This is a genomic window from Chitinophaga sp., assembly GCF_039596155.1.
GTDB lineage: Bacteria > Bacteroidota > Bacteroidia > Chitinophagales > Chitinophagaceae > Chitinophaga.
Map to the genome: position 1 here is coordinate 115,344 of NZ_JBCNKF010000009.1, position 57,671 is coordinate 173,014.

A 57,671-nucleotide genomic window follows, 5' to 3' on the forward strand; every position below is an offset into this window, starting at 1 on the left:
CCATGCGCAAACATTACCCGTCTATGAAGCGCTGGCTGACTTACATGCGCGATAAGTATTTTACAGATGGCATCATGACGAAGGATAAGTATGGCGACTGGTGTGCACCACGGCCAACAGATGGCAAACTGATAGCGACAGCTACCTATTATCACCTGCTGAATGTGATGGATACCTTTGCCGGTATTCTGCATATGAAGGCTGATCAGGCGTTGTTTGCCCAACAGGCTGCAGCGGTAAAAATATCTTTCAATCAGCATTTTCAGCACAAACCTACACTTACCGCGAACCTGCTTCCCCTGTATTTCGACCTGGTACCGGAAAACGAACGACAACAGGTGTTTAAAAACATTGTCGATACCATCCACCAGAACGGTGATCACCTCTCCACAGGTGTGATCGGCACCCAATTCCTGATGCGTACCCTTACGGAAAACGGGCGTCCTGATCTGGCGTATTTGATTGCTGCGGACAGGGATTATCCCGGCTGGGGTTACATGGTGAACCAGGGTGCTACCACTATCTGGGAATTATGGAATGGAGATAAAGCGGCTCCAAACATGAACTCTCAGAATCACGTTATGCTCCTCGGTGATTTAATTGTATGGTGCTATCAAAGTCTTGCCGGCATAAAGGGAGACCATGGATTCAAACATATCACGATGAACCCACAACCGGTACCGGGACTGGAAGAAGTGAACGCCAGCTATCAATCCATGCATGGCCGCATATGTTCCCACTGGAAGAAATCTACACAGGCCTTTGACTGGCAGATCACCCTGCCTGCAAATACGACTGCTACGATATATCTGCCCGCTAATGATCCTTCGCAGGTCTCAGGTTTAAGCAACAACGCAAAGTTGATCAGCCCGGAAAACGCAGCCAATAACAGGCTCGCATACGAAATCGGTTCAGGTGATTACAACATTCATATTACACAACCTGACCGCTGGAAGAAAGGAATAGTGGCAGACGAAGATATTTTCACAACTGCACCTTTCGCCGAATGTCATGCCGCAACCCTTGCTGAAACCAGCCATGGTGTAGTCGCAGCCTGGTTTGGTGGCACAAAAGAAAGAAACCCGGATGTAGGCATATGGATAAGCCGCCAGGTAGGGGGGAAGTGGACTACACCTGCTGAGGTGGCGAATGGAATTCAAAACGATACCCTGCGGCATGCCTGCTGGAATCCTGTACTATTCCAGGTGCCGGGTGGTGATCTCCTGCTCTTTTATAAGGTGGGTCCCAATGTCGGCAGCTGGAAAGGTTACCTGAAAACTTCTGCAGACGGGGGTGTCAGCTGGTCATCTGCAAGACAGTTACCAGCTGGTTTTCTGGGCCCTGTAAAAAATAAACCCATCCTCCTGCCGGGAGGAAAACTCCTTTGCCCCAGCAGCACTGAAGGTCATGGCTGGAACATTCACTTTGAAATAACGACAGATACCGGTAAGACCTGGACTAAGACAGGCCCCTTGCAGAAAGACAGTACGATCAATGCGATTCAACCCGGTATCCTGCAATACGGCAATGGCAAAATGCAGATCCTTTGCCGTAATAAAGCAGGCAACCTGGTAGAGTCATGGTCACAGGATAGTGGCAAAACATGGTCACCGCTGGCATTAAATACGCTACCCAATAACAATTCAGGTACAGATGCTGTTACGCTGAAAGACGGGCGTCAATTGATTGTGTATAATCACGTCAGCACGCCCAAAGGTGCCAGCAAGGGAAAGCGTACACCGCTGAATGTTTCCCTGAGTGAGGACGGAATACACTGGTCTGCGGCCCTCGTGTTGGAAGATTCACCCGTGAGCCAATATTCTTACCCTTCAGTTATTCAGTCGTCAGACGGATATATTCACATTGTATACACATGGCGCCGGCAAAGGATCAGGTATGTGAAAATCGATCCCCGGCAACTGGAACTCACCCCCTTAACTAACGACATATGGAAAACAGCAGGCGCAGGTTTATAGCACAATCGGCCTTACTGGCAGCGGGCGTTTTCGTACCCCGTTCTATCGCAGGCATGTGGAAAGCGCCCCGCTATCGCATTGCTGTATGTGACTGGATGATCCTGAAACGTCAGAAATTAGCCGCTTTTCAGCTCGCCAGGGAAATTGGTGCCGATGGACTGGAACTGGATATGGGCGGTCTGGGAGATCGTTCTGCATTCGACAATAAACTCAGGGATGTTGCTACCCGGCAGCAGTTCCTGGACAAAGCGAAAGCGCTGAATATAGCGATCAGCTCTATTGCTATGTCGGGTTTCTATGCACAGTCATTTGCTGAAAGAGTGGAAACGCCAGATCTGGTGCAGGATTGCATCGATACTATGGTGGCAATGAAAGTAAAAGTTGCCTTTCTGCCACTCGGTGTAAAAGGTGACCTGGTACAACATCCTGAGTTACGTCCGCAGGTTGTACAACGGCTCAGGGTCGCTGGTGAAAAGGCAAAGAAAGCAGGCGTCATCATCGGTATAGAAACCTCGTTGTCAGCGGCAGAAGAGGTAAAGTTGCTGGCCGAGATCAATTCAAAACATATCCGCAGTTACTTCAATTTCTCCAATGCCATTCAGGCAGGAAGAAACCTGGAACAGGAATTACGAACACTGGGCCGTCATCGGATCTGCCAGATCCATTGTACGAATACAGATGGTGTATGGTTAGAAAATGATCCTGGTATCAATATGCCGGCAGTCAGGAAAACACTGGATGATATGGGCTGGCGTGGCTGGCTGGTAATAGAGCGTTCCCGCGATGCCAGCGATCCGAAGAATGTGAAAAAGAACTTCAGCGCAAATGCTGCTTACCTGAAATCAATATTCCATGCGTAACTTCCTACTTTGTTTTCTTTTACTATTAGGCACAACTTCATATGCACAACAGGATGCCAAACCATGGGTGTTCTGGTACTGGATGTACGCGGCCGTATCTCAACCCGGCATCCATGCCGATCTGGTAGCCATGAAAGAAGCGGGATTAGGTGGTGCTTACCTCATGCCTGTAAATGGCAAAACGACGTATACACCCGCAGCAGCACAACTCACTCCTGCATGGTGGAACCTGGTGCAGTATGCTTCCCAACAGGCAGATAGTCTGGGGCTGCAGTTAGGTATGCATTTCTGTGATGGCTTTGCGGTAGCAGGTGGACCGTGGATTACTCCTTCGCTCAGTATGCAGAAAGTAGTGTGGACAATGACGGAGGTAAATGGGAACTTCAATGGTAACTTACCTCAACCTGCAACCAACGAAGGATATTATAAGGACATTGCCATACTGGCTTTTCCACTTATCAAAGAAGATACATCCACACCGGTAGTGACGACAAACCTCCCTGATGTAAATGCGCAGATCCTCTTCAGTAAAGAAAATAAGGAAAATATAAAAAGCACGGCCCCCTGCTGGATACAGTATACTTATCCCCGGTCGTTTACCTGTCGTTCTATTACAATCCGCGGCAATAACTATCAGGCACAGCGCCTGAAACTTTCCGTGAGCGATGACGGTATCAGTTTCCATAAAGTGTTCCAGATGAACGCCCCACGTCATGGATGGCTGGATGCGGATGCAGACCATACTTATTCCATCCCGGCTACCACCAGTCGTTACTTCCGTTTTGATTACAACAAAGCGGGCTCAGAACCCGGTGCTGAAGACCTGGATAATGCCAAGTGGAAACAAAGTCTGAAGATCACAGGCATCCATTTATCCAATCAGCCACGTATTAATCAATACGAAGGGAAAAGTGGCGCCGTCTGGCGGATCAGCAATACGATCACCAACACCGATATGGCTGTGCCACAGCACCAGATCATTGACCTGACCGGCAGGATGGATGCAAAGGGACATTTGCAATGGAAAGCACCGAAAGGAGACTGGACGATCCTGCGGGTAGGCCATACTTCTACCGGGCATAGGAATGTAACCGGTGGTGCTGGTGCTGGCCTGGAATGTGATAAATTCAATCCTGCTGCAGTACGCTTCCAGTTCGATCATTGGTATGGAGAAGCACTGAAGCGGGCCAGGTTAAGCGTCTTGCACGTGGATAGCTGGGAATGTGGTAGTCAGAACTGGTCGCCTGTATTCAGGGATGCCTTCAGGAAGCAACATGGCTACGACCTGTTAAAATGGCTGCCTGCAATGGCTGGTATTCCTGTGGATAACGGGGCGGCTTCAGAGCAATTCCTGCTAGATATACGCCGTACAATCAATCAATTAATACAGGTTAATTTTTACGATACTTTAAGTGCGTTGGCGCATGCCCGCGGAGTAGCTTTCAGCGCAGAAAGTACGGCCCCTGTGATCACTGCCGACGGCATGGAGCATTATCATGCAGTGGATTATCCAATGGGTGAATTTTGGTTGCGCAGTCCGACACACGATAAGCCGAATGACATGCTGGACGCCATTTCGGGTGCACATGTCTATGATAAACAGATTATTCAGGCAGAGGCATTTACAGAGTTGCGGAATAACTGGGATGAATATCCTGGTATGTTGAAAACGACAATAGACCGGAACTTCGCATTGGGTATTAATAAACTGGTTTTCCATGTCTTTGCGCACAATCCCTGGATGGACAGGAAACCGGGAATGACCCTGAATGGAATTGGGCTTTACTTTCAAAGGGATCAGACCTGGTGGCCTTATGTATCAGCAATGGTAAATTATGTCACCCGTTGCCAGTACTTATTACAACAGGGTAAGCCAGTTGTGGATATCGGCGTGTATACTGGTGATAACCTGCCCAAAAGAGCCGTATTGCCCGGGCGCCTGGTGCCATTATTGCCCACGTTATTTGGAGATAGTATCATCCAGCGTGAGAAAAGAAGGTTGGCCAATGTAGGCGAACCTACCCGGGAAATGCCTGCCGGTGTAACGGCAAGTGCTAATATCTCCAGGGCAGAAGACTGGATAGACCCCTTACATGGTTATGCCTATGATTCTTACAATAACCGAAGAGATAGCAGCAGGTACCGTGTCTCTCTTACACTCACTGATACTTTACAACATATTAACATTCCACCTGATTTTATTTCAGGTGAACCGGGTATTGCCTGGACCCATCGCTCAGCTGCAGATAAAGAAATTTACTTTGTTTCTAATCAACAGGATAAAGAACGTCACTTGCAATTATCCTTCCGGGTTCAAAACAAGATACCTGTATTGTATGATGCCGTCAATGATATCTATCTGCAACCGGAGAAGTATCAATACACACAGAACAGGACTGAGCTCCCTCTGGCGCTTCCGCCAAATGGTTCCATGTTTGTTCTGTTCACAGATAAGCCCATGGAAAATGTGCATCAGCAAAAAGTCTATACACCATTCCTAACGTTGGATAATCCGTGGAAAGTAAGTTTCGCACCGCAGGACACCGTTTTGTTTGAAAAACTCACAGACTGGCGTGAGCATGCAGCTGAAAAAATCAGGTACTTTTCCGGAACAGCACATTATGTCCAGCAGGTGTATATAACTGATCCGCCGGCTGATATTTTGATAGACGTTGGTAATATTGCCGATATCGCAGCTGTAAAGGTCAATGATATCGACTGTGGCATTACCTGGACGCCGCCTTACCGGGTGGATATCTCCGGCGCAATACGGCCCGGTGTTAATAAGATAGATATTGCTGTTGCCAACACCTGGGCCAATCGTATCATCGGCGATAGAACCGGGCCTAAAACAACTTTTAGTATTGTGCCGGACAAGCAGGCTGGTGATCATTTACTGCCGGGAGGTTTGCTGGGCCCTGTAAAACTGCTCACCGGGCATGCCGCGGCAGATGCCATCAAGCAAAGGGTATACAATGAAATTAAAATACCGGTGCCGGCTCACGATACCATTTTTGCTGTGCGGTAGATAAAGTGGTACATAGAGGAACAGCCACCGCTTCGGCTGGCAAAAGAAAAGTAAACTGAATTTTTAATCTGTTAATATTGTACGTTTAAATAGGTGCTTATTTTGAATACCACGTACTAATTGAATTTGTTATATGATCCGCATTATACTCCTCAGCATCGTTTTGGGTTTTTGTTTGCCTGCACGCGCGCAACAGCTATTTGACAACGATTGGTTATTTTACAGGGGCAATGCACAAGGTGCTGAAAATCCGCTGTTTGATGATAAAGACTGGAGAAAGGTAGATCTGCCACATGACTGGAGTATAGAAGACCTGCCGGGAACGAATTCCCCTTTCAGTAAAAGTGCGATTAGCCAGGTAAACGGCGGTTTTACAACAGGTGGTACCGGCTGGTATCGCAAGCACTTTACACTACAAAAAGATAGCAAACCCATCATCCTGCAATTTGATGGTGTATACATGAATGCCACTGTCTGGCTCAATGGAAAAAAACTGGGCAGGCACCCTTATGGCTATACCACTTTCAGTTTTGACATCACCGATAAAATAGTGTCTGGCAAAGAAAATGTGCTCGCCGTGCTGGTAAGGAATGAAGGAGAGAATAGCCGCTGGTACGCTGGTTCGGGCATTTACAGGCATGTATGGTTAAAAAGCAATCAACACAGGATTGCCATTACTACACCCCGTGTGACCAGGCAATCAGCGACTGTTGCGGTTGACACAGACCTGCCCGGCAGCACCAGCATATTCAATCAAAAAGGAATACTGGTAGCAAAGCAACCAACCCCGTCCACCAGCCAGCAGATACAGCTCTCAAAGCCCGCCCTCTGGTCTGTGGATACCCCCAATCTTTACAAAGCCGTTACTATCATAGGCACTGATACCGTTATCACTACCTTCGGTATCCGCACCTTTACTGTCGATGCTGTAAATGGTGCCCGCCTGAATAACCTGCCTGTTAAACTAAAAGGTGGTTGCGTGCATCACGATAATGGCCCGCTTGGTGCCAAAGCCTACGACCGTGCCGAAGAGCGAAAAGTTGCTTTGCTGAAAGCCAGTGGATACAATGCGATCCGTTGTGCCCACAATCCACCTTCTCCTGCGTTTTTAGACGCCTGCGACCGTTTAGGTATGCTGGTGGTCGACGAAGCTTTTGACACGTGGAAAGACGGTAAAAACCCCGAAGACTATCATGTGTTTTTCAACGACTGGTGGCAACGGGATCTGGAGAGCATGGTAAACAGGGACAGAAACCATCCTGCAGTGATCATGTGGAGCATCGGAAATGAGATCCCACACCGGGAAAAGCCAGAAGTAGCTGCTTTAGCGCATACCATGCGGCAGTATGTCCTACAGCTGGACAGCACCCGCCTCATTACCTGTGGTGTCAATGGCATTGCACCGGACAAAGATACTTTCCTCTCTGCCCTCGATGTAGCTGGCTATAATTATGCCCTTGATCAATACGAACCGGATCATGCGCGTATACCAGACCGGGTGATCATGGCTACTGAATCTTTCCCGCTGGACGCCGGTGCCTATTGGGAAGGTGTCATCAAACACCCCTGGGTAATCGGTGACTTTGTCTGGACTGCCTTCGACTATATGGGCGAAGCCAGTATAGGCTGGCTGGGTTACCTGCAGCACCAGGGTTTTTATCCGTGGAACCTTGCCTATTGCGGAGATATCGACATCTGTGGCTGGAAACGCCCTCAATCCTATTACCGCGATGCCCTCTGGATGCCGGAGCAGTTATCTCTCTTTGTACACCCACCTCAACCTACTTATCCACTCAACCCCGACAAGTTAGACTGGAGCCGCTGGGAATGGCAGGATGTAACCGATAGCTGGAACTGGCCGGGCAATGAAGGAAAACCACTGGAAGTAGTGGCCTACAGTTCTTATGAACAGGTAGAACTTTTTCTCAATGATAAATCGCTGGGTAAAAAAGCCGTAAAAGATCATGCCGCCAGCTGGCAGGTGCCGTATACAAAAGGTACCCTCACCGCTGTAGCCGGCAGGAAAAAAGCGACCCTGGCGACCACCGGGCAATCCGTACGACTTGAGTTACAGGCAGACACCCGCCAGCTTGCTGCTGATAACCAGGACCTCGCTTACATCACAGTGAACCTGCTGGACAGCGCAGGCCACCGTAACCCGGAAGATAGCTCCCTGATTACTTTCAAACTGGAAGGACCCGCTACCATCGCCGGGGTCGGTAATGCAGACCCCCGTAGCCTGGAAAGTAACCAGGCCCCGCAGAGAAAAGCATTCCACGGCCGCGCAATGGTCATCATCAAAGCTGGCAGAACACCCGGCACTATCCGCCTTGTGGCTAACAGTTCCAACCGGCCTCCCGCAGAAATCATCCTGCATCAAACCAGCCAACGGCAATAGACCAGACATGCAGAAATGTCTGCTACCATACGGCGCGAATGAGCAGTAAAAGAATCAACATTTTAGGTTACATGTAAGCATTCTGCCTAACATAAAGGCGCATATCAAACCGGCTGCGGCAACGCTCCCGGATCTGGCTGGAAATGATAAAAAAACAACCCCACATACAGTAAAACGGCAGAGTTGACATCATTATAACCGCAGGCAAATACACACATGTGCTATTGTCGCAATTACCCCTGTTGTTAAAAAAAATGTAAAAAGATGGTGCGCGTTAATAAAAAATTTTTAGATTTGTTACTCAAACTTGTGTAGCATAAGGTCACGTTATGGCATTTATTGATTAATCCAGTGTGTTATTTATTGATTAATCCATTTGTTCATTTTTTCACTTAAAACTTATTGTAGTAAAACCAGAAAAAAACGTAGCAACCATCTTTATTAAACTTAAACTAAAACGATTTACTTAATGACCCGTCACTGACCAGTGTTCAGTGCAGCATTACATGTCCACAAAAGAGTATTCAGATCACATATAAATAGTTCCATGATGAAAAGTAACCATTTTATGCGTTGTACAGGATTGCTATTCCTGTTAACCATGCTGCACTTCCATACCCTGATGGCCCAGCAAAGGAAGGTCACAGGGCAGGTCTCAGGCAAGGAAGGCCCTCTCACAAACGTATCTGTGCAGGTGAAAGGCACCACCACGGGTGCATACACAGATGAAAAAGGACAGTTCACGATCGCAGTGCCCAATTCCAGTGCTGTACTGGTAGTTCGCTATGTAGGTATGGAAACAAAAGAAGTACCTGTAGGCGATCAGACCACCCTTAATATCTTATTGACCCCATCTGCCAGTGATCTGAACGAAGTGGTAGTAGTCGGTTATGGTACTACCAAACGTACGGACCTCACCGGTAGTGTGGGTAGTGTCAATGCAGACGAGTTGATGGAAAGACCCTCTCTCACCCTGCAGCAAGCCATGGCGGGTAAAGTAGCCGGTGTAAATGTAAACACCAACTCTGGTCGCCCCGGTGGCCGTACCAGCGTACGTATCCGCGGTTTTGGTTCTATCAAGGCCACCAACGATCCGCTGTATGTTGTAGATGGTATCGTATATCCTGCTGATATCTCTACGATCAACCCAAATGATATCGAAAGCATGGACATCCTCAAAGATGCATCTGCTACCGCTATTTATGGTACACGTGGTGCAAATGGTGTAATCATGATCACGACTAAGAAAGGGAGTAAGAAAGGCGGTGTGGTGAGCTACAGCGGTTATGTAAGCGCTGGAAGAATGGCCCGCAAACAGGATGTATTGAATGCCAAAGAATTCCTGGCTACCGAAGATCTCGCTTATGCCAACGCTGCTAAATACGATCCAACCGGATTCGCTAATGGTGCATACAAAGATCCTAAAGTAAAACGTGCCCAGTATATCGGTAAACTCTTTGACCAGAACCTGAACCCACTCTACGATGTAGACTGGCAGGATGCCGTAACACGTACTGCTATCAGCCAGGGCCACAACCTGTCTTTCACAGGTGGGGATGAAAAATCTACGTATGGTTTATACCTGGGCTACAACGACGAACAGGGGGTGATTAAAAATTCTTATGCTAAAAGATATACTGCCCGCGCTACTATGGACCGCCAGATGACTGACTGGTTGAAAGTAGGAGGTACCATTGGTTATGTTGTCAACAACGAAAAACGGCAGGATGCAACCACTGGTGGTAACAACGTGACCCGCCAGATGATAGAAATGATTCCCATCGTTCCTTTTAAATATCCTGATGGTACCTATGGCAGACGAGGTGACTACGAAGGCATGGAGTCTGGCGATAACCCGCTGTCACAGCTGTATGAAGATAACCGGCAGTACCACAATAACGTGTTTAACGGAAATGCATATGCCAATATCAGGCTCTACAAAGACCTGACTTTTACCAGCACCTTTGGTGCCAATGTGCGTGATGAATATGATCCATATTTCAACAGTACCTTATCTAACCTGGCCAACGAATATGGGAAGAACTATGCGGAAATTACCTCTTACCGCTCTACTTTCTACCAGTGGGAAAACCACTTCTCCTACGATAAAACCATTGGCAAAGATCATCGCATCAGCGCCACTGTAGGTCAGGAAATACAGAAGCTTAATTATCTCAAGTATGTCGTAGCCGTGCAGAGTCTTAGTGATGACTATTATGGCTGGAATAACCTGGGTGCTGCTTCCACCGTAAATACACCTTCTTCTGAAGCATATTCATGGGCAATGGCTTCCTTCTTCGCCAGGGCCAACTACGCCTACAAAGACCGTTACCTGGTAACATTCACTGGTCGTTATGATGGTAGTTCCCGTTTCGGTGCAGACAATAAGTTTGCCTTCTTCCCATCTGCCGCTTTAGGCTGGCGTGTGTCTGAGGAACCTTTCCTGAAAGACAATCCAACTGTCAACAACCTGAAACTGCGTGCAAGCTACGGTCTGACCGGTAACTCTGAAATAGGTCAGTACAAGTCACTGGCCAATATGACTTCCAATACCCTGATCTTCAATGGTACCCGTGCCGCAGGTACAGTGATCAGTACGATGGCCAACCCCGACCTGAAATGGGAAAAAACCAGGCAGGTAGATGTGGGCTTTGACCTCTCCCTGTTCGACAGCCGGCTGAATATCGCTGCCGATTATTATAAAAAGAATACCAAAGACCTCCTGCTCGATGCACCAGTGCCTGCTACCAGCGGTTATACCACCCTGACCCGTAATATCGGTAGCCTGCAAAACTCAGGTTTTGAATTCAGTGTAAATTCCGTGAACATCGATCAGAAGAATTTCTCCTGGAATACCACATTCAATTTCTCTACACTGAAGAACAGGATCACTGCGCTGGGTAGCAACAACGAAGACATTTACATGAACCCTAACTTCCTGGACTATACCAATATCCTGCGTGTGGGTAAATCTGTAAGTTCCTTCTATGGATATGTACGTGAAGGTACCTGGAGTACAGCCGAAGAAACGCAGGCCGCAAAGTATGGTGCCAAACCAGGTGACCTGAAGTTCAAAGACATGAACAACGATGGCCAGATCAACAGCCAGGACCGCACCATTATCGGGAAAGGTATTCCTGACTGGTATGGGACCCTCTCTAACACCTTCCGCTATAAACAATTTGACTTCCTGCTGGAATTACAATATTCCTATGGCAATGATGTATTCAAACTGGCCGAACACTCTTCTGAAGACAGAACCGGTATTGCCAACAGCTTTGCAACTGTACTGAATGCCTGGACACCTGAACACCAGAATACACCGATCGCCCAGATCAGGCCTACTGCTGCCGGTTACACCAGTAAGCTGGATAATCACAAAGTGGAAGACGGCTCATTTATCAGGGGAAAGAACATCTCCTTTGGTTATAACCTGGCACCAGCTACCTGCAAGCGCATGGGGATCGGTAATGCCCGTGTATATGTAGCTGCACAGAACTTCTTCCTCATTACCAAATACACAGGTTATGATCCGGAAACAACGACATGGGATGACACCTTCGCACAGGGGATGCAGTTCCATGACTATCCCAAAGCAAGAACTGTCATGCTGGGACTGAATGTAACTTTCTAATCACAGACCTCTTAAATGTACATTATGAACCGCAGTATAATAGTATTATTAAGCCTCTCCCTGATGGGTATGACAGGCTGTAGTAAATTCCTGGAAGAGAAGAATCCTTCATCTATCACGATTGATAATTATTATAAGAATGCCACCCAGGCACAGTCAGCCGTAGACGGTGCCTACGAACAATTAAGGGTCTTCCAGAATGGAGATGGCTATGGTGAAACGCCGTGGATCTCTATGGAAATGCTGGTAGGACATGCAAAAACGCTGGGGCAGAGTACCTACAACAGTAGTATGATCAAACATACCGCCGGTACCAGCGATCCTGTATTCATGTCGGTATGGAAAGGCTTTTACAACGGGATTTCCAACTGCAATGTGGCGATCCAGCACATTCCTGATGTAAGCATGGATGATAACCAGAAGAGCAACCTGATGGGGCAGTTATATTTCCTGCGTGCCTTCTACTATTACCACCTGGTACGCTTGTATGGTGATGTACCATTGGTGCTGGAAGCAGTAAGTGCAAACAGTCCCCTGTTATATCCGAGCCGCACACCTGCTGCAGAAGTATACGACCAGATCGTGAAAGATCTGCAACTGGCGGAAGCATCTGCACTGCCTGCTTCTGATGTAACAGGCCGTGTTTCAAAAATGGCGGTAAAGTCATTATTATCCAGTGTATACCTGACCATGGCAGGATATCCATTGCAGAAAGGTACGGCTTACTACCAGCTGGCTGCCGATAAGGCTGCTGAAGTGATCAATAGTGGCAACTACCAGTTGTTTACCAGCTATGCCTACCTGCACGACAGGGCACATAAAAATGGGAGTGAGTTCATTCTGCAGGTGCAATATTCCGGAAGCATTATCTCCAACAATATTGCGCGCCTGATCATACCTGAAAAGATCGGTATATCGAAGTTTGGGGATGAATATGGTGCACTCATGCCATACAACCAGTTCGTAGCTTCCTATGAACCGGGTGATAAGCGCGCAGAAGAAAAACAGTTCTTTTTTACCAATTACAATGGCAGGGATTTCGGTGAATATGCCCTGTATAAATACTGGCTGGAAGAAGCGGCTAATCCAACTACCGGTGATGCCAACTCAGATGAGAACTGGACCTTGTTCCGCCTGCCTGAGATTATGCTGATCTTTGCAGAAGCAAGTAATGAAGTAAACGGGCCAACGGATGCCGCTTATACCCAGATCAACGCCATCCGTGCAAGAGCGAACCTGGCACCACTGTCCGGCCTGACAAAGGATGCATTCCGTCAGCAGGTGTGGAAGGAGCGTTATCATGAACTGGCTTTCGAAGACAAAGCTTACTTCGATATCCAGCGTACACATATGATATATGACTTACCAAACAATGTATTTGTAGACGCGACCAGCAAACCTAATATCCAGGGGGTTACTTTTACCACGAAGTACTACATCTGGCCATTGCCACAAAATGAACTGGATGCGAATAAGAACCTGACACAGAATGACGAATGGAAATAACAAAAAAACGTCCGCGAAAGCGGACGTTTTTTTTAGATAGGGTTTTCAAGGATAGGTTGGGGTACGTTCATTTTATCTTTACTTTATCAATCCTGATTTTTCCGCAGCTAACTGCGCGTTTATTTTAACAACCAAATCGTCATAGTGTAACCTGGTCAGTTTGTCCAGACCAGCATTCGCGGCCTGTTTCTTACAGAGTGCCAGGATTTTCAGCAGGTTCTCTTTCACCAATGCTCTTTCGTCTGACTTGTCAAAGTTGAAACCGAATGGCATCACCTGGTCACTGATATTTCCATCCTGGTTACCGATAAATACCTGCTGCATTAATCGTGCAATATAGCTTTTCTGTAAAGCACGACGATACATGTCGACACTCTTACCTGCATAAGCTTCGGTAAAGATGCCTTTATTCAGATCGTCGAACATTTCGGTCAGGGTGTATACTTTCACATGTTTTTCCGCCGCATATACCTGCTCTGACCATAGCAGGCGGCTGAAACGTGCACGACTCAGTATGCCATTCAGCAGATCACGTTGTGCTTCACCGATTTCAGTAACGAAGTTCAGCGTAGTTCTTTCTATCAGTTCGCTTTGCAGCCAGGTAGGCGTTTCAAACATTTGCCTGTTCACAAAAGCCATGGCTGCTTTTTGTTTCTCATAGGGTGCTGGTGCGACGTTGCTTTTTGCCGCATCGCCTACCATGTTTTCAGTCACATATACACTACCGATATTGGCCATCGCGTGACCGATGTACATAAAGAACTGGCTATACAGGGTTTTCACCTGTTCCAGCGGTTTGTCAAAGTCTTCCCCTTTTTCACCTGCCCAGCTCAATATACCCGGCATTAATCTTTTCAGATTTTTGATACCATATTCACCGGCTTTTACGGCGTCGTCACCCAGGTCTTCGTTCTGACAACGGGCATCGGTGAAGTTCACTTCACTGCCAAAGTACAGGCGGTGGTTAGCTGCCAGGCTATCGCTCACCATTTTAGACAAGGCCGCTTTTTCTTCAGCAGCATTTTTATATTCATGGTGCATGTCGTATCCCCACTTAATGGCCCAGTAATCGTAGTCATTAATACGTGGGAACAGGCCCGCTTCACCAATATGATCTTCAGGCTGTGCTACGTAGTTGAAACGTGCATAGTCCATGATAGAAGGGGTATGGCCATGTGCTTCTACCCATGCCTTGTCGCGCAGTTTTTCAACAGGTACAGTGGAGCTGGAACCGAAGTTGTGCAACAGACCCAGTGTATGACCTACTTCGTGGGAAGAGACGAAACGGATGAGCTGGCCCATCAGGGAATCCGGCAGTTCGTTGCTGAGTGCACGTGGATCAACAGCACCACATTGTGCCATGTACCAGCGTTGCAGCAGGCTCATTACGTTGTGATACCAAAAGATATGACTTTCGATGATCTCACCACTACGCGGGTCGGAAACGCTTGGTCCCATAGCATTGGCAATCACAGAAGGACGATAGATGATAGCAGAGTGGGTCGCATCATCAATGCTCCAGGTGCTGTCTTCTTCTTTGGTAGGAGCAATGCGTGCATACACGGCATTTTTGAAACCGATCTTTTCGAAGGCTTTCTGCCAGTCATTTACACCCTGGATCAGGTAAGGTACCCATTTCTTAGGCGTGGTAGGATCGATGTAATATACAATTGGTTTAGCTGGTTCTACCAGTTCACCACGTTTATACTTTTCCACATCTGCAGGCTTAGGTTCCAGTCTCCAGCGTTTTACATAGATCTGTTGTTTTACACCCTGGGGATCTGCATCGTAGTCAATGTAACCTACTGTGAAGTACCCCACACGACCATCCATGGCACGTGCTTTCATTGGTTTTTCGGGCAGCAGTACCATAGAGGAGTTCAGCTCTACAGTATAAGAAGAAGATGTCGGGTTCAGACCGGCAGTATAAGTCTTTACTGCATGCACTTCTACATTGGAAGTAAAGGCACGTACATAATCGACAAAGCTACGGTCATTGACCTGCGAACCCATACCTGCTTTGTCCTTGAATGCTTTCTTCTGGAAGTAGAGGACTTCGTTGTCGCTGTTTACAAATTCAGTCGCATCGAATACCACACCACTTGAATCAGGTGCGTATGCAGCGATGGTAAATGCCATTGCGATGGCCTGCACATTGTTTTTCTGTACACTTGCGAACATTGCCTGGGTACTGTCTTCGCTGTATTCTCTGAAAGAGATACGGCGTAAGAGCAATTTTTTGGCAGGTCCCAGTTCGAAACGGAATACAGTTTCCCCAATCTGGTCACCGGCATAGCCGGCGCTACCGTTACGCATTTCAGCAGATGCTTTTGAAACACGGCTCACGATGAGGATGTCTCTGCCCATTATCTTATTAGGCACTTCAAAGAAATACTTCTCGTCTTTCTGGTGTACAGTAATGAAACCTTTGCTGGATTTCATATCAGCCGTGATCACTTCCTTGTATGGTTTAACAGGGGTAGTAGTGGGCTTCTTTGTGGAGTCAGCGGGTGTAGCGCCTTTCTGTGCGGCAGGCTGTTGTTTCTTTTTGTGTCTAAAGATCTGACCATGAACGGTGGTCACCGCCATAAGAGAAATCCCTATGGCGATGGCTATCGTAGAACGTTGGCATTTGAGCATGATTCGTTTGAATTTTGTTTATTATGACTAGTAACCATCATTCTGTTTGAGTGCTGCATTGGCAGACAACTGGGTAGCAGGAATCGGGAGTAATGCTGCATACGGTTTCCAGGATGTTTTTTCGGCACCCAATACTGCATCGATCGTACCGGTACGTTTCAGATCGTACCAGCGGTTACCCCATTCGAAAGCCATTTCTACCTGGCGCTCGTGGAGGATAGCAGTCAGGAGGTCGTCGTTGCTGCCTGTATATCCTGAAAGGCCAGCCCGGGTACGTACAATATTCAAATGGGTGATAGCGTCGGAAGTCTGGCCAAGATGAGCTTCAGCTTCTGCCAGCACCAGGTACATATCAGCCAGTCGGAACATGACATAGATCTCGCTGGTTGCTGCCTGGTATGTCCTGTTTTTATATTTTGTTGGATAATAGTAGGTACTTCCGTAAAGAGACATTGACGTAATCCAGGAAGCCTTGCGGAGGTCATTTTCCTCAAATGCATTGCTCAGCAGACTATTTACCTGGTAAGCAGGCGCAGAGTATATGGAAGAAGGCAGTAATGTATAACCTTCACCTGTCTGATAATTGTAGTTGGAAGATATGCTACCTGGCAGACTCCAGATAATTTCATTGCTTCCTGTCAGGAATATAGTAGATGGTGTAGATGCCATTGAATAAAGACCAGATGCTAAGATCTGGTTCACCATCAACGCAGCGCTATCCCATTGCTGGCGATATAAGAACACCTTCGCAGAGAGTGCCATGGCTGTATACAGATTCGGACGGATCCTGGTACCGGCAGTAGATGAATAATTTGCCTTTAATCCGGAACGGGCTTCCGCCAGGTCCGCCTGGATCAGTTTATAGACCTCGTCCACAGATGCCCTGGGCTGTGTAGACGTTACATTGAAATCAGTCACTGTTACCAAAGGCACGCCTCCAAAGAGGTTTACTAAATGGAAATAATAAAAGGCACGGTCAAACTTCATCTCTGCTACAAGCGCTTTTTTAAGCGAGTCACTGATAGCGGAAGTACCACTGATACCAATGATATTCGCATTCATCTGGTATAGGTTGGAATAGGCAGAACCCCATAAAGTGACAGCCGTTCCATCGCTTGGTGTATATGCATTGTTTACATAGGTAGAACTATATGCATAGAGCAATTCATCAGCAGCTTGTCCCATATTGACAGTTACCTGTATAGCACCAATAGTACCGCCGGAAAAGTTCGCTTTGAAATTGGAATAGACACCTGCTACAGCCGACATAATATCTGCACTGTCACGGAATACACTCCCTTCCGAGATCTGGTCGATCGGATGATCCGGAATATCAATCAGCTTGTTGCAGGAAAAAGCAAACAAGGCCACTGCTGCAACGATATATAAGGCGAGATTTTTTTTCATGATAATAAGCATTTAAACAATTAGAACTCCAGATTAAAACCACCGGTTACGATCAGCTGAAGTGGTATAGTATACAATGTACCCGGCATTTCAGGATCACCGAACTTATAGTTGGTAATAGTGAAAAGGTTCTGTGCAGTTACGTTGAATGTACAGCCCTGGATACCGAGTTTCTTTACACTGTTTGCAGGCAGTGAATATGACAGCATCACACTTTTCAGACGCAGGTAGGTGTTGTCACTATACACTGCTGAAGAGCTGCTGAAATAATTGCCTGCACGCTGTGCCAGCTGTCCGTTTCTAGCCGCACCATAGTAACCTGTGGTTAATCGCTGTAATGTTGCATGATCTCCCGGTTTGGTCCAGAAAAGGTCCTGTGTAAATGCAGGCAGGTTGACCTGGGTACCTGGCAACGTAGATGAATACTGTATACCATTCAGCCAGTTCCTCGTCATTGCTTTACTGAACTTGAAGAACAGGCTCAGATTCCAGTTTTTATAAGAAAAATTATTGTTCAGGCCACCGAAGAAATCTGTTTGTGCATTGGCAATCTCCTGCATATCTCCACCCAGTGAAACGTTGGAATAGCTGGGTGTATAAGTGAGTGCACCATTCGCCTTGTAATACTGGAAGGCGCCTGTGGTATCGTTGATACCGGCATATTTGAATCCGTATATTCTGCTGGTAGACTTACCAATGGAGTAGGTAGCTGCATAAGCAGAAGTAGCCAGACCAGGGAATGAGATCAGCTTATTCCGGTTGGCGGAGATATTGAAACCTGTTGTCCATTTAAAATCTTTGTTGGTAATGTTGCGGGATGTAATAGACAATTCAAGACCTGCGTCCTGCAATACGGCATCCATATTCCTGACAACACTGGAGAAACCTGTTTGTGTAGGCAGTGTATATGCAGTCAGCTGGTTGCCGGTTCTGGCGCGGTAGAAGGCGATATTCACCAGGAGTTTATCTTCCATAAAGCCGAGGTCCAGACCCAGGTTAATAGAATGTTTGGAAGCCCAGCTATAATAAGGATTATATAGATTGGTGGCTGTATAAGGACGGGTGCCATCGAAACTTGGTGTACTGGATACAGAAGATACTTTCCAGTATGGCTGATACTTATATGGCGCATTACCATCAGAACCATTGGTACCATAGTTAGCGGAAATCTTCGCATAGCTAAGCACTTTGTTTAACGGCTTCATGAATGGCTCTTCAGAGATAATCCAGCCCAGACCGGCAGAACTAAAGTTACCAAAGCGGCGACCAGGACCGAAGTTGCTGGAACCATCACGACGACCGGTCAGGTTCACAATATATTTCTCCTTATAGATATAGTTGATACGGCCAAATCCTGCTACATATTTATAGATAGCAGCACCATCTGAATTGCTGACAGCTGTTGCAGCCATAATTGTCCCGAGCAATTCATCGTCTGTATAACCTGAACCCAGTTGCTGTGTAAAGTCGGAAGTTACTTTTCTATAAGTACCACCCAACAATACCTGCAGTTCACCATCACCAATTGTCTTTTTATAATCCAGTTGAGGCTCAACGTTAATAGTCTGGTTATTGCTCTGACCAAAATTGGCCTGAGCAGTAGTGCCATTACCCGGTTTCACTGCAGCAAGTGGCAATGCGCTATACTGTTTGGTCATATTCATGGCCCAACCGGCATTCACTGCCAGGTTCAGACCAGGAATCACCTCGTAACCTAAGCGGAGGTAGTTGTTGAACAGGTAGCTGTCTATGTTGTAAGGCTTTTTTAATTCTGCGAGCAACTGGTTGCTGCTGATGTCCTGCCCTTTGTAGATCCATACCAGGTTGCCGTTTGCATCCAGCATATCCGGGTTATTCGGTACTGTCGTCATGGCCTTACCCAGTGAAGTGCTGCCTGAAGAATTATTGGATTCATAAGACACATCACTACCGAAGTCAGCCCGGATCTTATTATTTGCACTGTGCGTACCCAATGCGCTATGCAGGGTATAGCGTTTATCTGCAAAGTTGCCCGGCAGATTATATGATTGTCTGGTATAACCGGCAGATACCATATAAGTACTATAGCCTGCACCACCAGACATGCTGAGGTGTGCGTCAGTACTATTCGCTGTACCACCAAAATATTTCTTCACAAAGTCAGTATACTTTGTAGTATCAAAAACAAACAGGTCTCTGAAGTAGCTCTGGTCTGTGGGGAACGTTGTAATACTATCCATGGTAATAGCCTGATGACGCATATTTAGGTACTGCCTTGTATCCATCATATCCAGTCCGCGTGAAATCTTGCTTGGGCCGGTTACTACACTTACAACCACTCTATTCCTGCCTGGTCTGCCTTTTTTGGTCGTGATCACCACTACACCATTTGCACCCTGTGAACCATAGATAGAAGTCGCATCTGCATCTTTCAGTACACTGATGCTTTCGATATCTGAAGGATTCAGGCCATTCAGAGTACTGAAACCACTGGCTCCATTACCTGAGTTAAAGCTGTTGAGCAATAGGGAGATGTCATTGTTCTGCGCAGGCAATGGAATGCCATCAACGATAATGAGGGGTTGATCGTAGGCAGTAATAGATGCAGAACTTGCCAGCGTATTTTGTCCTCTTACCTGGAATGCTTGTCTGGCACCGGGTACACCACTGAATAAGCTTACTTCCAGACCTGGCACACGGCCATTCAGCGCAGTGGTAACATTCGTACCACCAGATGCTTTGATATCTGCCGATGTGACGGTAGATACGTTCCCGATATTATATCTCCTGGTATTGGTACCATAAGCGATCACCTGTACTTCATCCAGCGGATTGCTGGAACGGGACAGTCTGATCAGGTAGACCCTGCCATTGCCTTCTTTTACAGGTACTTCTTTTGTGATATAACCTGTAAAGGAAACAATCAGCGTTTGGTTATCATCTACATTTTTGAGAACAAAGTTACCGTTGCCATCAGTGATCACTACTTCTTTCGTGCCCTTTACACGCACGGTAGCACCAATAAGCATATTCCCAAGGGAATCGGCCACGCGGCCATGCAATTCCTCCGGAGGGGCCGGCAGTGTTGTAAAGTCTGGCTGAGAAAGCTTATCCTTCAGTACTACTGTTTTGTTCACAATAGAGAAGGTAAGTGGCTGATTATACAACGCCTGTTTCAGCGCTTCTTCAAGCGGCATAGCTTTCAGGTCTACAGTCACAGGAATACCTGTGCGGACCATCGCATCATTGTAAAAAAAATTGTACCCTGTTTGCTTCTTAAATTCTTTAAATACCAGCTCCAGGGAAGCGTTTCGAACATTCAATGACACATTCTGTGCATAAGTGCTGGCCTTGACCTGTAAACAAGCGACCAATACAAATACGACTGTGAATTTCATAATCAACAGAAGTTTGGTTGATGACAGACACGGCAATGTTTTGCCGTTTGCATTTAACAGCATAGATTTGGCTGGATTTGAGTCATCCCGGATGAACTCCGTTCAGACGGTAAAAAAATAAGTTAGTCTGGCTTGACTATTTATGATAAGTGACTCAGACAAATCGCGCCCCGAACCCCCATTCGGGGCGTTTTCGTATCTAATCACATGATCCCGGTATAAGGTGGTGTATGATTAATTCAATACTGTCAGTTGTCTGCCTTCCAATTTGAAGTGAACCCGGCTCATCTTTAAAATTGATAATAACTCTGTGAGTGTAGCGGAGCGTGGTATTTCGCCTGTAAAGGTGTCATCCGGTATTTTGTTGCCTGCATATACAATATCTATGTCATACCAGCGGGCGGCATCGCGCAATACCTGGGCGATATTGCTGTTTTGATAGGCAAAAAGCCCTTCTTTCCATGCCACTACCTCCTCGGCAGATGCTGCTGTGCTGACCTGTATTTGTTTGCCGGCAGCATATCTGGCCTGTTGTCCGGGCACAATCCGGAGGCCCTGCTGCTGATGGTCTACCTGTACGCTACCCTGTAACAGCGTTACTCTCGTGTCTGCTTCGTCCTCATAAGCTTTGATATTAAAATGTGTACCCAGCACAGTAACAAGACTGCTATCTCTTTGGTTGGTTCTGATATTTACTAAAAAAGGAATTTTGTGGTCACCTGCGGATGCTACTTCAAAATAAGCTTCCCCTGATACCGTCACCTTTCTCTCGCTGCCTGAAAAGGCAACCGGGTAGGTAAGCGTGGTACCTGCATTGAGCCATACGCGGCTACCATCAGATAATGTAACGGAAGTCACCTGGCTTCCTTTTGGATTCGTAAGCGTATTCAGTAAAACTTCTTCATGTTGTCCCTGTGGTTGGTAAACGATCTCACCGCTGGCAAGTCTGATCACCTTTGTCTGACCCTGCATCACGAGTTGGTCGTTGGCAATGCTGTCTGCCAGCACCTGTTGTCCATTAGATAATGTGATGGTGGCTTTGTGTGTGGCAGGAGCCTGGATATTTGATGCGATAGTAACAGGTTCCTGTTTGGCAGAAGGAGATCCCGTAAACCTGTAAATGCTGAATCCAATTAATAGCGCAGCTGCGGCCGCTACAGCCGCAGCGCGCCATTGACGGATAAATAGAACGCGGGTTGGCTGGTTCCGTTGTAAAATGTTGTTGAGAATAATGCTTGAAGAAGCGTCGGATAGGTTATGAGTCGGCTGGTTATATTGTAGCCATGCAGCTTCCAGCACAGCTTTTAGCTGCGGATCGTCCACGCCTTCAATCAGCGTGAATAGCTCTTTTTTCTCCTGCCAGGTGCAGGTGTTGGATGTTAATTTCTCCAGTAATGCTGTGATCCTGTCTATCGACATGTGGCTGATTTTCTTAAAAAATGTTCGTCCCTTATGTATAAGACAAACAAGTGAAAGGATCGGTCTAGTCGATCCGAAAAAAAAAGTAAATAATTTTTGGGGAGGGTATGCGAAGGAACAATCTTTACGTGAATGCGACACAAATGACCACTACCTATTTCAACTTCTCTGCTAATATGATGTACAGATATATAATGCTGATAATATGTGAAGACTCCAGGTATGTCCTGATCTTTTTGAGCGCCTGCACCATATGATTACGAACGGTAGCCGCCGAAATGCCCATCTCCGCTGCTATTTCTTCATACTTAAGTCCATGTTCACGGCTAAGCATAAACACTTTATACTGCTGCTGTGGCAATGTAGCCAGCGCTTTGGCCAGTACCTCCTGCACTTCCTTCTCCGACATGGCCTGGGCAGTCCCGTTTTCATCAATGGTGAACAACTGCAATTCATCCAGGATCTTTATTTCCCGGCTCTGCCTGCGCATGAGGTTAATAGCCTGATTGGCCGCCATGCGAAACAAATATGCGTTGAAATTGTCGATATCACCCAGCTGAGCACGGCGTGTCCATAACTTCAGGAATACGTCCTGAAGAACGTCTTCTGCGGCTGTAGGAGAGTTGCCAAGGTGTAAGAGGAATGAATATAGTTTATCTTTATATTTATGAAAGAGGGCCTCAAAGGCTCCTTCATCATTGCTCGCCAACTTGTTCACTAGTGCTATGTCGTCCGGATGGTGCATCGACGATAAAATTACATAAAAGACTGTATTTTTTCCGGTAACGATTGCGTAAATAAACCTTCGTGTTATAAACGGATTTTTATAGCTTCCGCCTGCTATAAATTCCTGTTATGAAGCACCTTGTTTATTTATACCTGCTCTTTTGCACTGTATCTCTCTCCGCACAGGAGAAAAAGCTGTTGGTAGTCGCCCACGACGGCAGCGGAGATTTCCAGACGATCCAGGATGCGGTGAATGCCGTCAGAGACTTTCAATACTGGAGAGTCACCATTTTTATAAAGAAAGGAACTTATCATGAGAAGCTGGTCATTCCTTCCTGGAAGACCGGTATCACACTAATTGGTGAATCCAGGGATAGTACTATCATCACGAATAGTGATTTTTCAGGTAAGCCATATCCCGGGGGGAGGGACATCAATGGGAAAGACAAGTTCAGCACCTTTACCTCTTATACAGTATTGGTGCAAGGCAATGATGTGGTCCTCCAGAATCTGACAATTGAGAATGCAGCTGGTCAGGTAGGGCAGGCAGTTGCACTGCATGTGGAAGGAGACAGGTGTATCTTCAGAAATTGCAAACTGCTGGGGAACCAGGATACCTTGTATGCCGGCAAGGAAGATAGCCGGCAGTTTTATGATAGCTGTTATATAGAGGGTACAACTGATTTTATATTTGGCGCAGCGACTGCAGTATTCAAAGACTGCAACATCTTCAGCAAAAGAAACTCTTACATCACAGCAGCTTCTACAACCGCCCATCAACCCTTTGGCTATGTGTTTATACATTGTAACCTGTCTGCCGCAGATACCGCTACAAAAGTGTACCTGGGCCGGCCATGGCGACCTTATGCAGCTACTTTGTTCATGCACTGTACGTTGGGAAAACATATCCTGCCTGCCGGCTGGCATAACTGGGACCGGGTAGAGAACGAGCAGACGGCCAGGTATAGAGAGTATGAAAATAATGGACCGGGAGCGGGTACCAGTCAGCGTGTGAGCTGGTCAAAACAATTGAGCAAACAGGAGGCAAAAGCCATTAAAATCACTAAAATCCTGAATGAGTGGGAGCCAACCGTACAACGCTGATCGTTATCATCTTCTTCTTATTAGGCAATAAGGCATATAGCCAGCGATCACTAAAAGATTATGTGAATTACTTCAATGCAGTCGATAGTGAAACGGTGCAGAACTATGTGAATAATGCACAGGCTTATGAATGGCTGAATAAAAACATTCCACTACTGGCTTGTCCGGATAGCATCATAGAAAAAACCTACTATTACCGGTGGTGGACTTTCAGAAAGCACCTGAAGGAAACACCGGATGGTTTCATTTTCACAGAGTTTATTTTACCCGTAAAACATGCGGGCAGGTACAATGCCCTCAGTTGTGCATTAGGGCATCATATCAATGAAGGCAGATGGCTGAGAGATACACAATACATCAACCAGGATATCCGGTATTGGTTCATGGCAGATGCGCAGCAGAAGGCACCGAAATTCCATCAGTTCAGTAGCTGGGCAGCGTGGGCCGTGTACGAAAACATAAAAGTAAACGGAGATGTGGGCATGGCTAAAAGTTTATTGCCCTACATGGATGCTGATTATCATTTATGGGAGAAGGAAAGGCGACTTCCAGATGGGTTATTCTGGCAGTTCGATGTAAAGGATGGGATGGAAGAATCCATCAGCGGCAGCAGAAAAGAAAAACATATCCGCCCTACTATCAACAGTTATATGTATGGCAATGCCATTGCAATGGTAGCTATGGCAAAGCTGGCTGGTAATGATACGCTGGCGAAATGGTATGCCAATGATGCTGCTAAGCTAAAAACACTGACTGAAGATAGTATGTGGGATAGCAAGGCCGGCTTTTTTAAAGTACACTTTGCAAAAGGTGGCTTGTCGGCTGCACGTGAAGAGATTGGTTTTATTCCCTGGTATTTCAATTTACCCGACGATCAGGTAAAGTATGCCCGTGCATGGCAACAATTAATCGACACCGCTGGTTTCAATGCACCGTGGGGCATCACAACAGCTGAGAGAAGGCATCCGGCATTCCGGAGCCACGGTACCGGTGGTTGTGAGTGGGATGGTGCACTCTGGCCGTTTGCAACTACACAAACACTAAAGGCGTTGTCCAATTTATTACGTGATTATAAGTACAAGGGAGGCATGACACCGGCTGTCTATTACGATATGCTGCAAACCTACGCCCGATCTCATCAGAAAAACGGACAACCCTATGTAGGAGAATACCAGGATGAGAAAACCGGGTATTGGTTAAAGGGAGATAATCCCAGGAGTAGTTATTACAACCATTCTGGTTTCTGTGATCTTGTGATCAACGACCTCATAGGCATCCGCCCAATTATTGAGAACAAGGTAACCATCGATCCGATAGTGCCCTGGAAATGGTTTCAGTTATCAAATATTCCGTATCACGGACATATGATCACCGTCAGCTGGAATTATAAAAAGAAGGGATATTTCATATATGTGGATAATGTTGAAAAGTATCATAGTAAGCAATTGAAGAAGGTAGTTTTACCTTTGTAGGCCGCCCGCAGGGCTTGTCCGGAACGGGGCACTTCCACCGAAGGGAGAAGTGCCCCGTTCTGCGTTTTCCTAACTTTTATCATGATAAGACCATTTTCATTTTTGTATCTTCGCGATTCTGATACGAACAAAAAACACACATGTTATGAATAGCCGTAAACGAATCCTTGCCGGCTTGCTAGCGCTCAGCTTAGCAGGCGGTGCAACTGCACAGACGAAGAACAATCAGAATGGTAAACAGGCGTTTATTAATAACCTGATCAAAAAAATGACGCTGGAAGAAAAGATCGGGCAGCTGAACCTGCTCACCAGCGAAATGGACGTTACCGGCCCATTCATGAACGCGGGATACAAAAAAGACATTGAAGAAGGCCGCTGCGGCTCTATTTTCAACGCTTACACCCCACAGTATACCCGACAGCTGCAGGACCTGGCAATGAAAACCCGTCTTAAAATTCCTTTGTTATTTGGATACGACGTGATTCATGGTCACAAGACCATCTTCCCTATTCCATTGGGAGAAGCCTGTACCTGGGATCTGTCCCTGATGGAAAAGAGTGCCCGCATTGCTGCTGTAGAAGCCAGTGCTGATGGGTTGCAATGGACTTACTCCCCGATGGTGGATATCGCGCGTGACCCACGCTGGGGACGTGTAGCCGAAGGGGTAGGCGAAGACACCTGGTATGGTGTACAGGTAGCCAAAGCGAAAGTGAAAGGCTACCAGGGTACTGACCTCTCCCTGAACAATACCATCCTGGCCTGCGTAAAGCACTTTGCCCTCTATGGCGCTGTGGAAGCGGGTCGTGACTACAATACAGTAGACATGAGCCGCCAGAAAATGTACGAGTATTACCTGCCACCATACAAAGCAGCAGTTGATGCAGGTGTAGCTACTGTAATGACTTCCTTCAACGAAGTAGACGGTATTCCTGCTACCGGCAACAAATGGCTGATGACAGACCTGCTTCGCAAGCAATGGGGCTTCAAAGGTTTCGTGGTCACAGACTACACGGCGATCAATGAAATGATGGCACATGGTGTGGGCGATGAAAACAAAGTAGCAGAACTGGCGTTGAAGGCCGGCGTAGACATGGATATGCAGGGGAGCGTATATACCCGGCAACTGGCAAAGCTGGTCGCTGATAAGAAGCTGACGGTGGCACAGATCGATACTTGTGTATATCGTATCCTTTCTGCCAAGTATGATCTGGGCCTCTTTAAAGATCCTTATCTATACTGTGACAACAGCAGACCCGCAAAAGAGATCCTGACACCGGAACACCGTGCAACAGCCCGCGAAATCGGTGCCCGCTCCATAGTACTGCTGAAAAATCAGCAACAGCTGCTGCCCCTGAAGAAAGAGGCAAAAATTGCCCTGATCGGGCCCCTGGCAGATAGTAAAAGAGATATGATCGGTAACTGGTCTGCAGCAGGTGATTATACCAAATCAGTTACGCTGCTGGAAGGTATTAAGCAGAAACTGAGTGGTGCAGGAAAGGTAACTTACCTGCGTGGTGCACATTACACCAGCGATACCACCCTGCTGAAAAGAGCTTTACAGAAAGCAGTGCTGACAGCAGAAGATACAGCGAACAGCGCTGGTATGCTGGCCGATGCCGTGGCACTGGCACAGCAATCAGATATCGTGGTAATGGCACTGGGTGAATCCTACGGCATGAGTGGTGAAGCTGCCAGCCGTTCTGATATCAGCATTCCGGAAAACCAGGAAAAACTGCTGAGAGCTGTATATGCCACCGGCAAACCAGTTGTACTGGTACTGATGAATGGCCGCCCGCTGACACTGGAGTGGGAAGATGCCCATATCCCCGCTATTGTGGAAACATGGTTCCTGGGTACAGAAGCCGGTAACTCCATCGCAGACGTACTTTTTGGCGATTACAACCCGGCTGGCAAGCTGACCATGACCTTCCCGCGCAGCGTAGGCCAGATTCCTATTTATTACAATCATAAGAATACCGGTCGTCCTGAAGATCCAAACAATAAGTATTCTACCAAATACCTGGATATTACAAACGAACCACTGTATCCATTTGGTTATGGCCTGAGCTATACCAAATTCACGTATGGCCCCGTACAGCTGGATAAAACCCAGTTGAAGGCCGCGGCAGCAGGTACTGTAAAGGTAAGCGTAGCAGTGACCAACAGCGGTAATTATGATGGGGAAGAAGTTGTACAGCTGTACATCCGTGATAAGGTAGCCAGCGTAACCCGCCCGGTAAAGGAGCTGAAAAACTTCAAAAAGATCTCCCTGAAGAAAGGACAGACACAGACGGTGACCTTTGAACTGAACGTCAATGACCTGAAATTCTATAATTCAGACCTGAAATATGTAGCTGAACCAGGTGATTTCTCCGTATTCGTAGGTGGTAACAGCCGCGATACACAGGCTGCAGACTTCACATTGGTACCATAAGAAATACTGACAGGTATAAATTTAGTCCTGAAATGGCCGGCTGCCCGCAGCCGGCCATTTTTATTACCCTTTCTTCGGGGCTTTTTCGGAGATATTCCGCAGATAACCCGCAGATATTCCGCCTATAACCCGCCTATAACCCGCTAATATCCCGCATCTATAAAGAGGCGGGTTATCTACGGGTTATCTCCGAGTTATAAACAGCTTAAAGGCGGGTTACCTATATCTTTTACTTATATATGAGCTAATACCAACCGGTATTAGAAACGATTTAAAAGCGCCGCTAAAATTTTAATTTTATTTAAAGAAATACTTCCTACCTTTGCCCCGTTATTCAAAACAAACATGAACGCAAACGTACATACCCATCATCACCATCATTTCTTACCAAGCAGGTAGGCTGGGATGATAATATGTACTATTAAGATATTAGAACATTATCAGGGGCTTACCAAACGGTAAGCCCCTTTTTTGTTTTCACGGAACATTAACAAGAACATGAAACTGAGAATTGCCATTCAGAAATCAGGACGTTTACACGACGATTCCATCAAGCTGTTGAAAGAATGCGGTATCGACATCAACAATGGTGTTAATAAGCTGAAAACAGAAGCCAGTAATTTCCCGCTGGAAGTCTTCTTCCTGCGCGATGACGATATTCCGCAGTACGTGGAAGATGGCGTAGCAGACCTGGGCATCGTTGGTGAAAACGTGGTACTGGAAAAGAACCGCCCTGTAAGAACAGTAGAAAAACTGGGTTTTGGCAAATGCCGTCTCTCCCTTGCTGTTGCCAAGTCAGTGGAATACAATGGTGTCAAAGACATGGATAAGCTGCGTATCGCTACCAGCTATCCTGTGATCCTCGAGAAGTTCCTGAAGGACCATGGCCTGACTGCAGACATTCATGAGATCAGTGGTTCCGTAGAAATCGCTCCAGGTATCGGTTTGGCAGATGCTATCTGTGACCTGGTAAGCAGTGGTTCTACCCTGTTCATGAACGGTCTGAAGGAAGTGGAAGTGATCCTGAAATCTGAGGCAGTACTGATCTCTAATGATCATCTTACAACGGAGCAGGAAGCTATTCTTCGCAAACTGCAATTCCGCATCCAGGCTGTAAAGAAAGCCAAGAATACCAAGTACATTCTGCTGAATGCGCCAAATGATAAACTGAAAGAGATCATTGCACTGCTGCCAGGTATGAAGAGTCCTACCGTACTGCCACTGGCAGAAGAAGGCTGGAGCTCCGTACATTCAGTACTGAATGAAAATGAGTTCTGGGATATCATTGAAAGCCTGAAAGAAGCAGGTGCCCAGGGTATACTGGTAGTTCCAATTGAAAAGATGATCATTTAATATCGCTGACATATGTTGGTATTCGAATATCCAGAACGTTCACAATGGCCGGAGCTGCTGCGCCGCCCGGTATTTGACAATACTGCACTGGAAACCAGTGTAGGTAACATCCTCACAGATGTGCGACAGAATGGAGATGCAGCCGTTCGTAAATATGCGCAGCAATTTGATAAAGTACAGCTGGATGCCCTCGCAGTGACACCTGCGGAGTTTGCACAGGCAGCTGCTACCCTCGATCCCGCACTGAAAAAAGCCATTTTACAGGCTAAGCAGAATATTGAAGTCTTCCACAAAGCACAGCATGAATCCGGCAAGGTGATTGAAACCATGCCTGGTGTTCAATGCTGGCGCAAACCAGTGGCAATAGAGAAAGTTGGATTATACATCCCGGGCGGTTCTGCCCCATTGTTCTCCACCATCCTCATGTTGGGCATTCCGGCAGTAATTGCAGGTTGTAAAGAGATCATCCTCTGCACGCCTTCCAATGCAAAAGGGGAGGTGCACCCTGCCGTGCTGTTTGCCGCAGAGCAGGTAGGACTGGATCGTGTTTATAAGATCGGCGGTGTACAGGCAATTGCAGCCATGGCATATGGTACGGAAAGTGTTCCCCGTGTACACAAGATCTTCGGTCCGGGCAACCAATATGTAACCTGTGCAAAGCAGCTCATCAACAAAGATGGTGTAGCCATCGATATGCCTGCGGGCCCTTCGGAAGTAGCGGTGCTGGCAGATGAAACCTGTGTACCTGCGTTCGTAGCAGCAGACCTGCTGTCGCAGGCAGAACATGGTCCTGACAGCCAGGTATTGCTGGTTACCACGACCCCTGATATCATCAAGGGTGTACAGGAGCAGGTAGCCACGCAGCTGGCAGCACTGCCACGGAAGGATATCGCAGCAAAAGCTTTGGAAAACAGCCGTATCATATTGGTACGTGACAACGAAGAAGCGATGGACCTGCTCAATGCTTATGCACCTGAACACCTGATCGTAGCCTGCAAAGATGATATCTCCATTGCAGATGCAGTGATCAATGCCGGCTCTGTGTTCCTGGGCAACTACTCTCCTGAAAGCGCAGGCGACTATGCTTCGGGTACCAACCATACCCTGCCTACAAATGGATATGCCACTGCTTACAGTGGTGTATCGCTGGATAGCTTCGTGAAGAAGATCACCTTCCAGCGGCTCACCAAAGAAGGTTTACAGAATATTGGCAGTACTATCGAAATTATGGCCGCAGCAGAAGGGTTGGATGCACACAGGAATGCCGTAACCCTCCGTCTGAAATAATTTAATCTTATCGTATGTTCGATTTAAATAGCTTATTACGCGACAACATAAAACGCCTCGTTCCTTATTCTACAGCGAGAGATGAGTTCAAAGGCGAAGCATCCATTTTCCTGGATGCCAACGAAAACAGTTATGGCTCACCATTGCCGGTAAAATATAACCGCTATCCCGACCCGATGCAGTGGAAGGTAAAATACAAACTCGCAGAGATCAAAGGTGTACCTCCGCAAAATATCTTCCTGGGCAATGGTAGTGATGAAGTGATCGATGTATTGTATCGTTCATTCTGCCGTCCGGGTGTGGATAATGTTGTGCTGTTCCCGCCTACTTATGGTATGTATGAAGTGAGTGCGAATATCAACGATGTGATCGTGCGTAAAGTATCGCTCACCCCTGATACTTTCCAGATTGATATGGCAGCATTGCAGGAAGCAGTAGATGAAAATACTAAACTGATCTTCATCTGCTCTCCCAACAATCCGACCGGTAACTCTATTGACCGTGCAGATATTGAAATGATCCTGAATAATTTTGATGGTATCGTAGTGGTTGATGAAGCCTATATCAACTATGCACGTCAGAAGACCTTTATCGCTGAGCTGACAGAATATCCTAACCTGGTGGTGATGCAGACGCTCTCCAAGGCATGGGGCCTGGCAGCATTGCGCGTAGGAATGGCATTTGCAGGTGAAGAGATCATCAATGTACTGAATAAAGTGAAAGCGCCTTACAATATCAACCAGTCCGCACAGAACCTGGTGCTGGAAGCACTGAACAATATTGGCCAGGTGAATGAATGGATCAGGGATGCCGTGGTAGAAAGAGACAAGCTGGCTGCTTCGCTGGAAGTGTTACCACAGGTTGAATATGTTTATCCAAGTGATGCGAACTTCCTGCTGGCAAAAACGACGGATGCAAAGGGTATTTACAATAGCCTGGTAGAACAGGGAATCATTGTACGCGATCGTTCTAAGGTAGAATTGTGTGGTGGATGTCTGCGTATCACAGTAGGTACGCCTGAAGAGAATGTGACATTGGTAAATGCTATAAACAACTTTAAATAATGAAAAGAGTTCTCTTTATAGACCGCGATGGTACGTTGATAAAAGAAGTGCCACCTACTTACCAGATTGATTCGCTGGACAAGATTGAATTCTATCCGAAAGTGTTCACGTGGCTCACGCGTATTGCTGCAGAGCTGGATTTTGAACTGGTGATGGTGACAAACCAGGATGGTTTGGGTACAGATAGTTTTCCGGAGGATAGTTTCTGGCCGGCGCAGAATTTTATTGTACGTGCTTTTGAGAATGAAGGGGTACTTTTTAAAGCCTATCATATAGATCGTAGCTTCCCACATGAGAACGCACCTACGCGTAAGCCTGGTACGGGAATGCTCACGCAGTATTTTACTGCTGACTATGACCTGGCGAATTCATTCGTGATCGGGGATCGTATTACAGATGTACAGCTGGCCAAGAACCTGGGTGCAAAGGCGATCTGGATGAATGAAGGGACGGGCCTTGGCGGCGCGGAAGTGAGCGCAGATGCACAGGCGCTGGCGCCTGTGATTGCATTGGAATCGACTGACTGGGAGAAGATCTATGAGTTCCTGAAATTAGGATTGCGGAAAGTATCACATACACGTACGACGAAGGAAACGGATATTCATATTGAACTGAACCTGGATGGTACTGGTAAGGCGGAGATAGAGACGGGTTTAGGTTTCTTTGATCATATGCTGGATCAGATAGCACGCCATGGTAGTATTGATCTAACTATTAAGGCGAAGGGTGATCTGCATATTGATGAGCATCATACCATTGAGGATGTGGGGATTGCATTGGGCGAGGCGGTAGCACAGGGCCTGGGTGACAAGAGAGGAATAGAACGCTATGGGTATTGCCTGCCAATGGATGATTGCCTGGCACAGGCGGCGATTGATTTTGGAGGTAGGAACTGGATTGTGTGGAATGCAGCATTTAAACGGGAGAAGATAGGGGAGATGCCTACGGAGATGTTCTTCCATTTCTTTAAGTCTTTTTCAGATGCGGCGAAGGCGAATCTGAATATTAAGGCGGAAGGGGAGAATGAGCATCATAAGATAGAGGCGATCTTTAAGGTGTTTGCCAAGGCGATCAAGATGGCGGTGAAGCGGAATCCTTCTAATATGCAGTTGCCAAGTACGAAGGGATTGCTCTAAAATAAACTGCGATAGCTGGTCCGGCTGACGCCGAACCAGCTATCGCTCCTCCTCCAGATTTTTTCTGCCTGAGGCAGAAAAAATCTGGAGGAACATTTGTAATTTTAAATAATTCAACAGATATTTGTTTCGCAAATAAAGCAAACAAACCAAACATGACAACATTCATTACAAACAATCATTGGCGTTGGCACACTATCAGTTCCTGATATCGTGTTACAGTGCCATGATCCGTAGTGATCGTAAATAATTCGAAGGCTCGCTGTTACACAGCGGGCCTTCTTCGTTTTTAGACCTAATCAAAATCAAATGGGTAGTATTCAAGTAAAATCAAGATCAAAGCAAATGCTGGCAGATGTATTTACCCCAGTGGGCATCTACCTGCGTCTTCGTGACCGGTTCCCTGGCTCCGTACTACTGGAAAGTACCGACTACCGTGCCAGTGAGAACAGCTATTCCTTTATCTGTATCAAACCAATTGCAGGCATAGAAGTCACCAGCACCAAAGACTTTGAGTTCAAGTATCCCAACCTCCCGCCGGAAAGAAAACAACTCAAAAGCCGCCAGAGCGTTCTTGATGAGCTCCAGAAGTTTCTCGGCAATTTTTCTTTTGTGGATAAACCTGTGCTACCGGTCGTTCACAGCTTATTCGGATATAGTACTTTCGACGCTGTACAATTCTTCGAAACGATAGAATTCAATAAGGATAAAGCAAACGGGAACACGATTCCACTCATGCGCTACCGATTCTATCAGTACGTGATCGTGATCAACCACTTCAAAGATGAATTATATCTCTGCGAAAATAGTGTAGATGGCCTCGATAGCGACTTTGAACTAATAGAATCGCTGATCCGGTCCAAGGACGTACCCAGTTATTCCTTCACTGCTACCGGAGATGAAACGAGCAATATGACCGATGAGCAGTACATGGAAATTGTTGAAAAAGGTAAACAACACTGCTTCCGGGGCGACGTTTTCCAGGTGGTATTATCACGCGCTTTCAACCAATCCTTCAAAGGCGACGAATTCAACGTTTACCGCGCACTCCGCTCCATCAACCCTTCCCCTTATCTCTTCTTCTTTGATTACGGCGATTATAAATTAATGGGTTCTTCTCCTGAAGCTCAGCTCATCATCAAAGATGGTAAAGCTACCATTCACCCAATAGCAGGTACTTTCCGCCGCACCGGCAATGATGAGGAAGATCGCAGGCTGGCAAAACTCCTGCTGGAAGATCCGAAAGAAAATGCAGAACATGTAATGCTGGTAGACCTGGCCCGCAATGATCTGAGCCGCCTGGCTACAGATGTAGAAGTAGACTCTTATCGCAATATCCAATATTACTCCCACGTCATACACCTGGTAAGTGAAGTATCCGGTAAGGTACAGAAAGGCAATCCTTTCTCCCTGCTGGCAGCTACCTTCCCGGCCGGCACTTTATCAGGTGCGCCCAAATACAGGGCCATGCAGATCATTGACGAATATGAACCCACCCAGCGTGGTTTCTATGGCGGATGTATCGGTTCCGTAGGTTTCAACGGTGACTTCAACCATGCCATCATGATCCGCAGCATCCTGAGCAAATCCAATACCCTGTATTATCAGGCGGGTGCCGGCGTGGTAGCAAAGTCCGTAGCCGAATCGGAAAAAGATGAAGTGAACAATAAACTGAATGCATTAAAACAGGCCATTCTGCTGGCACAAAAAATCTGACATGAACATTCTTGTGTTTGATAATTACGACTCTTTTACATACAACCTGGTACACCTCGTAGAGAAGATCATCAATGGTAAAGTCAGTGTATTCCGTAATGATGAAATTCCCCTGGAAAAAGTAAAAGACTATGATAAGATCATCCTCTCTCCCGGACCTGGTATCCCGGAAGAAGCAGGACTGCTGCTGCCGCTGATCAAAGAATACGCAGCCACCAAATCCATCTTTGGTGTATGCCTTGGTCAGCAGGCCATTGGCGAAGCGTTCGGCGCCAGCCTGATCAACCTGAAAGATGTATACCATGGGGTAGCTACACCTGTAAACATCATTAACAGGGAGGGCCGGTTATTCAACGGGCTTCCTGACCAGCTGGAAGTTGGCAGATACCACTCCTGGGTAGTAGATGAAAAAACGTTGCCATCAGGTCTGACTGTTACTGCAAAGGACGACAATGGTTACATCATGGCATTGCAGCATCAGCAGTATGATGTGAGCGGCGTACAGTTCCACCCTGAAAGTGTACTCACACCGGAAGGAGAAAAGATCATCCGTAACTGGTTAAATGCATAAATCCCGGGATTATGAAAAAGATACTGAATTACCTTTTTGAACATAAAACATTCACCCGCAGCGCAGCCAAAGAAATCCTGATGGGTATTTCCAAGGGCATGTACAATGAAAGTGAACTAGCTGCTTTCATGACTGTCTACCTTATGCGTAGCATTACTGTAGAGGAACTGCTGGGCTTCCGCGATGCCCTGCTGGAACTCTGCATCCCGGTCAACCTGAATGGGTATGATGTACTCGACATCGTAGGTACAGGTGGCGATGGCAAGAACTCTTTCAACATCAGTACCCTTTCCTGCTTTATCGTAGCAGGTGCAGGTGGTAAGGTGGCCAAGCATGGCAATGTGGGTGTATCCTCCATCAGCGGTGCCTCCAACCTGATGGAGACGGCCGGGTATAAATTCAAGAATGACGATGCAAAGCTGCGTGCGGAACTGGAAGAATCCGGTGTTTGTTTCCTGCATGCACCACTGTTTCATCCGGCTTTGAAGAATGTAGCTGGCGTGCGTCGTCAGCTGGGAGTACGCACCTTCTTCAATGTACTCGGTCCATTGGTAAATCCGGCTTTTGCACAGCACCAGCTGATTGGTGTATACAGCCTGGAACTGGCACGTGTGTATAACTATCTCTTTCAGCAAACCGACAAGCAATATACCATCGTGCATAGTCTGGATGGGTACGATGAAATTTCACTCACTTCAGATACCCGTGTCATCACCAACAAAGGGGAGAGAGACTGGACACCTGAGCAGTTGGGTAAACGCAAGGTTTTCCCGGAAGATATTTATGGAGGCAACTCTATTGAAGAAGCCGCCAAAATCTTTATGAAAATTTTAAAGGGCGAAGGTACCTGGGCACAGAATGCGGTAGTAATGGCGAATGCCGCTATGGGCCTGCATACACTGGGCAAGTATCCTACCTACGAGGAATGTTTCCTGGCAGCTGTTGAATCACTGGAATCCGGCGCCGCACACAATTCTTTCAAGAAGTTGATAAGTTTGCAGTCATGAAAAATATCCTTACTGAAATAGTCGCACATAAACATGTGGAAGTAGCCGCCCGTAAACAGCAACGCCCGGTAGCGGAGCTCGAACAGTCATCTGCCTTCAAACGGGAGCCTTTGTCATTGTCCGCCTTTCTGTTGCATCCTGAGAAAACGGGGATCATTGCAGAATTCAAGAGAAAGTCTCCTTCCAAAGGGTTGATCAATGGCACTGCTACCGTACAGGATGTAACCATGGCTTATACCCGCTATGGTGCTTCAGGTCTGTCAGTATTGACAGATGAACAGTTCTTTGGCGGTAGTTCCGACGATCTGGTACAGGCCCGTGCAGTGAATAATATTCCTGTGCTGAGAAAAGATTTTGTGATCGACGAATACCAGATCCTGGAAGCAAAAGCGCTCGGTGCAGACGTTATCCTGCTCATCGCAGAATGTCTTACCAAAGAAGAAGTAGCGCGGTTAGCTGCCTTTTCACACAACCTGGGACTGGAGGTACTGCTGGAAGTACACAGTGGTGATCAGCTGGATAAGGTAACGGATCATATTCAGAACGTAGGGGTGAACAACCGTGACCTCACTACATTCAAAGTAGATTTCAACCGTAGTTGTGAACTGGCCCCCCGTATCCCTGCAGGTAAATGCAAGGTAGCGGAGAGTGGTATCAGCAACACAGATAATATAGTGACACTGAAGAAGGCCGGGTTCAACGGTTTCCTGATCGGTGAGCACTTCATGAAGACAGAAAATCCTGCAAGGGCATTTGAGAACTTTGTGACGGAGCTGTCTGGTAAACTGAAAGGATAAATGATGCAATTAAAAGTATGCGGGATCACCCGGAAAGACAACCTGGAAAAACTGGTTGAACTGGGTGTACACTATGCCGGCTTTATCTTTTATGAGAAATCGCCCCGCTTTGTGGGGAACAAACTGGATGCCCGTACCGTGCGGGAAACGAAAGGGATATTGAAAGTAGGTGTATTTGTAAATGCGCCACTGGAACAGGTAAAACAGCTTATCAGCAGTTATGGCCTGCACCTGGTGCAGTTGCATGGTGATGAAGATCCTGCTTATTGTGCGGCTTTACAGTCATTGGTACCGGTGATCAGGGCTTTCAGGATTGGTGAGGATGTAGACTGGGCTATGCTGGAGGCATATGTAGCTGTGACCAACTATTTCCTGTTCGATACTGCTGCCGGCCAGGCTTACGGTGGTACAGGCAAGCGATTCAACTGGGAGTTGCTGAACAGTTATCCTTACGATCATCCGTTCTTTCTAAGTGGCGGTATTGGTCCTGAGCAGCTGGAAGACCTGCTGGCATTTGAACACCCGGCATTGTTTGCAGCTGATGTGAACAGTAAATTTGAGACGGCACCCGGTGTGAAGGATATGGATAAGGTGCAGCAGTTCTCAACAAAGATTTTATAAACTTATTTAAAATAGTCAAGCATGAAGATCGCTGAAAATACGTTGGGCTTACCCTATCATGTAGATGAAAAAGGTTTCTATGGCCGCTTTGGTGGTGCCTACGTACCGGAAATGCTCTATCCCAACGTGGAGGAATTACAGACGCGATACCTGGAGATCCTGCGTGAACCAGGTTTTCAGCAGGAGTTTGAACAGCTGCTGCGTGATTATGTAGGTCGTCCTTCTCCATTATATTTTGCAAAACGCCTGTCTGAAAAGTATGGTGCACAGATCTACCTGAAAAGGGAGGATCTGAATCATACCGGCGCACACAAGGTAAATAATACAATTGGTCAGATCCTGCTGGCAAAGCGGCTGGGAAAGACCCGTATCATTGCTGAAACCGGTGCCGGTCAGCACGGGGTAGCAACAGCGACGGTATGCGCCCTGATGAACATGGAATGTGTGATCTACATGGGTAGCATCGACATTCAGCGACAGGCGCCGAACGTAGCTCGTATGAAGATGCTGGGTGCGACTGTGGTAGCTGCTACCAGTGGAAGTCAGACGTTGAAAGATGCGTGTAATGAAGCGATCCGCGACTGGATTAACAATCCTGTGAGCACCCATTACATCCTGGGTACAGCGGCAGGTCCTCACCCATATCCTGATATGGTGAGCCGTTTCCAGTCAGTGATCAGTGAAGAGATACGCAAACAGCTGGAAGAGAAGACAGGCAATCCGAATCCGGATTATGTAGTCGCTTGTATAGGTGGCGGTAGTAACGCTGCCGGTACTTATTACCACTTCCTGAATGAGCCGGATGTAAAGATCATTGCTGTGGAAGCAGCGGGCAAAGGGGTACATAGCGGTCATTCAGCTGCTACGACCCAATTGGGTAAGCTGGGTATTATCCACGCAGCCAAAACGCTGCTGATGCAGACAGACGATGGGCAGATCACAGAGCCATATTCCATTTCTGCAGGCCTGGATTATCCGGGTATTGGTCCATTGCATGCACATTTGTATGAGAGTGGCCGGGGTACTTTCCTCGCTGCTACAGACGAGGAAGCGCTGGCAGCGGCTTACGAGCTGACCAGGCTGGAAGGTATTATCCCTGCACTGGAATCATCCCACGCACTGGCGAAGTTGGGTGAAATTCCTTTCAAACCAACAGATGTAGTGGTCGTATGTCTGAGTGGTCGTGGAGACAAGGATATGGAAACATACATTCGTAATCTGCCCAACAAATAAATATTTTATGAGCAATCGCATAGATCAGTTATTTGCCAGTAAGAAAACAGGCATTCTCAATATATACTGCACAGCGGGTTTCCCGGAATTGAATGATACACTGCCGGTAATGACGGCACTGCAACAGCATGGCGCAGACCTGATAGAGCTGGGTATGCCTTTTTCAGATCCGCTGGCCGATGGCCCGGTGATACAGGAGAGCAGTACCCGTGCTATTAAGAATGGCATGGGACTCCGCGTGTTGTTTGAACAATTGAAAGATTTCCGCAAAACCATTACGGTGCCTGTAATCCTGATGGGATACCTGAACCCGGTATTGCTGTATGGCATAGAGGCTTTCTGCCAGAAATGTGCAGAAGTAGGTGTAGATGGCCTGATTTTGCCTGACCTGCCGATGGACGAGTATGAAAATGAATACAAAGCGATCTTCGAACATTATGGTCTGCACCTGATCTTCCTGGTGACGCCAGAAACGAGCGAAGCACGGATTCGTAAGATCGACAGCCTGAGCAAAGGATTTATTTATGCCGTATCTTCTTCTTCTACCACGGGTACAGACAAGGATATGGGCCACCAGCAGGCATATTTCGAAAAACTCGAAAAGTTGCAGTTAAAGAACCCTGTTTTGATCGGGTTTGGTGTCAAAGATAAAGCTACCTTTGCGGCGGCCTGTGCACACAGCAATGGTGCAATCATAGGTACTGCCTTTATCCGCGCTATCGAAAATGCGACCAATATCGACACTGCTGTCAAAGACTTTATCAGCAGTGTAAAATAGATTTTATGAAAACGGTAATCATCAAGTACAACGCCGGCAATATCCGCTCTGTATTATATGCACTGGACCGCATTGGCGTGGAAGGTGTAGTAACAGATAACCCGGAGGAAATCCGTGCTGCAGACAGGGTGATCTTTCCCGGGGTAGGAGAGGCGAGCACCGCCATGAACTATCTGAAAGAAAGAAAGCTCGACCTGCTCATCAAGGACCTGAAGCAGCCTACACTGGGCATTTGCCTGGGTATGCAGCTGATGTGTAAACATTCAGCAGAAAATGATACGCCCTGCCTTGGCATCTTTGATGTGGAAGTGAAAAAATTCCAGTCACCGGTAGATAACCTGCTGAAGATCCCGCAGATCGGCTGGAACAATATTACAGGTTTGTACAGTGCAATTTTTGAGCATGTGCCTGAGAACAGTTACATGTACTTTGTACACAGTTATTATGCCGCGCTAAGCGCAGATACTGTGGCGACTACAAACTATGTGATCAACTACAGCAGTGCCCTGCAGAAAGATAATTTTTACGCGGTACAGTTCCACCCGGAAAAGTCAGCAGATGCAGGACAACAAATCCTGGAAAACTTCCTGAAGATCCAATAAACCATGCAGGTAAGAAGAATAAATACAGTCGATACACTCGCCCTGCGCAGGGATGTACTGTATCCTGATCAGTCACTGGAAGCTGTAAAGGTAGAAGGTGATGAGGATGGCCTGCACTTTGGATTGTTTGAACAATCTACGCTGGTGGGTGTCATTTCGTTATTCCCGGAGCGGGCAGGTGCACGCTTTCGTAAGCTGGCAATATCACCCGCCTGCCAGGGAAAAGGATATGGCAGCATATTGTTATCTCATGTAGAAGACTTCTGCCGCAGGGAACGTATTCCTTTCCTGTGGTGCGATGCCCGCGATTCGGCATTTGGCTTCTATGAAAAGAGAGGCTATGTGTATGACAGTGCACCTTTTAAAAAAGGCAATAATACATTTCGTAAGATGAAAATTGAACTGGGTCGGGCATCCGCGAAGCAATTCAGCGTGATTCCGGCAATAGATATTATAGATGGTAAATGCGTACGCCTCACACAGGGAGATTATGCACAGAAGAAAGTGTATAACGAACACCCGCTGGAGGTGGCGAAAGAGTTTGAAAGTATTGGCGTGACCCGCCTGCACCTGGTAGACCTGGATGGGGCTAAAAAGGGCAGTGTAGTGAACTGGAAGGTGCTGGAAGCGATCGCAGGCCATACCGGCCTGGTGGTAGATTTTGGCGGAGGGATCAAAAAAGAAGATGACCTCCGCATTGTATTTGAAAACGGCGCCGCACTGGCTACTATCGGTTCTATTGCCGTGAAGGAACCAGCACTCTTTTTTAGCTGGGTGAAACAGTATGGCGCAGACAAGATTTTCCTGGGTGCAGATGTAAAAGAGGAGAAGATCGCAGTAGGCGGCTGGCTGGAGACAACAGACCTCTCTATCTACGATTTCCTGGAATCGAATATTAAGGAAGGGGTACATCACATCTTCTGTACGGATATAGCAAAAGACGGTTTGCTGCAGGGGCCGTCCATTCCCCTGTACAAAAAGATCCTGGAGCGTTTTCCTGACATTGACTTTGTAGCCAGCGGTGGTGTGAGTAATATCGACGATATCTATGCACTGCAGGAAGCAGGTTGTAATGGCGTGATCGTAGGAAAAGCGATCTACGAGGGAAAGATCTCAATGGAAGAGTTGAAACAATTAATGAAGTAAACAACACAAGCCATGTTGACAAAACGTATCATACCTTGTCTGGACATCAAAGATGGCCGTACGGTAAAAGGGGTGAACTTTGAAAATATCCGCGATGCAGGGGATCCGATTGAATTGGGTGCCCTATATGCGCAGCAGGGAGCAGATGAACTGGTATTCCTGGACATCACTGCTACCAACGAGCGTCGTAAGACCTTGTCTGAACTGGTAAGAAGTATTGCCAGACATGTGAATATCCCATTTACAGTAGGCGGTGGAATCTCCTCAGTAGAAGATGTGAGTGTATTGCTGCAGAATGGTGCTGACAAGATTTCTGTAAATACTTCGGCTTTCAGGCGTCCTGAGCTGGTGGATGAGCTGGCAAGGGAGTTCGGCAGTCAGTGCGTGGTGCTGGCGATCGATACCCGTTTTGAAGATGGGGATTGGTATGTGTACCTCAATGGCGGCCGTGTGAAAACAGATGTGAAATGCTATGACTGGGCAAAAGAAGCTGTCAACAGGGGGGCGGGCGAGATATTGCTCACTTCTATGAACAATGACGGCACCAAGCAGGGCTTTGCATTGGACATTACCGGCAAATTGTCCCAGCACCTGAATGTACCGGTGATAGCTTCCGGTGGCGCTGGTACAATGGAGCATTTTACAGAAGTGTTTGAAAATGCGCAGGCTGACGCGGCCCTGGCGGCGAGTATCTTCCATTACAAGGAAATTGAGATCCCTGAATTGAAGACATATTTATATCAAAAGGGTGTAAACATCAGGTTTTAATTTGTTGTGTTGGCCAAAGGCAGAACGATCCCGGTTAAAAACTCACAATAAAACTGCTACTTTTACACTGCTAAAGTAATTAAAGAGCGCACCAAATGTATAACTACAAGCAGATAGACTTTCAAAAATCAGCAGATGGACTCGTACCGGCTATCATACAGGATGCCGCTACACATAAAGTACTGATGCTGGGCTACATGAACCAGGAATCCCTGGATAAAACCCTGCAGGAAGGTAAAGTGACCTTCTTCAGCCGTTCCAAGCAAAGGCTGTGGACAAAAGGAGAGGAGAGTGGTAACTTCCTCACGCTGGTAGACCTGCGGGTAGACTGCGACAATGACACCCTCCTCATTAAGGTAAACCCTGCGGGGGTAGTTTGCCACACCGGTGCAGATACCTGCTGGGATGAAAAGAATGTCTCCAACGATTTCCTGTCCAAACTGGAAAACGTGATCACCGAGCGTAAGAACAACCCTTCTGACAACTCTTATACCTCTAAACTTTTCGCAAAGGGCATCAATAAAATTGCCCAGAAGGTTGGGGAAGAAGCTGTGGAAGTAGTGATTGAGGCGAAAGATGACAGCGAAGAGCTGTTCCTGAACGAATCAGCGGACCTCCTTTTCCATTACCTGGTGCTGCTTAGTGCAAAAGGCTACCAACTGTCTGACGTACTGGGCGTATTACAGCAAAGACATAAGTAACATAAATATTTCATATATTAGGGTGTGAAAAGACTTACTGTTATCTGCGCCGCAGGCGTACTATGCTCATTTTCTATCACTGCACAGCAGGTGTCTGGTTCCCTGAAGGGAGCGGAAGGCAAAAAGCTGTATCTCTACAGTGATGATGACAACAACCCAAAGGATTCTCTTGTTATTAAAGACGATGGCAGGTTTTCCTTTACAACTGATGCGACAAAAGCGCCAGCGGTGAATGCCCTGGTACTGGAGTCTGTGAACAATCCCCTGTTGTTTGTAACAGGCAAGGAGAAGACTTCTTATGTATTGACGGCTGCTGACTTCCCGATTGCTGCTTCCATGAAAGGCAGTGCGGATGACAAGGCGATGCAGGAGTACCAGAAGGCTTTTGCTCCGCTACTGAAACGTGCGGGAGAGCTGAATGCGGAAGCCAGGAGCATTGGTGCAGAGGACGAAGCGGCCAAACAGGCTTTCCGTGACAAAGCTGCTCAATTCAGCGACGAGGTATCTGCTACCGGCAAGAAACTGGTGAAGGACCATCCAAAGGAAATAGCCAGCATCTGGGTGTTGATGAATGAGTTACGTACCCGTTTATCTCCTGAAGAATTTGAAGCATTATATACTTCCCTGGACAAGGATCTGAAAGAAACCAAGTATGGTAAATCAGCTGCCAGGTACCTGCGCGAAGCAAAGGGTGAGACAGAGAATGTGGAAGCCGACGATTTTGAGCAGACCGACGTGAACGGGAACAAAGTAAAACTGTCTTCTTTCAGGGGAAAATATGTATTGGTGGATTTCTGGGCCAGCTGGTGTGGACCCTGCCGCCAGGAGAACCCGAATGTGGTAAAAGCATATAACAGGTTCAAAGACAAGAATTTCACAATTCTCGGTGTGTCGCTGGATAAAGATAAGAGTGCCTGGGTGAATGCCATTCAACACGATAACCTGACCTGGACACAGGTATCAGATCTGAAAGGTTGGGGGAATGAAGCCGCACAGTTGTACAATATCCAGGGGATCCCGGCGAACCTGCTGATAGATCCGAAAGGCCGTATTATAGCACGTAACCTGAGAGGGCCGGCGTTGGAAGCAAAGCTTGCCCAGATACTGAAATAAATAACGATAATATTAGCTAAAGCCCGCTCTGCGGGCTTTTAGTGTTTTTAGGCCGTTTATCACAATCCCTTTGCTTATCCTGATGGTAATCGGCATTTTTGTTTTAAAATCAGAAACTAATGAAATCATTCATACTGGCCGCGGCGCTCCTATCGCCCGTGGTCCTGTTTGCGCAAGACAAGAAAAATGAGCAGCCCTATACCATTGAGGGATCTGTCGCGCAACTACAAAAGCCAGCTAAAGTTTACCTGAGTATCCGCAATGCGCATATGAATAAACTGGATAGCACAGAAGTAAAAGATGGTAAATTTTCCTTTTCAGGTAGCGTAGAAGAGCCGGTGATGGCTAACCTGTTGCTGAAAGTACAGGATCCGTCGGCACCCGAGCTGACCGGCCCGGTAAAAAGGGATGTACTGACCATATTTGTGGAACAAGGCAAAATAAATATCGCTACACAGGATTCAATCCATAACGCAACAGTAACGGGATCAAAAGCAAATGATGACTTTAAGCAGCTGAATAACCTGCTGAAGGATGTGGATAGTGAGATGCAGGATTTGAAACTGCAGTACCGCCAGTTGTATATGGCGAAGGATGAAGAGGGAATGAAGAAACTGGATCCAAAATTTGATGAGCTGGAAGCGAAGCAGAAAACCATCCTGGGTGATTACCTGAAGAAGAATAATGGTTCCCCGATCGCCTTGTTTGTTTTGAACCAGTATGCTGGTTATGAGATCAACCCGACTGAGATTACACCTATCTATAATAAGCTGAGTAAGACACTGCGCAATAGTCCTTCCGGAAAAGAATTAGCAAAAAGACTGGAGTCTGCCCGTAAGACGGCGGTTGGACAGCCAGCAATGGAATTTAGTCAGCCGGATGCTGACGGCAAGCAGGTGAGCCTTGCTTCTTTTAAAGGAAAATATGTACTGGTAGATTTCTGGGCAAGCTGGTGCGGACCCTGCAGAGCGGAAAATCCCAATGTAGTGAAAGCTTACAGCAAGTTTAAGGATAAAGGATTTGATATTCTGGGTGTGAGCCTGGATGATAAGAAGGATAAATGGCTGGCGGCTGTGCAGGCAGATAATTTACCTTGGACGCATGTGAGCGATTTGAAAGGTTGGAAGAACCAGGTGGCCGAGCAATATGGCATACAGGCTATTCCGCAGAATGTGCTGGTAGATCCGAAAGGGGTGATTATCGCCAAGAACCTGCGCGGTGATGCATTGGAAAAGAAACTGGAAGAAGTACTTAAATAGATCCAATAGAAGTAATTACATACGCTCTATTAAAAAAGGTGTTGCCAGCGGTAACACCTTTTTTAATAGAGCGTATTTTTTATTTGGCGGTTTACGAAAGTTTCGTAGATTTACGAAACAATCGTAGTTATGGAGAAATTAACTCAACAGGAAGAGACGGCGATGCTGGCTATCTGGAAAACATCCGGCGGATTTGTAAAGGACTTCCTTGAAGCCCATCCAGCGCCTCAACCACCTTATACTACCCTTGCTTCCACGGTCAAGAACCTGGAAAAGAAGGGGTATCTGCAGAGCCGTAAGATCGGCAACGTATACGAATATCAACCCATCATACCAGAAAACGAGTACAAGCAAAAGTTCATGAGTGGTTTTGTGAAAGACTACTTTGAAAACTCTTATAAGAACCTGGTTACTTTTTTTGCCAAAGAGAAGAAGATCAGCCCGGAAGAACTGAAGGAAATCGTAAAAATGATCGAGAAAAATCAATAGCATATGTTGCTTTTTTTGCTCAAGGCTAATATAGCCCTCACGTTATTCTACCTGGCTTACCGCTTTGGTTTGCGCCGGCTTACATTCTATACACTGAACCGTGCTTTCCTGCTGCTGGCTATCATATGTGCGGCTGTTTGTCCGTTCATTAACCCTGAAATGATCTTTAGGCACAACCGTCCATTTACCGGTGCAGCCATGGGGTATGTTATTCACTTCAATGACCTCCGCCAGCCGGCTACTCCCTGGATCAATGTAGTCCTTATTTATATCTTCTGGACAGGTGTCATCGTCATGGCTATTCGCCTGCTGTTGCAACTCAGCTCTCTCTGGGTATTGCACCGGAAGACCAGCGCAGACAAACTCTTTGATCAGGAAATACGCGTCACAGACCAGTCATTACAACCTTTCTCTTTCCTGAATAATATATATATCAATCCTGGTATGCACAGTCCTGCAGAACTTTCCGCAATCATGCAGCACGAGCAGGTGCATGTGAAACAATGGCATACACTGGATGTGTTGCTGGGTGAAGTGAATAAGATCTTCTATTGGTTCAATCCCGGTGCATGGCTGATCAGCATTGCTATCAGGGAAAACCTGGAGTTCATCACAGACAGGTACATGCTGCGACAGGGAACAGATATTAAAGCTTATCAATACAGTCTTTTAAAAGTAAGTGGGATCCCATATGCGACGGCCATCGCAAACAATTTCAATTTTTCACACTTAAAACAAAGGATTATGATGATGAATAAAAAACGGTCATCAAAATATAATCTGGTGAGGTACTTCGTGTTGGGAAGTATCATGATTATTACACTTGTATCATTGAATTATACCCGCGCCGCCATTACTATTACTGTAAAAAAAGCATTGCGGGCAGATACATCCGTAACGCCGCCATCCGCAGACCCTCTTTACAAAGTAGTGCCTGATGGAAAAGAGACGCCTCCTCCTCCTCCGCCACCGGTTCCGGATGAACCACTGGTAAAAGCAGTGCCTGATGCGAAAGAGATAACACCTCCTCCACCACCAGCAGATCCGAAGGCTCCAAAAGCACCAAAGGCACCTAAGGTGGCAAAGACACCTCCACCACCTCCGCCAGCACCGGCTGTCTTTTCGATCCGGACAGACGATCCAAAGAAAGCTGGAGACGCGAAGCATGTTGGGGCGAAAGTGCCACCACCACCAGCACCCGCGCCACCACCACCTCCTCCGCCAAATCCAGCCGATACGAGCGGTCCTGTGACCCTCCGTGCTTCCTCCTACTCCTTTCGGTATTCAGACACCCCCCCGGTTTATTACGTGAATGATGTTCGCCAGGGCACGACTTTGCCTGATTATCCACCGGATGAAATTGAGAGTGTGTACGTATGGAAGGGAGGTAATGTTCCGGCGCAATATGGACAGGAAGCCAGGAAAAATGGATTGATCATGGTTTATACCAGGGACTATGCAGGATCCAAAGATGCCGGGAAAATAAACGATAAAAACACCCCGGTTACAAAGATAAACGTGTCCAAAGTTGTAGTCGAAACAAAAGACGATAAGAAGGCGGAGCAATAGTGATCTCTATGAAGAAAGTGGTGGGAGAATGAAAATAATATGGCCACCTGAAAATTCGCCAGATATAAAACCTGTTTAAGTCAGTGTTTTCATTAGAAAAGCCTGTATCTTTTTGATACAGGCTTTTTCGTTTATCGCGCAAAGTTGCTTTGTTTATAATTGTTGTTATCTCACACACCTGAAACCAAGATTCTCCAAACCTGATTCCGGTGATGATTTCATTCTTGCTGTCACCCTATATCCTGAACAGTACTGGTTAGTGCACATAAATGAACCACCCCTGATCGTATGTTTTGCCACAGCGGGATCATCCGGGTCATATCCTTTTTCCGGTCCTTTGGGATTATGGGCATGATCAGCATGTTTGTAGTAATTCACATCGTACCAATCAGCTACCCATTCCCATACATTCCCCGCCATATCATACAATCCATACCCGTTAGCCGGATATGATCTCACCGGGGCCAGTCCTTTAAAGCCGTCCACCCCTGTATTCTCGTAGGGAAAGTTGCCGCTCCAGGTATTTGCTTTTGGCTTGCCGGAAGTGATCGGATCGCTCCCCCATGAATAAGGCTGATCATTCAGTCCTCCTCTCGCTGCAAATTCCCATTCTGCTTCGGTGGGCAGGCGTTTACGCGCCCATCTTGCATATGCCTGTGCGTCATCCCATGATACCTGTACAACAGGCAGGTTTTCTTTGCCGGTGATATCACTGTTGGGGCCCTGTGGATGGCGCCAGCTGGCACCTTGTACAAATGACCACCATTGCGATACATCGTCCAGTGGCACGGCGTGATCAGGCGGAGTGAACACCAGTGCGCCGGGCAGGAGTGCGCTGCTATCCGGCTCGGGGGAACCGGGTGGCAATTGTTGCATCAACTCTTCTTTGCTGATCGGTTTTTCGGCTGTGGTGACGTACCCGGTGGCTGCTACAAAGCGGGCAAACTCTGCATTGGTCACTTCATGTTCATCTATCCAAAAGCTATCGACCGTGACGGTATGCCTCGGTTGCTCATCCAGACGGGCATCTGCATCATTGGCACCCATTACAAAAGTGCCGCCGGGTATCAATATCATATGGTTGGCGGTATCCGCCGTGGTGGCCAGCACACTGTCTTTGCCGGGCACCTTCTTTTCACTGCTTTGGCAGGCATAGAGCGAAGCAGCTCCTGCCAGCAGGTAGAGTGGCATATAACGAAACATATTTCACAAGTTCGGGAATTATTTCATAAAATAACCGGCAGCCGGGATCTTATCCGTTGCATTTTTCTTTCATCAATCTGCTGGTAATTGCCGGAGGTAATTGCGGTATTTTTATTTTCTACACGTTTATATATGTAAAAAATTTAACACTAAAATAATCACCTGTCTCCTCAAACTGTTGTAAACTGCGTGAGAATAACATATGGAACAATTTTCAGCACCCTTCCACCGCCACGATTTTGGAGCGAATTTCCTCTGGGGCGTCACTATTTCTGCATTCCAGAATGAAGGCGCACATGATCATGACGGAAAAGGCGCTTCCATCTGGGATGATTTTACCGCCCGCAAGGGTAAGATCAAAGATGGCACCCATGCACAGGTTACCACCGATTTCTATAACAGATACCGGGATGATATCCTACTGTCGAAATCGATGGGGTTTAAGGTCTTCCGTTTTTCCATTGCCTGGCCCCGTATTCTTCCTAACGGTACCGGTGCCGTGAATGCTGCCGGTATAGACTTCTATCATCGCATTATCGATACCTGCCTGGAACTGGATATGATACCTTACGTGACCTTGTATCACTGGGATCTGCCATTGGCATTGGAGCATAAGGGGGGCTGGTGTCACAGAGGGGTTGTCTTTGCCTTTGAAGAGTATGTGCGTATCTGCGTGGAGGCGTATGGAAAGAAGGTAAAAAACTGGATAGTGATGAATGAGCCGTTTGGCTTTACATCACTTGGCTATATGTTGGGGGTACATGCGCCGGGCAAATTTGGTTTATCCTATTTCTTTCCTGCCGTTCACCATGCCTTGCTGGCACAGGCTGCCGGCGCTAAGGTGATCCGTGAAAAAGTGGAAGGTGCGAATATTGGTATTGCACTGTCCTGCTCTTATATCTTACCTTATACACAAAGTGCGGCTGATATACAGGCAGCCCGCAAAGCTGATGCGCTGTTTAACAGGACGTTTCTGGAGCCGATATTGGGTATGGGCTATCCTGTGGCTGATTTTCCCTTACTGGGCAAAATAGAGCGTCGTTATGCCCTCTGGAGGGATCGGGATGCCCTGTCTTTCGATTATGACTTTATTGGCGTACAGAATTATTTCCCGCTGGTGATCCGTCGTAATCCATTTATGCCTGTAGTGGGTGTATCGGAGGTAAAGCCGCGGTTCCGTAAAGTACCGGTAACGGCGCTGGGCTGGGAGATCAGTGGTGAGGGGATGTATGGTATTCTGAAACAGTTTGCTGCTTATCCGAATATCCCGAGACTGATCGTGACGGAGAACGGTGCTGCTTTCAATGATGTATTGACAGCAGGTCGTATTCATGATACGGACAGGGTTAACTATTTTATCACTTACCTGGAAGCGATTCTGAGGGCGAAGCAGGAAGGAGTGCCATTGGATGGTTACTTTGTCTGGACGCTGACGGACAACTTTGAGTGGGCAGAGGGGTATCGTGCCCGTTTTGGATTGGCGCATGTCGATCTTGAGACGCAGGTGCGCACACTGAAGGACTCGGGGTTATGGTTCCGGGATTTTTTACTTGATAAATAGCCGGGAGGCAGTCTTTTGAGGAAGGTTCAATGTAACAATTCCCGAAATGAGGTCTTTGCTGCAACTGCAATAAAAAAGGTCGTTCCTGAAGGAACGACCTCAATAATATTAAACCATCTGTCTTGCGATCAATCGTAAGTTCTGCGAATGAACCAGATATCTCTCAGTGAGAAGTGGAATACCGCATTCATGTAGGTTTCCTTGATCAGCCCACTGTTCATTGTACCACGTTGTCCTGCTTCCAGTCCGATATAGTAACGGATTGCACCGCTCTTACTTGGAATAGAGATACCAGCAGTACCTGATACATCTTTCATTTGCTGACCATACAGCTGCAGGTAAGAGTTGTTATAGGCAAAACCGGCCTGCACTACGATCCCTTCTACCCGCATGTCACCATAAGTACGTCTGAAAGCATATTCCAGACCTGTAGAGTAGCGATCTGCATCTACAAGTTTGTAGTGGGTACCAGTCTGTCCGTACTGGCTCCATTTCTGGCGCTTCCAGTCTGCGAGCCAGGTGAAGGTACCATTGCTCAGGGAAATACCACCTGTATATGCTTCCGGTAAAGTGTATTTTTCATCGGCCAGGTCGTAGGAGAACACGGTTGTTTCACTGCTGTTCTGTATAATCAACTTCTTGTTGAAGTTCATATTGGTCTTGAAGCGATAAGTAGCACCGAGGCCCAGCACCCATTTTGGCCCCAGCTTACCGGCGTATTGTATACCTGTATTGAAGTTCACATTGAAGGCATAGCGTTGCAGCTTGGTGGAGATGGTATCGCCACCTATGTTTTCAAGTGTATTGACAGGTCCGAAAAGGAAATTAGTAGCCACACCAACAGAGAAGTTCTTGTTCAGTCTTACAGAGTTGGTAATGTAACCTTTATTGATACCTCCGTCGCCGGTAGTGGTAGTGGTTTGGGCGGTATTATCCAGGTAGGTAGTGGAAATTAATTTATAGTTCACGGAACTGTAAGGAGTGAACCCTGCACTGATTCCCCAGCGGTTATTCGCTTTAAAACCGATCGCGAGGCGTCTTACAGAGAGATCGCCGGCAGTCTGGTTCAGGCTGCTGCTATTTTTATAGCCTACGATCTGCCCCCTGAGGGACACGTCGAACATAAAGTGCTGTCTTGGGATAGCTGAGTAGGAGGCGGGGTTGAGCTCGTTCAGAAAATAATCTGAGCGGCGGGCAACACCACTGCTACCTACACCAAAGTTTCGTGTATAGTCCCTTTCTTCCAGATCGCCGATGGCGTATGCCGAGTAAAGGGAGTTAATGCCATGCTGTGCCAGTGCCCTTGTTCCCATCAAAAGCATCATTAAGCCGCATAGGCCTGTTGTATATTTTATTCGCTTCATGTAGTCTGTTCTAGCTTGCATTCATTAATTATACAGCAGATAATACACCTTCAACTGCACCGGGTTGATTTCGTTGTATGGACCACCCAGTATCACGCGGTCGAAGTGAGACAGGCCGGTAGCACCTGGTATCATCAGACCCAGGCCTCTGGTTGTATTATCATTGGATGCAATCTGGTTGATCACGTAGTTGGTGATGTCGTAAGTATATTCGGTACCAAGATTATATACGTAGTCGGTGACAAGGTTACCTGTTTGCACCGCGCCTGTGCTTGGATTGGTGACGGAGTCTGTGACAGCGTTACCAGCGTTCAGTCTTACCAGCGTCAGTTTAGACGGCAGTTCAAATGGATATACATAAGTGTTTCTGACAGGTTTCACTGTCAGGGTTGCCCGCATGACCTTATAGAATTTCGCTGTCTGGGAGAACTGCCTCAGGTAAGGGAAGTCTATCCTGGTCACAACATTGGTCAATGGCTGTACATAAGTCAGGTTATTTGCATTCTCTGCCGGCAGCTTGTTAGTGGCCAGGTCGGAATTGGGTGTAAGGCCAGCCAGCGGAGAGCCTGCAGGACGGGTGAAGTCCACATGATTGAACTGGGAAGTGGCGTCATACATTGGAAAGTCGATAGACTTCCATAGTGCGGTCGCACCATCCACGTGATAATATAAGCGGAGAGACAGGGAGTCATCAGCTCTGAGCGGAGTGATCACGTGGCTGTTCGCACCTGGCCTGATACACAGCCCGGGAAAATATTGTGAAAACTGTGTCTGGTTGGTAACCGTAGGCAGTTTATTATATACTTTATTAAAGAGGTCCTGACCGATTGCATCACTGATTTTGATACCATATACGCTATCAATTGTAGGGCGGATATGGGAGATCTGCAGGGAACCAACGGGGGTTGGGTCGGTGGTAAATGACATATTACTATAATAATAGGAGGTACCGGTTGTCTTCTGGATATCCTGGGTCACTTTATATACTTCAAAGTGCTGGGAACCGGTAGTATCACCATAATAATAGGTCTTGGGATGTACCATCAGTACCAGGGAGTCGTAGATCGCGAGATCTTCGAGGTTGGTAGACGTGGTAACTGATTTCAGCTTAAAATAGGTGCTGGAGGAGATGGTGCCGAAGTAGGGATCAGTGGTGGTACCCACGAGGGCAACGCTCTGATCGGAAGTAGGAATGGAGTCAAGGTATACAGTACTCGCATTCATTGTGATAGTATCCGTAACTATGTACTCAGTACCACTCGTTTCAACTTCATTACTGTAATTAAAGCCTTCCTTGTCACAAGCTGCTGCGCCTGCCACTAAAATTGCACAAACCAGGTATTTATAAGCCATTTTGGCACGGATATTTTTATTCATGGAGCGCAATTTTAGACAGACGGCCAACTTCCCGCTTATTTAATATGCCAATTGGCATATTTTATCGACGAATGCTCGATGAAGGTCTCTGTTTTATTGCTGGGGTAGTAGGCAGCAAGGATACGTAAAATTCCTGTTGGTAGATAAAATTGCTGGATTCGTCCGGTAAAATTACCCGAATAGTCTATTTGTCGATTACGCCAAAACAAAGGCTGATAATTTTGGCAGCTATTAAAAAAGTAAAAATTATCTATGCGCTATTTAAATGTATGTTTTCTGGGTTTAGCAGCCGTCCTGATGTTAGCCTCCTGTTCATCGAGCAGTGATAGCACAAAGCTGGGTAACTGGATTAAAAGAGCTGACTATGCTGGTGATGCAAGATATGAAGCTGTGGCTTTCGTAATCGGTGATACAGCGTATGTGGGAACTGGTTTTGGCGGACCAAACAAAGGTGCAAAATTAAGTACTTTCTATAAATATGATGCCAGCAAGGATAACTGGTCTTTAGTGGCTTCACTGCAGGATCCTAACAATCCTTTCAAAAACCTGGGTCGTACCGGTGCTTCTGCATTTGCAGCTGGTGGTAAAGGATATGTTTCAACTGGTTTTGACAGTTCTTTCCTGTCTCTGAACGATACATGGTGCTATGATCCAAATCATAACTCCTGGTCTCAAAAAGCTAATTTCCCTGGCGCTGCCCGTTACTATGCGGTTGGTTTTGCTATTGGAGACAGCGGCTATGTAGGTACAGGTGTAACTGGTTCCAGCGGAACTATCACCAGTGATTTCTTCAGATATGATCCGATCAACGACAAGTGGGATGCGATCACTTCTCTGAAAGATAAAAGAAAGAACGCGGTATCTTTTGTAATTAATGACAGCGCATATGTAGTATCTGGTACCGGTTCTGGTAGCACCAGCGCTTACTATATGTATGTATATGACAGAAGCACTGATACCTGGAGAGAAAAGAGCCAGATCAGAAACGCAACTGACTTCTCTTACGATGATGATTATACTACCATCGCACGTACACAGGCTGCTGCTTTTGTAATTAATAACAAGGGTTATCTGGCTACAGGCACTGTACAGAATACCTGGGAATATGATCCGGTTTCTGACCGTTGGACAGAGAAGACTGCATTTGACGGTACCAGCCGTACCGGTGCGGTAGGTTTCTCCGTAACAGGCAAAGGATTTATTGCAACTGGTCAGAACAGCTCATCTGGCCTGGATGACCTCCGTCAGTTCGATCCAAATGCAGAAAACGATACGAATGACAACTAAGCAATTAGCCCTCGTAGCAGTATTAGCTACAGGAGTTGTTGCTTGTCAGGAGAACAATAGCCATTCCAGCGAAAACAAACTGAAAAGCAGTGATACTATAAACGCTACCGTAAAGTCCGTAGAGGACATTACGGTAGTGCCTTTTCAAAACGAAGGCGGCGGATGGGGCTTCGATATCAAGATCGGTCCTAAAGTCCGCATTCACCAGGAGTTGATTCCGGTGATCTTAGGCCGTAAGCCGTTTGCCACAAAGGAAGACGCGCTGAAGGTAGGAGAGAACCTGGCTCAGAAGATGAGAACACAGCACAATGGTTTCCCTGATCTTACCCGTCAGGAACTGTTGGACATGCATATTGCAGGTGTGGAATAAACACCTTTTAAGAAAACCGGTCTGTCCCGCAGGTCGGTTTTCCTAAAAAACGAGCAAACAGGCGCCCGAGGGCAGTTTTGCTGACATATTGAGATTTGTATTAATACTGGCCGCAGTACTGTATCTGGCCATATGGCTATGCCTATCCCCAAAATTTTAACGATTCTTTTCAGCACACTTAGCAGAATTTACCGGAATTGAGTGTAAGTTTATCGCGCTTTTCGGCACATGATAAATTTAAAACAACTCTATAGGAACAGACTGTTCAATATTGGATTACATATTGCAGTATGGACCTGTTTCCTGTTCTTTCCCTTTTTTATCTATAGGATCAGGATTCAGCATCCATGGTTCTTTGCACGTGAAATTGTGGATAACCTCTTCCTGATAGGGGTGTTCTATCTCAATTTCTATGTGCTCATTCCCCGTTTTTTTACCATCAAGCGGATTGTTTACTACCTGTCTTTTGTAGTACTGGTGCTGGTTTTCGTAATCATGCAGCAGGCGGTATCTGAATATGTATTCTGGAAAGTATATGCCAGGGAGAATGTGGTAATGCACCAGCCGGGGCAGCCGCAGGAGGGCTTTATGCCGCCGCCGATGTATCACTTTTATCAGGACCATGACCGGCCGCCAGGTGGAGTCGATTTCAGGGAAAGATCACCCCTGGCATTTGATGATGGCGTTGTAAACGGAAAGATTCCCACCTTTGTGGATTATATTTTATTTCCTGAAATATTACGTAAAACGGTTTTTGCTGCGTTGCTCATGTTATTTATGAGCGGATTTATCAAGATTGCACAGGCGTGGTTTAAGTCTGAACAGCAGCGTGAAGCCCTTAAACTGGAGAATTTAAACGCTGAACTAAAATTTTTAAAGTCTCAGATTAATCCTCACTTCCTTTTTAACTGTCTAAACACTATCTACTCACTGGCACATAAGCATTCTGCACAGACCGAGCATGCAATTATTAAGCTCTCGACCATTATGCGGTACATGATTTACGAGTCAAATGAGGACAAGGTACAGCTGCAACAGGAACTGCAATATCTGGAAGATTATATTGATATTCAGAGACTTAGGCTGCCTGAAGATATCGTTGTGGATTATGCGGTACAGGGCAATCCGGCAGGATTACGTATTGAACCTATGCTCCTGGTCCCGTTCGTTGAGAATGCCTTTAAGCATGGCATCAGTTATGCTGAACCTTCTTTTATAGCCATTGCGGTGGCTATTGAGCGGAATCAGGTCCAGCTGGTGGTGGAAAATGCGGTATTCAAACAGCGGGTGGCAGAAAAAGGGGGGATAGGGTTACAGAACGTAAAGAAAAGGCTGGACTTACTCTATACTGAAGACCACGAACTAGAAATAACAGAAGCTGAAAACCAATTTATTGTTGATCTTAAAATCGTGTTGAAAAATGATCAGGTGTATAGCGGTGGATGATGAGCCACTGGCATTGGAAATAATAACAGACTTTGCGAAGAAAGTACCCTTTCTTCAGCTGGTGGCTACATTTGAAAATGCTACTGAGGCATTACGCTTTTTACAGGAGGAGCGGGTAGACCTGTTATTCCTGGATATTAAAATGCCTGACATTACGGGTATACAGTTCATGAAGTCGCTGAAGTATCCGCCGATGGTGATATTTACAACTGCATACGGGGAATATGCATTGGAAGGTTTTGACCTGGAGGTGGTGGACTATCTGCTGAAGCCGGTGCCATTTGAGCGATTCCTGCGAGCAGCCACCAAGGCGCTGGAGCTGAAGACGATGTCGCGGCAGAAGAACAATGATAACAGTAACAATCATGTGAATGATTATATCTTCATCAAGACAGAGTATAAGATTATCAAGATCAACCTGGAGGATATTCTCTTCATAGAAGCACTGAAAGATTATACGAAGATCTATACACCTTATCAGCCGGTGCTGACATTACGGAGTTTGAAGTCATTTGAGACCAGGTTGCCTTCGGACAAGTTTATAAGGGTACACCGTTCTTATGTGGTGTCATTGAATAAGATTAACTCAGTGGAGAAAAATACAGTGATGATTGCAAATCAGAGTATTCCGATCAGTGACGGGTATCGGGAGAAATTTTATGATGTGATTAACAGGAACAGCTAAATAAAAGAAAAGGCCGGGGCAATTGCTCCGGCCTTTTATATCTTAAATGATCTCTTTGAGTTTTTCGACTACTGCGTCTACTTCTTCCTTCGTATTGTTCTTACTGAAGGAGAACCTTACAGCGATCATATTGGGATTGCTGCTAATGGCACGGATCACATGAGAACCTGCATCCGCACCGGATGTACAGGCACTCCCACCGGAAGCACAAATACCGTTGATATCCAGGTTGAACAACAGCATTTCGCTCTTCTCTGTTTTAGGGAACGATACGTTCAGCACGGTGTAGAGGCTGCGGCCGTACAGGTCACCGTTAAAGTTTACACCGGGGATCTCATTTTTCAGCCTTTCAGCCATATACATGCGGATACCGTTAATGTATGCTTTATGTTCTTCGTGATGGGTCGTTGCCAGTTCCAATGCTTTGGCAAAGCCTACGATACCATACAGGTTTTCAGTACCTGCTCTCATATTTCTTTCCTGGGAACCACCCTGGATAAATGGGGTGATCTTCACGTTCTCATTGATATACAGGATCCCCACGCCTTTAGGACCATGGAACTTGTGGCCTGCACCGTTGATAAAGTGGACAGGTGTATTCCGCAGGTCAAAAGGATAGTGCCCTACTGTCTGTACGGTATCTGAGTGGAAGATGGCATCAAACTCTTTGCAGAGGTTACCTACCGCATGCATATCCAGCAGGTTGCCGATCTCATTGTTTGCGTGCATGAGGGTGACCAGGCAGCGCTCTTTGGAGGTAGAGAGGAGTTCCCGCAGGTGGTCCATGTCTACGTGTCCGTTAGGCAGCAGCTTTACATAGCTCAGTTTGATGTTGTCCCGTACATGCAGGTGTTCTACAGAGTGAAGGGTAGCATGGTGTTCAATTTCAGAACTGATGATGTGCCGGCAGCCGAGGTTATGGATGGCTGCGTTGATTGCGGTATTGCTGGATTCCGTACCGCCTGAAGTAAAGAAAATCTCTCCCGGATGAGCATTCAGTATTTTGGCTACCGACTTGCGTGCATTCTCGATGGCGAGGCGTGACTCCCGGCCATAGGAATAGATGGAAGATGGATTTCCAAACTTTTCCGTCATGAAGGGCAGCATCACGTCCAGCACATCCTGGTCAAGCGGCGTGGTAGCTGCGTTGTCAAAATAAATTCTTTTCAAGGTGGTTAGGTGGTTTT

The 57,671-nt window shown here is 46.7% G+C and carries 42 protein-coding genes (1 of these 42 only partly in view); 33 read left to right on the forward strand and 9 right to left on the reverse strand.

What is annotated here, in order from left to right; all coding sequences use genetic code 11:
• The 6 genes from ABDW33_RS11210 to ABDW33_RS11235 all read left to right on the forward strand — a co-directional run.
• Nucleotides 1-1,976, forward strand: the 3' portion of a protein-coding gene (locus tag ABDW33_RS11210) for a family 78 glycoside hydrolase catalytic domain (protein WP_343690155.1). The gene continues 1,639 nt to the left of window position 1, outside the view; the window shows 1,976 of its 3,615 coding nt (coding positions 1,640-3,615); its start codon lies off the left edge, out of view; the stop codon is at nt 1,974-1,976.
• Nucleotides 1,949-2,836 carry a sugar phosphate isomerase/epimerase family protein gene (locus ABDW33_RS11215; RefSeq protein WP_343690156.1) on the forward strand — a complete coding sequence of 296 codons (888 nt, stop codon included), beginning with the start codon at nt 1,949-1,951 and terminating at the stop codon, nt 2,834-2,836. Before ABDW33_RS11210 ends, ABDW33_RS11215 begins: the two co-directional genes overlap by 28 nt.
• Complete coding sequence (locus ABDW33_RS11220; protein WP_343690157.1) at nt 2,829-5,864, forward strand: glycosyl hydrolase; 3,036 nt, start codon at nt 2,829-2,831, stop codon at nt 5,862-5,864. The genes ABDW33_RS11215 and ABDW33_RS11220 overlap by 8 nt, the downstream gene beginning before the upstream one ends.
• Nucleotides 5,865-5,997: 133 nt before the next feature.
• Nucleotides 5,998-8,262, forward strand: coding sequence for a glycoside hydrolase family 2 TIM barrel-domain containing protein (locus ABDW33_RS11225; RefSeq protein ID WP_343690158.1), 2,265 nt, complete (start codon nt 5,998-6,000; stop codon nt 8,260-8,262).
• 547 nt (nt 8,263-8,809) lie between these two features.
• A complete protein-coding gene (locus ABDW33_RS11230) occupies nt 8,810-11,896 on the forward strand; it encodes a TonB-dependent receptor (protein WP_343690159.1) in 3,087 nt (1,028 codons plus the stop codon).
• A 24-nt stretch (nt 11,897-11,920) separates the two neighbouring features.
• Nucleotides 11,921-13,402, forward strand: coding sequence for a RagB/SusD family nutrient uptake outer membrane protein (locus tag ABDW33_RS11235; protein WP_343690160.1), 1,482 nt, complete (start codon nt 11,921-11,923; stop codon nt 13,400-13,402).
• Nucleotides 13,403-13,480: 78 nt separating this feature from the next.
• Here ABDW33_RS11235 and ABDW33_RS11240 read toward each other — a convergent pair whose 3' ends face one another.
• From ABDW33_RS11240 to ABDW33_RS11260, 5 genes are all read right to left on the reverse strand, one after another.
• Complete coding sequence (locus tag ABDW33_RS11240) at nt 13,481-16,042, reverse strand: zinc-dependent metalloprotease (RefSeq protein WP_343690161.1); 2,562 nt, start codon at nt 16,040-16,042, stop codon at nt 13,481-13,483.
• 27 nt (nt 16,043-16,069) lie between these two features.
• Entirely contained in the window at nt 16,070-17,449 is a 1,380-nt protein-coding gene (locus ABDW33_RS11245; protein WP_343690162.1) for a RagB/SusD family nutrient uptake outer membrane protein, read from the reverse strand.
• Nucleotides 17,450-17,469: 20 nt separating this feature from the next.
• Nucleotides 17,470-20,826, reverse strand: a complete 3,357-nt coding sequence (locus ABDW33_RS11250) for a SusC/RagA family TonB-linked outer membrane protein (protein WP_343690163.1) — start codon at nt 20,824-20,826, stop codon at nt 17,470-17,472.
• 234 nt (nt 20,827-21,060) lie between these two features.
• Complete coding sequence (locus tag ABDW33_RS11255) at nt 21,061-22,245, reverse strand: FecR domain-containing protein (RefSeq protein WP_343690164.1); 1,185 nt, start codon at nt 22,243-22,245, stop codon at nt 21,061-21,063.
• A 154-nt stretch (nt 22,246-22,399) separates the two neighbouring features.
• Nucleotides 22,400-22,990: an RNA polymerase sigma-70 factor gene (locus ABDW33_RS11260; protein ID WP_343690165.1), complete on the reverse strand. Its 591-nt coding sequence runs from the start codon at nt 22,988-22,990 to the stop codon at nt 22,400-22,402.
• Nucleotides 22,991-23,100: 110 nt separating this feature from the next.
• Here ABDW33_RS11260 and ABDW33_RS11265 point away from each other — a divergent pair, with 110 nt between their 5' ends.
• The 22 genes from ABDW33_RS11265 (at nt 23,101) to ABDW33_RS11370 (ending at nt 47,191) form a co-directional block, all read left to right on the forward strand.
• Nucleotides 23,101-24,075, forward strand: a complete 975-nt coding sequence (locus tag ABDW33_RS11265) for a pectinesterase family protein (RefSeq protein WP_343690166.1) — start codon at nt 23,101-23,103, stop codon at nt 24,073-24,075.
• Complete coding sequence (locus ABDW33_RS11270) at nt 24,051-25,547, forward strand: glycoside hydrolase (RefSeq protein WP_343690167.1); 1,497 nt, start codon at nt 24,051-24,053, stop codon at nt 25,545-25,547. Before ABDW33_RS11265 ends, ABDW33_RS11270 begins: the two co-directional genes overlap by 25 nt.
• Before the next feature lie 145 nt (nt 25,548-25,692).
• Nucleotides 25,693-27,981: a beta-glucosidase BglX gene (gene bglX, locus ABDW33_RS11275; RefSeq protein ID WP_343690168.1), complete on the forward strand. Its 2,289-nt coding sequence runs from the start codon at nt 25,693-25,695 to the stop codon at nt 27,979-27,981.
• A gap of 498 nt (nt 27,982-28,479) precedes the next feature.
• On the forward strand, nt 28,480-29,334 hold the full coding sequence (gene hisG, locus ABDW33_RS11280) for an ATP phosphoribosyltransferase (protein WP_343690169.1): 855 nt from the start codon (nt 28,480-28,482) through the stop codon (nt 29,332-29,334).
• A 12-nt stretch (nt 29,335-29,346) separates the two neighbouring features.
• Nucleotides 29,347-30,621, forward strand: coding sequence for a histidinol dehydrogenase (hisD, locus tag ABDW33_RS11285; RefSeq protein ID WP_343690170.1), 1,275 nt, complete (start codon nt 29,347-29,349; stop codon nt 30,619-30,621).
• Between the two features lie 14 nt (nt 30,622-30,635).
• Complete coding sequence (gene hisC / locus ABDW33_RS11290; RefSeq protein ID WP_343690171.1) at nt 30,636-31,685, forward strand: histidinol-phosphate transaminase; 1,050 nt, start codon at nt 30,636-30,638, stop codon at nt 31,683-31,685.
• Entirely contained in the window at nt 31,685-32,821 is a 1,137-nt protein-coding gene (gene hisB, locus ABDW33_RS11295; protein ID WP_343690172.1) for a bifunctional histidinol-phosphatase/imidazoleglycerol-phosphate dehydratase HisB, read from the forward strand. The genes hisC and hisB overlap by 1 nt, the downstream gene beginning before the upstream one ends.
• 309 nt (nt 32,822-33,130) lie before the next feature.
• A complete protein-coding gene (locus tag ABDW33_RS11300; RefSeq protein ID WP_343690173.1) occupies nt 33,131-34,537 on the forward strand; it encodes an anthranilate synthase component I family protein in 1,407 nt (468 codons plus the stop codon).
• A gap of 1 nt (nt 34,538) precedes the next feature.
• Nucleotides 34,539-35,108 carry an aminodeoxychorismate/anthranilate synthase component II gene (locus tag ABDW33_RS11305; RefSeq protein WP_343690174.1) on the forward strand — a complete coding sequence of 190 codons (570 nt, stop codon included), beginning with the start codon at nt 34,539-34,541 and terminating at the stop codon, nt 35,106-35,108.
• Nucleotides 35,109-35,119: 11 nt separating this feature from the next.
• A complete protein-coding gene (gene trpD, locus ABDW33_RS11310; RefSeq protein ID WP_343690175.1) occupies nt 35,120-36,115 on the forward strand; it encodes an anthranilate phosphoribosyltransferase in 996 nt (331 codons plus the stop codon).
• A complete protein-coding gene (gene trpC / locus ABDW33_RS11315) occupies nt 36,112-36,912 on the forward strand; it encodes an indole-3-glycerol phosphate synthase TrpC (RefSeq protein ID WP_343690176.1) in 801 nt (266 codons plus the stop codon). Before trpD ends, trpC begins: the two co-directional genes overlap by 4 nt.
• Entirely contained in the window at nt 36,913-37,533 is a 621-nt protein-coding gene (locus ABDW33_RS11320) for a phosphoribosylanthranilate isomerase (protein WP_343690177.1), read from the forward strand.
• Between the two features lie 21 nt (nt 37,534-37,554).
• Nucleotides 37,555-38,766 (forward strand): tryptophan synthase subunit beta, encoded by a 1,212-nt coding sequence (trpB, locus tag ABDW33_RS11325; RefSeq protein WP_343690178.1) that lies wholly within the window; start codon nt 37,555-37,557, stop codon nt 38,764-38,766.
• 7 nt (nt 38,767-38,773) lie between these two features.
• A complete protein-coding gene (gene trpA / locus ABDW33_RS11330) occupies nt 38,774-39,544 on the forward strand; it encodes a tryptophan synthase subunit alpha (protein ID WP_343690179.1) in 771 nt (256 codons plus the stop codon).
• A gap of 5 nt (nt 39,545-39,549) precedes the next feature.
• Nucleotides 39,550-40,146 (forward strand): imidazole glycerol phosphate synthase subunit HisH, encoded by a 597-nt coding sequence (hisH, locus tag ABDW33_RS11335; protein ID WP_343690180.1) that lies wholly within the window; start codon nt 39,550-39,552, stop codon nt 40,144-40,146.
• 3 nt (nt 40,147-40,149) lie between these two features.
• Nucleotides 40,150-41,292, forward strand: coding sequence for a 1-(5-phosphoribosyl)-5-[(5-phosphoribosylamino)methylideneamino]imidazole-4-carboxamide isomerase (gene hisA / locus ABDW33_RS11340; protein ID WP_343690181.1), 1,143 nt, complete (start codon nt 40,150-40,152; stop codon nt 41,290-41,292).
• A gap of 12 nt (nt 41,293-41,304) precedes the next feature.
• Nucleotides 41,305-42,060, forward strand: coding sequence for an imidazole glycerol phosphate synthase subunit HisF (gene hisF / locus ABDW33_RS11345; protein WP_343690182.1), 756 nt, complete (start codon nt 41,305-41,307; stop codon nt 42,058-42,060).
• 95 nt (nt 42,061-42,155) lie between these two features.
• The gene (hisIE, locus tag ABDW33_RS11350; protein ID WP_343690183.1) at nt 42,156-42,761 is read left to right on the forward strand and encodes a bifunctional phosphoribosyl-AMP cyclohydrolase/phosphoribosyl-ATP diphosphatase HisIE; all 606 of its coding nucleotides are present in this window, start codon (nt 42,156-42,158) and stop codon (nt 42,759-42,761) included.
• Between the two features lie 24 nt (nt 42,762-42,785).
• Entirely contained in the window at nt 42,786-43,874 is a 1,089-nt protein-coding gene (locus ABDW33_RS11355; RefSeq protein WP_343690184.1) for a TlpA disulfide reductase family protein, read from the forward strand.
• Nucleotides 43,875-43,993: 119 nt separating this feature from the next.
• Nucleotides 43,994-45,133 (forward strand): TlpA disulfide reductase family protein, encoded by a 1,140-nt coding sequence (locus tag ABDW33_RS11360; RefSeq protein WP_343690185.1) that lies wholly within the window; start codon nt 43,994-43,996, stop codon nt 45,131-45,133.
• 129 nt (nt 45,134-45,262) lie between these two features.
• Entirely contained in the window at nt 45,263-45,622 is a 360-nt protein-coding gene (locus ABDW33_RS11365; protein ID WP_343669648.1) for a BlaI/MecI/CopY family transcriptional regulator, read from the forward strand.
• Nucleotides 45,623-45,625: 3 nt separating this feature from the next.
• Nucleotides 45,626-47,191 (forward strand): M56 family metallopeptidase, encoded by a 1,566-nt coding sequence (locus ABDW33_RS11370; RefSeq protein WP_343690186.1) that lies wholly within the window; start codon nt 45,626-45,628, stop codon nt 47,189-47,191.
• A gap of 165 nt (nt 47,192-47,356) precedes the next feature.
• Here ABDW33_RS11370 and ABDW33_RS11375 read toward each other — a convergent pair whose 3' ends face one another.
• On the reverse strand, nt 47,357-48,394 hold the full coding sequence (locus ABDW33_RS11375; protein WP_343690187.1) for a formylglycine-generating enzyme family protein: 1,038 nt from the start codon (nt 48,392-48,394) through the stop codon (nt 47,357-47,359).
• Between the two features lie 202 nt (nt 48,395-48,596).
• Here ABDW33_RS11375 and ABDW33_RS11380 point away from each other — a divergent pair, with 202 nt between their 5' ends.
• Nucleotides 48,597-49,955, forward strand: a complete 1,359-nt coding sequence (locus tag ABDW33_RS11380) for a GH1 family beta-glucosidase (protein ID WP_343690188.1) — start codon at nt 48,597-48,599, stop codon at nt 49,953-49,955.
• 128 nt (nt 49,956-50,083) lie between these two features.
• On the opposite strand, the gene ABDW33_RS11385 is transcribed toward ABDW33_RS11380, so the two are convergent.
• Entirely contained in the window at nt 50,084-51,319 is a 1,236-nt protein-coding gene (locus ABDW33_RS11385; RefSeq protein ID WP_343690189.1) for a hypothetical protein, read from the reverse strand.
• Nucleotides 51,320-51,343: 24 nt separating this feature from the next.
• On the reverse strand, nt 51,344-52,696 hold the full coding sequence (locus ABDW33_RS11390) for a DUF4270 family protein (RefSeq protein WP_343690190.1): 1,353 nt from the start codon (nt 52,694-52,696) through the stop codon (nt 51,344-51,346).
• Nucleotides 52,697-52,948: 252 nt separating this feature from the next.
• Here ABDW33_RS11390 and ABDW33_RS11395 point away from each other — a divergent pair, with 252 nt between their 5' ends.
• The 4 genes from ABDW33_RS11395 to ABDW33_RS11410 all read left to right on the forward strand — a co-directional run bounded on the left by ABDW33_RS11395 (nt 52,949) and on the right by ABDW33_RS11410 (nt 56,484).
• Nucleotides 52,949-53,983: a kelch repeat-containing protein gene (locus ABDW33_RS11395; RefSeq protein WP_343690191.1), complete on the forward strand. Its 1,035-nt coding sequence runs from the start codon at nt 52,949-52,951 to the stop codon at nt 53,981-53,983.
• On the forward strand, nt 53,973-54,353 hold the full coding sequence (locus ABDW33_RS11400; protein ID WP_343690192.1) for a DUF4907 domain-containing protein: 381 nt from the start codon (nt 53,973-53,975) through the stop codon (nt 54,351-54,353). The genes ABDW33_RS11395 and ABDW33_RS11400 overlap by 11 nt, the downstream gene beginning before the upstream one ends.
• 228 nt (nt 54,354-54,581) lie before the next feature.
• Entirely contained in the window at nt 54,582-55,799 is a 1,218-nt protein-coding gene (locus ABDW33_RS11405; RefSeq protein ID WP_343690193.1) for a histidine kinase, read from the forward strand.
• A complete protein-coding gene (locus ABDW33_RS11410) occupies nt 55,774-56,484 on the forward strand; it encodes a LytTR family DNA-binding domain-containing protein (protein ID WP_343690194.1) in 711 nt (236 codons plus the stop codon). The genes ABDW33_RS11405 and ABDW33_RS11410 overlap by 26 nt, the downstream gene beginning before the upstream one ends.
• 42 nt (nt 56,485-56,526) lie before the next feature.
• On the opposite strand, the gene ABDW33_RS11415 is transcribed toward ABDW33_RS11410, so the two are convergent.
• Nucleotides 56,527-57,654, reverse strand: a complete 1,128-nt coding sequence (locus ABDW33_RS11415) for a cysteine desulfurase family protein (RefSeq protein WP_343690195.1) — start codon at nt 57,652-57,654, stop codon at nt 56,527-56,529.
• Nucleotides 57,655-57,671 lie beyond the last annotated feature (17 nt).

Excerpts from the sequence above, each read along its gene's own strand:
- ABDW33_RS11385 (WP_343690189.1), bottom strand. The coding sequence starts at position 51,319 with ATGAAGCGAATAAAATATACAACAGGCCTATGCGGCTTAATGATGCTT.
- ABDW33_RS11260 (WP_343690165.1), bottom strand. The coding sequence starts at position 22,990 with ATGCACCATCCGGACGACATAGCACTAGTGAACAAGTTGGCGAGCAAT.
- ABDW33_RS11305 (WP_343690174.1), top strand. The coding sequence starts at position 34,539 with ATGAACATTCTTGTGTTTGATAATTACGACTCTTTTACATACAACCTG.
- hisIE (WP_343690183.1), top strand. The coding sequence starts at position 42,156 with ATGTATAACTACAAGCAGATAGACTTTCAAAAATCAGCAGATGGACTC.
- ABDW33_RS11410 (WP_343690194.1), top strand. The coding sequence starts at position 55,774 with ATGATCAGGTGTATAGCGGTGGATGATGAGCCACTGGCATTGGAAATA.
- hisF (WP_343690182.1), top strand. The coding sequence starts at position 41,305 with ATGTTGACAAAACGTATCATACCTTGTCTGGACATCAAAGATGGCCGT.
- ABDW33_RS11395 (WP_343690191.1), top strand. The coding sequence starts at position 52,949 with ATGCGCTATTTAAATGTATGTTTTCTGGGTTTAGCAGCCGTCCTGATG.
- ABDW33_RS11230 (WP_343690159.1), top strand. The coding sequence starts at position 8,810 with ATGATGAAAAGTAACCATTTTATGCGTTGTACAGGATTGCTATTCCTG.
- ABDW33_RS11360 (WP_343690185.1), top strand. The coding sequence starts at position 43,994 with ATGAAATCATTCATACTGGCCGCGGCGCTCCTATCGCCCGTGGTCCTG.
- ABDW33_RS11250 (WP_343690163.1), bottom strand. The coding sequence starts at position 20,826 with ATGAAATTCACAGTCGTATTTGTATTGGTCGCTTGTTTACAGGTCAAG.
- hisD (WP_343690170.1), top strand. The coding sequence starts at position 29,347 with ATGTTGGTATTCGAATATCCAGAACGTTCACAATGGCCGGAGCTGCTG.
- ABDW33_RS11370 (WP_343690186.1), top strand. The coding sequence starts at position 45,626 with ATGTTGCTTTTTTTGCTCAAGGCTAATATAGCCCTCACGTTATTCTAC.
- ABDW33_RS11405 (WP_343690193.1), top strand. The coding sequence starts at position 54,582 with ATGATAAATTTAAAACAACTCTATAGGAACAGACTGTTCAATATTGGA.
- trpB (WP_343690178.1), top strand. The coding sequence starts at position 37,555 with ATGAAGATCGCTGAAAATACGTTGGGCTTACCCTATCATGTAGATGAA.
- hisA (WP_343690181.1), top strand. The coding sequence starts at position 40,150 with ATGCAGGTAAGAAGAATAAATACAGTCGATACACTCGCCCTGCGCAGG.
- trpA (WP_343690179.1), top strand. The coding sequence starts at position 38,774 with ATGAGCAATCGCATAGATCAGTTATTTGCCAGTAAGAAAACAGGCATT.
- ABDW33_RS11240 (WP_343690161.1), bottom strand. The coding sequence starts at position 16,042 with ATGCTCAAATGCCAACGTTCTACGATAGCCATCGCCATAGGGATTTCT.
- ABDW33_RS11255 (WP_343690164.1), bottom strand. The coding sequence starts at position 22,245 with ATGTCGATAGACAGGATCACAGCATTACTGGAGAAATTAACATCCAAC.
- ABDW33_RS11220 (WP_343690157.1), top strand. The coding sequence starts at position 2,829 with ATGCGTAACTTCCTACTTTGTTTTCTTTTACTATTAGGCACAACTTCA.
- ABDW33_RS11320 (WP_343690177.1), top strand. The coding sequence starts at position 36,913 with ATGATGCAATTAAAAGTATGCGGGATCACCCGGAAAGACAACCTGGAA.
- ABDW33_RS11390 (WP_343690190.1), bottom strand. The coding sequence starts at position 52,696 with ATGAATAAAAATATCCGTGCCAAAATGGCTTATAAATACCTGGTTTGT.
- ABDW33_RS11215 (WP_343690156.1), top strand. The coding sequence starts at position 1,949 with ATGGAAAACAGCAGGCGCAGGTTTATAGCACAATCGGCCTTACTGGCA.
- ABDW33_RS11235 (WP_343690160.1), top strand. The coding sequence starts at position 11,921 with ATGAACCGCAGTATAATAGTATTATTAAGCCTCTCCCTGATGGGTATG.
- hisH (WP_343690180.1), top strand. The coding sequence starts at position 39,550 with ATGAAAACGGTAATCATCAAGTACAACGCCGGCAATATCCGCTCTGTA.
- hisG (WP_343690169.1), top strand. The coding sequence starts at position 28,480 with ATGAAACTGAGAATTGCCATTCAGAAATCAGGACGTTTACACGACGAT.
- trpD (WP_343690175.1), top strand. The coding sequence starts at position 35,120 with ATGAAAAAGATACTGAATTACCTTTTTGAACATAAAACATTCACCCGC.
- ABDW33_RS11225 (WP_343690158.1), top strand. The coding sequence starts at position 5,998 with ATGATCCGCATTATACTCCTCAGCATCGTTTTGGGTTTTTGTTTGCCT.
- ABDW33_RS11375 (WP_343690187.1), bottom strand. The coding sequence starts at position 48,394 with ATGTTTCGTTATATGCCACTCTACCTGCTGGCAGGAGCTGCTTCGCTC.
- bglX (WP_343690168.1), top strand. The coding sequence starts at position 25,693 with ATGAATAGCCGTAAACGAATCCTTGCCGGCTTGCTAGCGCTCAGCTTA.
- trpC (WP_343690176.1), top strand. The coding sequence starts at position 36,112 with ATGAAAAATATCCTTACTGAAATAGTCGCACATAAACATGTGGAAGTA.
- ABDW33_RS11265 (WP_343690166.1), top strand. The coding sequence starts at position 23,101 with ATGAAGCACCTTGTTTATTTATACCTGCTCTTTTGCACTGTATCTCTC.
- hisC (WP_343690171.1), top strand. The coding sequence starts at position 30,636 with ATGTTCGATTTAAATAGCTTATTACGCGACAACATAAAACGCCTCGTT.
- ABDW33_RS11245 (WP_343690162.1), bottom strand. The coding sequence starts at position 17,449 with ATGAAAAAAAATCTCGCCTTATATATCGTTGCAGCAGTGGCCTTGTTT.
- ABDW33_RS11400 (WP_343690192.1), top strand. The coding sequence starts at position 53,973 with ATGACAACTAAGCAATTAGCCCTCGTAGCAGTATTAGCTACAGGAGTT.
- hisB (WP_343690172.1), top strand. The coding sequence starts at position 31,685 with ATGAAAAGAGTTCTCTTTATAGACCGCGATGGTACGTTGATAAAAGAA.
- ABDW33_RS11300 (WP_343690173.1), top strand. The coding sequence starts at position 33,131 with ATGGGTAGTATTCAAGTAAAATCAAGATCAAAGCAAATGCTGGCAGAT.
- ABDW33_RS11365 (WP_343669648.1), top strand. The coding sequence starts at position 45,263 with ATGGAGAAATTAACTCAACAGGAAGAGACGGCGATGCTGGCTATCTGG.
- ABDW33_RS11380 (WP_343690188.1), top strand. The coding sequence starts at position 48,597 with ATGGAACAATTTTCAGCACCCTTCCACCGCCACGATTTTGGAGCGAAT.